This is a genomic window from Paraburkholderia sp. Ac-20342 (assembly GCF_017104985.1).
Lineage (GTDB): Bacteria > Pseudomonadota > Gammaproteobacteria > Burkholderiales > Burkholderiaceae > Paraburkholderia.
This window is the reverse complement of record NZ_JAAGPQ010000066.1, coordinates 1-48504: the sequence shown is the minus strand read 5'-3', so window position 1 is coordinate 48504 and position 48504 is coordinate 1. Positions and strand designations below refer to the sequence as shown.

Below are 48504 nucleotides of genomic sequence, written 5' to 3'. Positions count from 1 at the left end.
TTCCGGCGACTGGCCAGAGACTACGAGCGATTGCCCGAAACCCTAGCCAGCCTGCACTTCGTCATATTCGCCGTGCTTATGCTTGTCCACTTTGCAGCCCTTAACAAAAGTGCCTAACACGCTCTAGGCGCCGTGGCATCGACGCTCGGCAACGTGCTCGAGTGGTACGACTTCGTGGTGTTCGGCTTTCTGTCGATCATCATCGCCAAACAGTTCTTTCCGAGCGACAGCGAATACGCCGCCTTGATGCTCACGACCGCGACGTTCGGCGCGGGCTTCGTCGTGCGTCCGCTCGGCGGGATTCTGCTCGGCATGTATGCCGACCGCAAAGGACGCAAGGCCGGCCTGACGCTCGTGATCGCCCTGATGACTCTCTCCGCCGCAATGATCGCCCTCACGCCGGGCTTCCAGCAGATTGGCCTGATCGCGCCGGCGATCGTGCTGTGCGCGCGTCTGCTGCAAGGCGTGTCGGCCGGCGGCGAATTCGGCACTGCCACCGCGATGCTGATCGAGTACGCGCCGCCGACGCGCCGCAATCTCTATGGCAGTTGGCAGATGTTCGCGCAGGCGCTCGGTGCGCTGCTCGCGGTCGCGATGGGCAGCGCGCTCACGCATCTGTTCACGCATGAGGCGCTCGAATCGTGGGCGTGGCGCCTGCCGTTTCTACTCGGTCTGCTGATCGGTCCGGTCGGTTTCTATATCCGCCGCAATCTGCCCGAAACGGAAGCGTTCGAGAAGCTCGGCCAGCGCGCGAAGGTGCCGTTCTCGCGCGTGCTGACGCACTATCCGCGCGAGCTGTTCGTCGCGCTCGCATTGAGCGCCGCGCTCAACGTCATGTCGTACGTCATCATCACGTATCTGCCGATTTACGCGGTGCAGAATCTGCATATGCCGGTGACGCTGCCGTTCACCGTGCTGCTCGCGAGCGTGCTGCTGCGCGTCGTGATGATTCCGGTGTTCGGCCATCTCGCCGACCGCATCGGCGGCGCGCGCATGATCCGCGTCTCGCTCGTGCTGTTTCTCGTCGTGCTGTATCCCGCCTACTACTGGATCGTCAACGCGCCGTCGATGGCGTCGATTCTCACGGTCGAACTGAGCTTCGCCTTGCTGATCGGTGCCTCGAACGCGCCGATTCCAACCGCGCTCGCCGGCCTCTTTCCGACCGAAGTCCGCTCGACCGGACTCGCGATCTCGTACAACATCGGCGCGGCGCTGTTCGGCGGCCTGTCGCCGCTCGTGCTCACATGGCTGCTGCATGTGAGCGGCAACAACATGATGCCTGCGCATTTCTGCGCGATGTTCTTCGCGCTCGGCCTGATCGGCGCGTTCATGCTGAACCGTCACGCGCACGACGGCAACGATTTTGCCGCGCCCGCGCCGCTTCCCTCCTATCCGCACGGCGATTCGCATCGATAGATCGTCAGTATCGCGAATCGTTCGCCTCGAACCGAAGGCGCATGGAGCGCCTTCACGCCCTTTCTTTTTCCGGAGAGCTTGCATGCCTGTCATCGACGTTCACACGCACATCTTCACGCACAAATGGCTCGAACTGCTGCGGCAGCGCGGCGGTGCCTACAACATCCAGACCCGCCCCGACGGTCAGCAGGAAGTGTTTCGCGGCAACACGCCGGTCGTGATTCCGCAGAAGGGTCATTTCGATTTCGACATGCGTATCCGTCAGATGGACGAATCGGGCATCGACATCTCGGTCGTTTCGCTGACCTGCCCGAACGTCTATTGGGGCGATCAGGAAACGAGCTGCCTCGCCGCGCGCGAATCGAACGACACGCTTGCCGAAGCGCAAACGAAGTACCCCGGGCGCATCCGCTGGTTCACGTCGTTGCCGTGGGAATATCCGCAGGCCGCGCTCGAAGAACTGCGCCGTACCTGCGATAACGGCGCGAGCGGCGTGATGGTGCTCGCGAACGTGGCGGGACGCAGCCTCACCGATCCGATGTTCGCGCCGATCTGGGCCGAGATCGACCGGCGCGCGCTGCCGGTGCTCGTGCATCCGACAGATCCGCCGGGCGCCGAACTGATGGACATGACGAAGTTCGATCTGAGCTGGGCCGTCGGCTTCATGTTCGACACGACGCTCGCGATCACGCGCATGATCTTCGAGGGCTTCTTCGACCAGTACCCGAACCTGAAGATCATCGCATCGCATGCGGGCGGCGCATTGCCGTATCTGGCCGGCCGCTTCGAGAAGGGCAACGAGGTCGAGATTCCACAGCGCCGTCAGATGAAGCGCAAGCCGATCGACTATCTGCGCCATATCTACTACGACTGCATCACGTACAGTCCGGCCTCGCTCGAATTTCTCGTCTCGGTCGTCGGCGCGGATCGCGTGATGTTCGGCACCGACTGGCCGCATCAGGTGCACGATATTCGCGGCGCGTTTGCGAACACCGGGCGTCTGCCGAAGGAGCAATGCGAGGCGGTACGCGGCAACAATGCACTGCGGGTGTTCGGTTTCTAGAAACGCCAAGGGGTTAATCGGGAGACGCTCATGCTCCCGGCGAGCATGACGGTGATCGACACCCGCCCGGATATGAGCGCTGCGATCAACGCCGGAATACCTCGACGCGAGGTGTTTCGGCGGAAAAAGCGGAGCGCAGCGCCCATTCCTCATAGGGTTTTGCGCCGGCCAGATACGCCGGCAACTTCATTGCCAGATCATGCCAGACGGGATCGCCTTCAGGCACGGTCAGGGTACGGCCATCGTTCAGGCCGACCAGCAGCAAGACAGTATTCCCGACCAATTGATCCGACCGTGTGGCGACCACTTCGCCAATATCCTGCCAGGCAATGTACTGCTCGCCTTGCGGGTGCTTCACGGTAAGACCCTGGTCGCTCAGGGATAGCGAGACGGAGAGTCTGCGCGATGGCAAGCGCCCGAGCAGCCAGGCGTTGATCCGGCTCATTATCATGTCGTCACTCTATTTCCATTGGATCGAAGCGAGGCGCCAGATATCCGCTGCTGCCTCATTACTTACATTGTGGCCGATCCGGCCCGCCATCCGGCAACCATTTTCAATCGCGTTCTAAAGGGACCCGCGAACGCGTCGGCCTGACGCCGGCGCGGCGGCTTCCCTTCTCACCACTCCGGCCGCCCCGTCAACCCTCCCCGCTCGGGCCAGCCGTCGTCGCCGACGAGCGGCACGAACCTCACTTCGTCGAACGAAGTTTCCTCGTATTCCTGCTCGCTGCGGCGCACGATCTTCACGAGCCGCTGGCGCCCTGCCTCGCGCCCGATCGGCATCACGAGGCGGCCACCGCACGCAAGCTGCGCGAGCAACGCCTTCGGCACGTGCGGGCCGCTCGCGGCCGCGACGATCGCGTCATAAGGCGCATGTGCCGCGAAGCCGGCGGTGCCATCGCCGAGATGCACCGCCACGTTCGCGTAACCGAGCCGCTCCAGGCGTTCGCGAGCGGCCTCGACCAGTTCGGCGTCGCGTTCGATCGAATCGACGCTCGCCACGATCCGCGCGGCAATCGCGGCGGCATAGCCGGAGCCGGTGCCGATATCGAGCACGCGGTCGCCCGGATGCAGCGCCGCCGCTTCGAGCATCCTCGCGACGATAAACGGCTGCGAGATCGACTGCCCGCCGCCGATCGGCAACGGCGAATCGTCATAGGCGAATTCTCTCCAGCCCGGCAGCACGAACGCATCGCGCGGCACGCTGCGCATCGCCGCCAGCACGTGGGGGTCGCGCACGCCCCGGCGCACGATCTGCCGCTCGACCATGCGCTCGCGCGCCTCGGTGAAATCGCTCATCGCAGCCTCCTGCCGGTCGCCACGCCGACCGGCCCCATCAACCCAGCATAAGCCGTGCCGCCGGAATGCGCGCAACGCGTGCGCGGCCGTCCCGCGAACCGCCCTGCTCCATCCCGCGGCCTTGCGCTTATCCGCGATAACGATAGCGCTCGATATTATTTGCGCGGCCACGGGCGCCTCTCTACGATCTGATGACCTTCATTTCCCTTCATTCGATAACAGCAAGATCATGAGAACAACGAACCTGCTCAAGACCGCCTTTCTCTCTCCGTTGCTCGCGGTTCTTCTCGTCTGCGGCATCGTCGGTGCGCAACCGGCACGCGCGGCCGGACAGACCGTGCGCGTCGGCATCATGTCCGGCGAAGACGAGGACGTATGGCGCGCGGTCGCGGCCAATGCGGCCAGACAGGGCATCACCGTGACGGTCACGACGTTCTCCGACTATACGCAGCCGAACGAAGCGCTCGCGCAGCACGACCTCGACGCGAATTCATTCCAGCACAAGCCGTATCTCGATGCGCAGATCGCCGCGCGCCACTACGATATCGTGCCGGTCGGCTTCACCTATGTGCAGCCCATCGGCCTCTATTCGGTCAAGGTGAAATCGGTCGCGGCGCTGCCGCAGAACGCGACAATCGGCGTGCCGAACGATCCGAGCAACGAGGGCCGCGCGCTGCTGCTTCTGCAGGCGAACGGGCTCATCAGGCTACGGCCCGATGTCGGTCTGCTGCCGACCGCGCGCGACATCGCGGACAACCCGAAGCACATCCGTATCAAGGAACTCGACGCGGGCATCGTGGGCCGGGCGATTGGCGATCTCGACGCAGCCGTCGTCAATACCGACTGGGCGATCAAGGCCGGCATCCGGATTCCGCAGCAACGCATCGCGCAGGAAAAAGTGCCTGGCAATCCGTATCGAAACTTCATCGCGGTCAATGCCAAAGATTCGAGCGCACCTTGGGTGAAGGTTATCGTGGACAGCTATCAGCAGGCCAATGTCGCCTCGGAGATTCTGAGCGTCTATCGCGGCGCGACACTGCCGGCATGGGACGGCGCGCCGCAGCACTGACCACCCTCTTTCTTCCACCGCTCGCCATCATGTCCACTCAACGAACGACCCGCGATCGTCGCGCCTTCCTGAAACTGTCGCTCGGCGCCGCGGCGCTCGCCGCATCGTCCGCCAGCGCGCCACCCGCTTTCGCACAAGGAACCTCGGGAACCTCGCGCACCTTGCGCATCGGCAATCAGAAGGGTTATCTGACTCTGCTCAAGGGGCGCGGCACGCTCGAAAAACGGCTCGCGCCGCTCAACGTCTCGGTCAGTTGGACCGAGTTCGCGGCGGGTCCAGTGCAACTGGAAGCACTGAACGTCGGCTCGATCGATTTCGGCGACGTCGGCGAAGCACCGCCGATCTTCGCGCAGGCCGCCGGCGCGCCGCTGGTGTACGTCGCCGCGACGGTCAAGCGTCCGCAATCCGAAGCGGTGCTCGTGCCGCCGCAATCGACGATCCGCTCGGTCGCGGACCTCAAGGGCAAACGGATCGCGCTCAACAAGGGCAGCAACGTCCACTACTTTCTCGTGCAGTTGCTGCGTCAGCATGGCCTGCAATACGCCGACGTGAAGCCCGTGTTTCTCGCGCCCGCCGATGCGCGAGCCGCATTCGAGCGCGCCTCGATCGACGCATGGGTGATCTGGGACCCGTTCTTCGCGGCCGCGGAAAAATCGCTCGGCGCGCGCGTGATTGCCGATGCGAACGGCGTGGTCGGCAATCGCTCGTATTACTTTTCGTCGCAGAGCTACGCCGCAAACAATCCCGACGTGATCCGCATCGTGATCGAGGAACTGGACAAGATCGACCAATGGGGCCAGCAGAACCGCGACTCACTCGCGAGCGAACTGGCGCAACTCTGGGGTCTGCCGAAACCGGTCGTGGACGCGGCCGTGCAGCGCCAGCAGTTCGGCACGCAGCCGATTACCCGCGCGATTCTCGGCGAGCAGCAGCAGATTGCCGATACGTTCCTCGAACTCCGCCTGATTCCGAAACATGTCGACGTGCTGAAGGCCGCGCCTTCGAATCTCGCGTAGCGGCAGGCGCCTATGAGATGAACCCGCACTATCAGTTCGAGTCGTGAGCACGAACACCGCGTGCGGTGATTGCCATGTCGATGCAATCACCGCACGCGGTTGTCGTCACCGATCGTGACTACTATGACGCGCTCATGCCGCCCGCTTCAGCGGCGCCGTATCGTCTGGCAATTCGATCCGCTTGATATCGCCGAGAATGAAGATGTACGACGCCGCGCCCAGTATCGCCACCGCGCCGATAAACATCAGCCCCCAGTAGAACGACCCCGTCAGTGAGACGATCGCACCGATCACGATCGGTGTGACGATGCCGGCGATGTTCGCAGTGAAATTGAAAATACCACCGGTGAGTCCCATCAGGCGCTTCGGTGCGATATCGGGAATGATCGACCAGCCGAGCCCGCCCATGCCCTGACCGAAAAACGCGAGCGACAGCACCGCGATCACGGCGGTATCGCTCTGCACATAGAGCGCGACCACGATGCACGCCGACAGCAGCAGGCCGGTGATGATCGGCAGCTTGCGCGAGAGGTTCACGTTGCCGGTACGGCGCAGCAGCAGATCGGACACCCAGCCGCCGAACAGCACGCCGGCCGATGCGCCGAGGAACGGCAGGATCGCGAAGAAGCCGATCTTGAGCCACGCCATATGACGCTCGGTGACCAGATAGGTCGGAAACCACGTGAGAAAGAACACCACGGTCGAGTTGCCGGCGAACTGGCCGATCGCGGCACCCCAGATTTCACGGCGACGCAGCAGGCGGCCGACGTCGTGCCACGAAAACGGCCGCTGTGCGTCGGTAGCCATCGACAGGCCGCCGCCCGCGCCGATGTACTCGCGCTCCGCGTCGTTCATCGTGCGCGACTCGTGCGGCTCGTGATAGCGCAGCCACCACACGACCGAGAACGCGAGGCCGACCGCGCCGACGATCACGAACATCGCGCGCCAGCCGAATGACTCGATGATCCAGAACAGCAGCGGGCTGAACACGGCAAGGCCGATGTACTGCCCCACCTGATAGATGCTCGTCGCCCGCGCGCGTTCGCGCTGCGGAAACCAGTGGCCCACCACGCGGCTATTCGCGGAGAAGCAGGGCGATTCCGCTACGCCGAGTCCGAGGCGATAGATCATCAGCGAAATCAGTCCTCCTGAGAGTCCGTTCAGGATGATGAAGGCCGACCAGCCCGAGACCGCGAGGAAATAGGTCTTTTTCGCGCCGATGCGGTCGAGCAGCAGGCCGGCTGGAATCTGCGAGAGCGTGTAGGTCCACGAGAAAGCGGAGAACACGATGCCCATCACGCCGGCCGACAGGCCAAGTTCCTTCGTGAGGCTCGGCGCGGCGATGCCGAGCACCGTGCGATCGAGGTAGTTGATGACGGTGCCGATCGCGAGCAGCGCGAGAATCGCGAAGCGGGCTCGCGAGCGGCGTGCCGGCGCAAGCGCCAGGTCCGCGGGTGAAGAAAGCGTTGTGTCAGGCTTCATCTTTGTCTCCGATATGGAAAGCGCAAATGTTGTCGATGCGTCTTTGCGTCTGTCATGCTCGCGAGCCGATGCGCGACATCCCGCCTCGGCTCGCGGTTACCCGGCACGCCGCGTGGCGCGCCCTGCCTTCATACGTCACGATGAACCGGGAAAAGCCGCGATCAACGCAGCCGTTCAGACGTTTTCCCAGTTGCCCGAACGAATGCTGCGCGCAATCGCTTCGAGCGTCGCGATCGTATCGATCGACTCCTGCTCGCTGCTGCCGTTCCAGTGCTCGGCTCCAAGCGCAACTGCGCGCGCATAGCTTTCCGCCTCGGCGAGGAAGCCGTTGCCGCCCGCCACGCTGATCGTTTCGCGCGGCGTCGTCGCGGGCACGCCGCGGCGCAGATGGATTTCGGGCAACCCCGCATCGGGCGGGCTGTTGAGGAAGGTCGTCTCGAGAATGCCGTCGGTGCCGGAGATCAGCGCGTGGCGGTGGTAGGCCGTGTTGAAGCTGCACGCGATCTGCGCGAGCAGGCCGCTCGGAAATTCGAGGTTCGCGATCACGGTGAGGTCCACTTTCGTGTCCGACCAGCGCGCCACCGCGTTCACGCGCGTGGGCTTTTCGCCGGCCACCATGCGCACCATGCTCATCGCGTAGCTGCCCGCGTCGAGCAACGCGCCGCCGCCGCGCTCGGGGTCGAGGCGGATATTGGCCGGATCGCTGAACTTGACGCCGAAGCACGCGAACACGGTCTGCACGCGGCCGATCGCGCCTTCGTCGAGCAGGCGACGCAGCGCGAGCGTCTGCTCCTGCGCGCGGTACGGATAGGCCTCGGCGAGAAACCGGCCGTTACGGCGCGCGGCCTCGAACATCGCGACGGTCTCGTCCTTCGAGATCGCGATCGGCTTTTCGCACAGCACGTGCTTGCCGGCATCGAGCGCCTTGATGACCCACTCGGCGTGCATCGTGTTCGGCAGCGGCACGTAAATCGCCTCGATGTCAGGATCGGCGAGCAAGGCTTCGTACGAGCCGTGCGCGCGCGGCACGCCGACTTCGCTCGCAAACTGTCTGGCCTTCTCGAGATCGCGGCTCGCGACCGCCACCACGTCGATGAGCGGCGAAGACGCGACACCGGCGATAAACGAGCGCGCGATTTTTGCGGCGCCAAGCACGCCGAAACGCAGAGGTTTGATAGTGTCCATGGTGTTCAGAAAATCCCGGGAAACAGGTTAGGAAGCAAGAGATTCGACACGGGCGCGCGGCGACGAGGCAGGCTCCCCGCCATGCGCTTCGTCGAAACCGAACAGCCGGCGCGGCGTGTCCCACTGGATTTGCCGCCGCACGTCGGCATCGGGCACGATCGTCTCGAACAGCGTCAGCAGCGGACCATAATCGAGCCGCTCCGGCGCGCGCAGGAACGGCCAGTCGGACCCCCACACGCAATGCTCGGGACCGAACGCGCGCAACAGCGCCTGCGCATAGGGCCGGGTGTCCTCGTACGGATGCGCGGTACGCGAGTACTTCTGCCAGCCCGACAGCTTCACGCACGCGCGGCCGCTATCGGCGAGACGCAGCAAGGCGTCGAAGCCGGCCTGGGCCACGCCGTCCACGCTGTTCGGCCGGCCGCAATGATCGACGGCGAGCGCGGCCGGCTGGCTGGCGAGCCAAGGGCCAAGCTCGGCCATCTGGTCGCCCGCGACCTGAATCTGCGCGACCATGCCGAGGTCGGCGAGCATACCAAAGAGCGCGCCCGCTTCGCGCACGAGCTCGATGCCTTCCATCGCCGGATTGAACGCAACGCCCACCACGCCCGCGCGGCGCAACGCGGCAAGCTCGCCGCGGCTGATGTCGTTGTCGACCACCGCAATGCCGCGAAAGCGCGCCGGATAGGTTTCGAGCGCGTCGAGCAGGCAGCGGTTGTCGGTCCGATAGCCGCTCGTCGGACCGACCAGCAGCGCGTGGCGCACGCCATACGCATCCATCACGCGCACGAACTGCGCCGTGGTGCCGATTTCCTGCTGCGCGGGCCGATACGGGGTGTCGTCGCGATACGGAAAGCGGATCGGATCGAACACGTGGCAATGGCAGTCGATCTTGTCTTCGTCGAATAGGCTCATGGGCTGCTCCACTCAGACGGCCGGCGCCGATCCCGCCGCCGCGGCCGCGCGCTCGACGACGCGGCGCGCGCCGCGATAGGCCAGTTCGAGGCGCGCTTCGGCATCCAGCGCCGGCATCGGCATCTCGACGCTCAACGCCACCTGCGGCGGCACCGCGCGCAAGAGCGCTTCGAGCGGCAGCGCGCCGTCGCCGGGCGCAAGCCGCGCGGTACGCGCTTCGAGAATCGCTTCGTCGTCGTTGGCCGGCAGCGTGGCGGGCGCATCGCACAACTGCACGAAGCCGACCGACTGCGGCGGCAGCGCGGCGACATCGTCCGGCGTGCTGCCCGCGCGCGACAGATGCAGCGCGTCGATCACCAGCCCGAGATTCGGATGCGCGGCGCGTTCGAGCGCCGCGCGCGCCTGGGCGAGCGTGCCGACATGGCGCCAGCGCATGAATTCCAGATCGATCCGTAATCCGAACGGTTGCGCGAGTTCGGCGAGCGCGGCCAGATTCGCGGCGAGCCGCGCCGCGTCGGGATCGTCGCCGGACACGCTCACGCAGCGCGCGCCGAGCCCGGCGGCCGCTTCGAACAACGGCGCGAACGAGGCGGCATCGAGCGTCGGCACGAGCGGAATGAATTCGACGTCGCACACGGTGACGCCCTCGCCCGCCAGCGCGTCGCGCAGCTCGCGATGCGCGTCAGTGCCTGCCATCACCGGATACGCGATGCCGCCAGGCATGGCCGGATGCATGCGCAAGCCGACGCCAGCGAATCCGGCGCGCGCGGCGAGCCGCACCAACGGCGCGGGCGCGAACTCGAGCGCTGTCAAATGCGCGACGGCAAGCGAACGCGCAGGGTTTTGAGCGGGGTTCAATAGGTGGCCCTCCCGCCGGTCAAATCGAACGTGAAGCCGGTCGTAAAGCTGCATGCGGGGCTCACGATCCAGCTCACCATCCGGCCGACCTCTTCGATCTGCAGGAAACGGCCGAGCGGAATCTTCGCCTTGCTCGCCTCGATATGCTCGGGCGACATCTCGCGGAACAGCTCCGTTTCCACCATCGCGGGCGCGATGCAGTTAATCATCACATTGTCGCGCGCGAGTTCCTTCGCGACCGCCTTGGTGAAGCCGATCACGCCGGCCTTCGCCGCCGAATACGCGGAGATGAACTGCACGCCTTCCTTGCCCGCGATCGACGCGACGTTGAGAATGCGTCCGCCGCCGCGCGCGCGCATATGCGGAACCGCGACGCGGCAGCCGTAGAACACGCTGTTCAGATCGACGTCGAGCACGCGCTGCCAGGTCTCCACCGGATACTCCCAGCTCGGCACCACCGGCCCGTTGATGCCCGCGTTGTTGACGAGAATGTCGACGTGGCCCAGTGCCGCGACAGTCGCCTCGAACGCGCTCTCGACCGACGCGTAGGACGACACGTCGACGGATTGCAGATGGTCCGGCTCGAAGCCGAGCTGCGCGGCGTCGCAATGGCTGACGTCGAGGTCCCAGATCGCGACGCGAGCGCCGTCCGCTTTCAGCTGGCGTGCGATGCCAAGCCCGATGCCGCGCGCCGCGCCGGTGACGATCGCGACCTGGCCGTCGAATGAGTGGCTCATGGAGAACGTTTCCTTTTGAGGTTGCACAAGAGTTCGGGGAGAAGAATTCACACCGCGGAGGTTCACACCGGGGCCGCCGTGCTCTTCAGCACGATCCGCTTGATGTCGCCGACCACGAATACGTAGGACAGCGCACCGATCAGCGTGACCGCCGAAATGAAGGCGAGCGCGTAGACGAACGAGCCGGTTGCGTTGACGATCAGCCCGATCACGAGCGGCGTGACGATGCCGGCCGCGTTCGCGAACAGGTTGAAGATGCCGCCGCTCAGACCGAGCAGACCCTTCGGCGCGATGTCGGAGACGATCATCCAGGCGAGCGCCGACATGCCCTGCGCGAAGTACGCGACGCACAGGATCGCGATCACGGCCGCGGTCGAATCGACATAGTTGGCGAGCGCAATGCTCGAGGCGGCCAGCAGCCCGGTAATCACCGGCAGCTTGCGCGACCAGTTCAGCGAGATGCCGCGGCGCAGCATCGCGTCGGAAATCCAGCCGCCGCTCAGCGTGCCGACCGAGGCGGCGATGAACGGCAGCACCGCGACCATGCCGACCTTGAGCCACGGCATGTGACGCTCGGTGGCGAGATAGGTCGGAAACCACGTGAGAAAGAACACGTTGGTCGAATTACAGGCGAACTGGCCGATACAGATGCCGAGCATGCTGCGGCGGCGCAGCAGCGCGCCGATGTCGGACCAGCGAAACTGCATCGTCTCGCGGCTGCCGTCGACCACGCCGCCGCCGTCCGCGATGTAATCGAGTTCGGCGCGGTTCGCCGCCTTCGACTCATGCGGCTCGCGAAAGCGCAGCAGCCACACCGCGCCGAACGCCACGCCCACGGCGCCGACCATGCCGAACAGCGCGCGCCATCCGTAGCGCTGTTCGAGCCAGAACAGCAGCGGGCTCAGAAACGCAAGGCCGACATACTCGGCGAACGTGTAGACGCCCGTCGCGCGCGCCCGTTCGCTCTGCGGAAACCAGACCGCGACCACCCGGCTGTTGGTCGGAAAGCACGGCGCCTCGGCCGCGCCGATCAGAAGCCGCATGATGAGCAGCGACACGAAGCCGGCCGCGAGCCCCTGAAACCCCGTGAACAGCGACCACAGCGTCAGCGCGAAGAAATAGGTCCAGCGCGTGCCGACCCGGTCGAGCAGCACGCCGCCCGGAATCTGCGCGGCGGTATAGGTCCAGGAAAAAGCGGAGAAGATCACGCCCATCAGCGCGGGCGTCAGGCCCAGCTCGTGGCTCATGCTGGGGGCGGCAATGCCCGCGACGCTGCGATCGAGATAGTTGATCATCGTGCCGATCGCGAGCAGCGCGAGGATGCCGAAGCGCGCCCGCGTGCGTGCGGAGGCCGGCACGGCGGCACCGGCGCTCGCGGAAAACGTCGGCGGTGTCGGGGTCGGATTCATCGTGTCTCCATCGTTGATTTCTGCGGCGCCGCCGGCTTCGGGCGCTTCCGCGCAACCGGCGTGCGGTCTTCGAGGGAGATAGTAGGGAGTAACCGGCCTGCTGTCGTATGCCGAGTTTCAGCTATCCTATAACTTTTGGTTAATCGCCCCGCGCGCGGGATTCGCGGGAGGAGGAAGGATGCGCTTCAAGCTGCGGCAAATGGAGGTATTTCGCGCCGTGATGCTCACGGGCTCGATCAATGCGGCCGCGAGAATGCTGTACGTCTCGCAGCCGGCCGTAAGCAAGCTCGTGTCGCACACCGAAACCACGCTGGGCTTGCGTCTGTTCGAGCGCACGAAGGGCCGGCTGATTCCGACGGCCGAGGCGCAGGCGCTGTTTCGCGAGGTCGAGCAGGTCTATCAGTCGGCGCTGCGCGTCGACGAATTCGCGCGCGCGCTCGCGCTCGGCCCGGCGAGCCTGTTGCGCGTCGCGTGCAGCCCGTCGCTCGCGACCGCGATCGTCGCGCCGGCCATCGTCGAGCTGAAGCGCAAGCTGCCGGGCTTGCGGGTCGACTGGCACACGACGCTGATGGCCGAAATGCCGCTCGAAGTGCTGAGCAAGACCGTGGACGTCGCGGTCACCTCGATGCCGATCGAGCACGAGCATCTCGACGTCGTGCCGTTCATGCGCGGGCGCATGGTCTGCGTGCTGCCGCCCGGCCATCCGCTCGCGGAACGCAGCAGCATTGCGCTCGCCGACCTGACCGCCGAGCCGATGATTCTCTTCAGGCGCGACATTCCGTTCGGCACGACCATCGTGCGGGGCTGCCAGCATGCCGACGTCGAACTGACCTCGGTGGTCGACGTGACGCGCGCCGATCAGGCGCTGGCGCTCGTGCGCGGCGGCCTCGGGCTCGCGATCGTCGACGAATTCGCGGCCGCCGAGGGCGATTGCATCGTGCGGCCGCTGACCGAAAACCTCGAAATGACCTCGACCTTCGTCTATTCGAAATTCTCGCCGCCGACCCGCAACGCGATGCTGCTGATGCAGGCTATCTACCGGCGCGCCGAGCAACTGGGGCGGCAGATCGGCAGCATGCCGGACGACATGGCCTAGCGCGGCCTATCACAGGCACACGGGCGCACGGTTGCGCCCGCTCAAAACACGCCGCTGCGTGCATCGGCGCCCTTGCGGTAGTCGCGGTTCGTCTGCTCCGGATTGCGGTTCACGAGCGGCCGCGCATACAGCGGATGATGCAGGCTCCGCACCTCGTGTTCGAGTTCGAAGCAACGCGCTTTCGACGACGGATCGACGATCTCGGCGAACCGGTACTGGTGCGGCTCTTCTCCGTAAGCCGTGCCGTACTCGACGAGGCGCGCATGGGGCTCGGCAAAGCGCGCGGCGTAAACGGCGATGTGATGCCCGTCGTAAGGCGGAATCGGCCCGGACGTTTCCACATACAGCAGTTGCTGATGCGTTCCCACGTCGATCACCGCGCAGGGCGAGCCGCCCTGCTCCCGCGTGGCGACGTTCGCATGGAAGACGTCCGCATAGAAACGCGCGATGGCTTGCGCGCTGCCAACGGGCACGTCGAGCTTCACGTATGCCATGCCGAGATCGATTTGCGACCACGGCGCGTCGGCGGGCCGGCTATGCGGGTCGAGACACTCGTAGCGATTTCCCCAGGGACAGGTCACGTCGATGCAGCCCGCGCGCTCCGTCCAGCCGAACCCGGTGCCGGCGAGCAGCGGCTTGACCGCTTGCAGACGCGCCAGCAGCGCGTCGAGTTCGCCGACCACGAGGCCGACACTGCCGCGCAGGCGCTGTGCCTTGCCCTGCGGCAGGTGGATCTGCGAGCGGCCGATGTTGATCCACATGTTGTTCACGCCGGTCATCAGGAACGGATCGCGCGTAAGGCCGAGTCCGCTGACGTAAAACGCCGTCGCGAGCACCTGGTCGGGAATCGTCAGATTAATGTGTTCGAGCAGGATCAGATTACCGGTGTCGTCGTGCGCGTAGGAGTGTTCCATGAGATCGGCCTTGCGATTGTTGAACGAGTCTATGACGGGAAACATGCGGGAAATTATGCCTCAGCATTGCCCGGCACCGAATTGGACGCGTCCGGGCAATATCGAAGACCGGGTTTCGGGACATGAGAATCCGCCCACGTATTCTTTCGCTTGAAAGCCGATTCATACGAACTGCTATTTATTTTCATCTGCCCGTTATTCGACGATGAAAACATTATCCCGATGTCGTCGAACGGACGTTCCATCTCTCCGAATTGCCCTGCTCACGGCACGCCAGGCCTGTTCCCTGTCAGACATTAGAACAAACATATCGGGCGTTTTACGCCGGCATGGATAAGGTTTTTGCAAGCATTCGCAATTGTCGAAGCAAGTATTTATTCACCGTATTCCTTACGATCCTGATCTACGCGTTGCATGTAAATGAATGTCACAGGCTCGACACGAATCCATTTCTAGAATGAAGGCGCGGGACTGGTAAAGGCCACGCACAAGCGCGGAACCGAGGCAATAAAACCTTGATTGCAAAGGAATGACCAACATGGAACAAACGGTAGCCGCATCTTCCCTGGGGCGTGTCACCACGAAGTCGGTTCAGGACTATATCGACGAATGTCCGATCTGGCCCGACGGCACCCGCCTGACCTCCACGCCGATGACGGCGATGCAATGGCGCATCTGGTCGCTCGCCGCGGCCGGCAAGTTCTTCGAAGGCTTCGTGGTGTTCATGACGGGCGTCGCCTTGCCGCTGATCTCGCGCGAGTTCGGCATCGGCGCGGCGCAGAACGGCCTCGTCTCCGCCGCGAGCCTCGTCGGCATCCTGGTCGGCGCGCTGGCGCTCGGCGGCATGTCCGATTACTTCGGCCGCAAACGCATGTTCATCATCGAGATGATCCTGTTTTGCGTATTCCTCGTGCTGCTGACCGTTTGCGCCAATTTCATCTCGCTCGTGGTCTGTCTGTTCGGGCTCGGCGTCGCGCTCGGCTGCGACTACCCGACCGCGCACATGATCATCTCCGAGAGCATTCCGAGCGCGAGCCGCGGCAAACTCGTGCTCGGCGCGTTCGGCTTCCAGGCGCTCGGCGCGCTCGGCGGCACCGCGGTCGGCTATCTCGTGCTGTCGATCCTGCCGACGATCGAGGCATGGCGCTGGATGTACGCGACCGCTATCATCCCGGCGGTGATCGTCACGCTCGGCCGCTTCTTCATCACCGAGAGCCCGAGCTGGCTGCACGTGCGCGGCGACGTCGAAGAAGCCGAGCAGGCCGCGCGCCGGCTGCTCGATCGCCAGCCGCAATACCCCACGCACATCGAGCTGCCGCGCGAAGCGGAAAGCGCCGAAAGCCACGGCGATTCGAAGTCGTTCCTCACGCTGTTCTCGAAGCAGAACCTGCGCGCGACGATCTTCTCGTCGGCGCCGTGGTTCCTGCAGGATCTCGGCACCTACGGGATCGGCATCTTCACGCCGACGATCCTCGCGATCGCGCTCGGCAGCAAGCCCGACCACGTGCGCAGCATCAGCGATCTGATCATGAACGACATTCTCGCCGCGAAGGGCGCGGCGCTGACCACCACGCTGCTGATCGTCGGGATTCTGTTCGCCGTGATGCTCGCCGACAAGGTCGGCCGCGTGAAGCTGCAGGTCTTCGGCTTCATCGGCTGCGCGGCGGGCCTGTTCGTCGCCGCGCTGTCCGGCAGCTTCGACGGCAACACCAAGACGACGCTGATCTTCGCGGGCTTCATGCTGTTCAACTTCATGACCAACATCGGCCCGAACGCGCAGACCTATCTGCTCGCGGGCGAAGTCTTCCCGACCCGGATTCGCGGCGCGGGCGCGGGCTTCGCAGCGGCGGTCGGCAAGGTCGGCGCGATCATGACCGCGTTCCTGTTCCCGATCCTGCTCGCCACGATCGGCACCAGCACGCTGCTGTACTGCCTCGTCGTGACCTCGCTGTTCGGCGCGGTCGTCACGTGGATCTTCCGGATCGAGACGACCGGCGTGAACCTCGACCGCATCGGCCAGTAAATGGGCCAACCCGTCGGCCAGTAAAGCGGTCGACAAGCAGCCTCATACCATCACGAACACCCGCGCTGGCCCGACGCGGCCAGCGCGCTTCGATACACGACAGAGGACACGATGAGCGCAGCACAACGCAACCAAACCGTCGCGCGCATGACGGCCTGCCTCGCCATGGCGCTCGCCGCCGCGATGCCCGCCGCGCACGCGCAGCAGGTGACGCTGACCGAGACCGGCTCGACGCTGCTCGCACCGCTCTTTTCGACCTGGAGCGAGGCCTACGCGAAAACGCATCCGGGCGTGCGCATCAGCGTCGGCGCGACCGGCTCCGCGGCCGGGATCGAGCAGGCGATCGCCGGCAAGGTCAACATCGGCGCCTCGGACGCCTACATGTCCGACGCCGACGCGATGAAGCATCCGCAGATCATCAACGTGCCGCTCGCGATCGCCGCGCAGACGGTCAACTACAACCTGCCGGGCCTCAACGACACGCATCTGAAGCTCGACGGCCCCACGCTCGCCGGCATCTACACCGGCGCGATCCATCAGTGGGACGCACCGGCGATCGCCGCGCTGAATCCGGGCGTGCATCTGCCGCATCACGAGATCGTGCCGGTGCGCCGCGGCGACGGCTCGGGCGATACGTTCGTCTTCACGCAGTTCCTGACGTTCTCGACGCCCTCATGGGAAAACTCGCTCGGCTACGGCACCACGGTCGACTGGCCGACGGTATCGGGCGCGGTTGCCGCAACCGGCAACGCCGGCATGGTCAACGCCCTGAAGACGACGCCGTATTCGGTCGGCTATATCGGCGTGAGCTACGCGAAGGACATCGCCGCAGCCGGGCTCGGCACCGCCGCGCTGAAGAACGGCGCGGGCGAATTCGTGCTGCCGACGAAGGCGACGATCACCGCCGGCGCGGCCTCGCTCGGCGTGCGCACGCCGCCTGACGAGCGCCTGAGCCTCGTGTTCTCGCCGGCCGCCGGCACCTATCCGCTCGTGAACTACGAATACGCGGTCGTGTCGACGAAGCAGCCGAGCCCCGAGCTGGCCGCCGAGATTCGCAAGCTGCTCGAATGGTCGATCGTACCGTCGGATGAAAACGCGGCGTATCTCGAAGCCGTGCATTTCATTCCGCTGCCGCCGCATACGTGGGAGCTCAGCATCACGCAGATCGAGTCGATCAGGTAAGCGCCATACCGCCACCGCATCGCGCCTGCCTCACCACTCGAAGCCCCTTTGCACGACACGGCGCCTCATGCCTGCCCGCGCTCGCGCGGGCAGGCATCCCTTCATGCGGGACCTTTTCTGTTTTCTGTCCGATACGATGAACGACCTCGCCAACAGCAGCAACGAACAGCAATCCGGGCGCCATCACTACCGCTTCCATCTGCCGCACGTTCACCTGACCTCGGTGTTCGGCGACGACTGGTTCGCGCTCAAGGCCGAACAGTTCGCGCGATTCTTCGGCACGCCGACCTTCCTCATAGGGCAGACGGTAGTCGTGTTGGTCTGGATGATCGTGAACCTCGCCGGGTGGACCAAGTTCGACGCGTATCCGTTCATTCTGCTGAATCTGGCCTTCAGTCTTCAGGCAGCCTACGCGGCGCCGCTGATTCTGCTCGCGCAGACGCGCCAGGCCGATCGCGACAAGATGCATGCCGATGCCGATGCATTGCACCGCGAAGCGTTGGCGCAAGCGAGTTCGCAGCGCCAGGAAGCGATGGCGCAGCAGACCGCGCAACTGGTCGCGCTGCTGGAGCAGAACACGGCACTCACCACGCTGACCAAGCAGTTGAGCGAACGCATCGAGGCGCTCACGGTCGAGCTGCACGCGAAATTGTCGCCCGTCACGAAGTCCGATCACTAGGCTGCGCGAGATCGACCGAACCGTAGCAGATAGCCCCCACGTATTCGACACCCGACGAACCGCGGAACAGAACGCTTCATTTCCGCGAACAGATTGCATCGACCGACAGGAGCCCTATCGATGAGCGAGCATGACACGAACCCCACGAACGCCGACGCAACACTGCATCAGCGCCTTCAGGCCGACCTGATCGACAGCTGGGACGAAGAGCTGGAGATGGAACTCGACGACCAGCGCTTCGGCGTACCCGGCACGTCCGACGACGCAGCGCGCACGAGCCGGCGGCATTATTTCCGCGAACTGTTCCGCCTGCAGGGCGAACTGGTCAAGCTCCAGGACTGGGTCGTCAAGACGGGGCACCGCCTCGTCGTGGTCTTCGAGGGACGGGACGCGGCCGGCAAAGGCGGCGCGATCAAGCGCATCACGCAGCGCCTCAATCCGCGCGTGTGCCGCATCGCCGCCCTGCCCGCGCCGACGAGCCGCGAGCGTACCCAGTGGTATTTCCAGCGCTACGTCGCGCATCTGCCGGCCGCCGGCGAAATCGTGCTGTTCGATCGCAGCTGGTATAACCGCGCCGGCGTCGAACGCGTGATGGGTTTCTGCACGGACGAGGAATACGAGGAGTTTTTCCGCTCGGTGCCCGAGTTCGAACGGATGCTCCAGCGCAGCGGCATCCAGATCCTCAAGTACTGGTTCTCGGTCACGGACGACGAACAGGAAATGCGCTTCCAGGCCCGCATTACCGATCCGCTCAAGCAATGGAAGCTCAGCCCGATGGACCTCGAAAGCCGCCGTCGCTGGGAAGCATATACGCACGCGAAGGAAGTCATGCTCGAACGCTCGCATATCCCCGAGTCGCCGTGGTGGGTAGTCGACGCCAACGACAAGAAGAGCGCGCGCCTGAACTGCATGCACCATCTGCTGAACCAGGTGCCGTATCTCGAGACCGAGCACGCGGCCATCGATCTGCCCGCGCGCGTCCATCACGAGGACTACATTCGCCACCCGGTTCCCCCCGAGATGTACGTGCCGAACATGTACTGAACGGTAGTCGCCATACCGCGCCCGTTGATGGCGCGGTATGCGCCGGTTCTGCACGATCTGTCAGGCTCTCTTGCAGCGCGGCCTTTCACGAGGCTGCCGCTCGCCTCCTGCCCCTCATCCATCATCCGCCATTCATAAGGATTCCCATGGACCTCGCCTCGATCCACAAAAACGCCTTTGCGATGCCCGTTCATAACCCCGCTTATCCGCGGCCGCCGTATCGCTTCATCAATCGCGAATACTTCATCATTTCCTATGAGACGGACCCCGACGCGCTGCGCGCCGTGGTTCCGGAGCCGCTGCATCCCGAGAACAATCTCGTGCATTACGAATTCATCCGCATGCCGGATTCGTCGGGCTTCGGCGACTACACCGAAAGCGGCCAGGTCATCTCGGTGCGCGACCAGCACGGGCATATCGGCAACTACACCCATTCGATGTACCTCGACGACGAAGGCCCGATTGCCGGTGGCCGCGAAATCTGGGGCTTTCCGAAGAAGCTGGCGAGGCCGACGCTCGGCGTCGACGGCAACGACACGCTGCTCGGCACGCTCGACTACGGCACCCAGCGCGTCGCTACCGGCACGATGGGCTTCAAGCACGTGCCGCTCGACGTCGAGGTCGAACGCAAAAAGCTCGCGGACACGCCGAACTATCTGCTGAAAGTGATTCCGCACGTCGACGGTTCGCCGCGCGTGTGCGAGCTCGTGCGCTTCTTCCTGCGCGACGTGAGCGTGCTCGGCGCGTGGTCGGGTCCGGCTGCGCTCGAACTGCATCCGCATGCGTTGGCGCCCGTGGCCGATCTGCCGGTGAAGCGCGTGGTCGGCGCGCGGCATGTCATCGCCAATCTCACGCTCGATATCGGCGAGGTCGCGCTCGATTATCTGGTTCCCGTGGAGAGCGTGAAGCTCGCGGCCAATCTGTAACGCTTCGTGAATCAACAAGATCAAGAAGATCAACAAGAAGGAAAACGATATGTCATTGAACAATAAAGTCGCGCTCGTGACCGGCGCGGCAAGCGGTATCGGCGAACAATGCGCCTACAGGCTCGCGAGTCTCGGCGCGGCGGTCGTGATCGCCGACCTCAATCTCGACAACGCCCAGAAGGTGGTCGCCAGCATCGTCGCCACGGGCGGCAAGGCGCTGGCCGTGGCGATGGACGTCACCAGCGAAGCAGCGGTCAATGACGGGGTGGAGCGTGCGGTGCAGGAACTGGGCAGTCTCGACGTGCTGGTGTCCAACGCCGGCATCCAGATCGTCGCGCCCATCGAAGACTATGCGTTCGCCGACTGGAAGAAGATGCTGGCGATCCATCTCGATGGCGCCTTTCTCACCACGAAGGCCGCGATCCGGCACATGTACGCGAGCGGCAACGGCGGTTCGATCGTGTATATGGGCTCGGTGCACTCGCATGAAGCGTCGAAGCTGAAGTCGGCCTATGTGACAGCCAAGCACGGCTTGCTCGGGCTCGCCCGCGTCGTGGCGAAAGAAGGCGGCCCGCGCGGCGTACGGGCGAATGTCGTGTGCCCCGGCTTCGTGCGCACGCCGCTCGTCGACAAGCAGATTCCCGAGCAGGCGAGAGAGCTCGGCATCCCCGAAGCCGACGTCGTGAAGAACGTCATGCTCAGGGAAACCGTCGACGGTGAATTCACCACGGTCGAGGACGTCGCCAATACGGTAGCGTTCCTCGCGAGCTTCGAGTCGTCGGCGCTCACCGGTCAGTCGGTGATCGTCAGCCACGGCTGGTCGATGCGATAAGGGGTACGTATGACCGGTACAAGAAAAATCGGCGTGCAGCCGGAGGTGTTCCCGCTGCCGCGCTACGACGAAATCGCCCTGGTGCTGCAAGGCGGCGGCGCGCTCGGCTCCTACCAGGCCGGCGTCTACGAAGGCCTGATGCAGGCGGGCGTCCATCCCGACTGGATCGCCGGCGTGTCGATCGGCGCGCTCAACACGGCGATCATCGCCGGCAACGCGCCGGAACACCGCGTCGAAGCGTTGCGCGGCTTCTGGAATTCGATCTGCCATCCGGCGGACTGGCTCGGCGGCCTCGGCAGTTGGGCGCTACCCCGCATCGGGTTACAGGACCTGTCGCGCAAATGGGCCAGCATCTGGGCCGCGGGCCGGGCGCTGACCGAGGGCCAGCCCGGCTTTTTCGCGCCGCGCTTCCCCTTGCCCGTCGCGGGATTCGAAAAGAAAAGCCCGAGCGGGGTCAGCTACTACCACACCGCCGAATTGAAGAAAACGCTGTTGCAGTTCGCCGATTTCGACCGGATCAACGACGGCGAGATTCGCGTCTCGGTGGGTGCGGTGAACGTGCGGACCGGCAACCTCGTCTACTTCGACAACACGAAAATGCGCCTGACCCCGGAGCATTTCATGGCGTCGGGCGCGTTGCCGCCGGGATTTCCGGCCGTCGAGATCGACGGCGAGTACTACTGGGACGGCGGCCTCGTCTCCAACACGCCGTTGACCGAAGTGCTGCGCGATGCCGAGCACAAGGACACGCTGGTCTTTCAGGTGGACCTGTGGAGCGCGAGCGGCAATACGCCCGGCGACTTCCTCGACGTGTCGGAGCGCGCCAAGGACATCCAGTATTCGAGCCGCACGCGCGCGATCACCAGCATGCTCGCGGAGCGCCAGAAGCATGCGCGCTTCATCAAGGAACTCCTTGCGCATGTCCCGGCCGAGATACGCAAGACGGACCCGCTGTTCCGCCTCGCCGAACAGGCCGCCGACGGCAGCGCGATCAACGTGGTGCACCTCATCTACAAGAACAAGCCGTACGAGGGTCACTACAAGGATTACGAGTTCAGCATGGACACGATGCAGGAGCACTGGGAGAGCGGTCTCGACGACATTCGCGCTTCGTTTGCCCATCGGGAGTGGTTCGATGTGCCGAGCCGCGAACAGGGCTTCGTGACGCACGATGTGCATCGGCCATCCGGTTCGGTTCCGGAATCCGAACGAAGCGTGCCTGAACTGGTGCTGCATACGGAAAGAAAGGACGCGGCCTGAGCGGAGTTGGCGCGAGGCGTCGGCGGCAAGACCGGTGCTGCGGCAGCCGGTCGCGGACGCTTCGATATCCGCTTTGACATTCGCTTCGACGTCAGCGTCACTTCGGGCCGCGATCGCCCAAGCCAGGGCGATCGCGGGCCACGCTTCGAAGCCAGCCCAACAGTCAGGATAACTGGAGATGAGCCGGTGGGCCGTTCCATGAAAACGGTCCACGTCAATCGGCTATGCGAGAATCACGCACTATTCCCATCGGCCAGGCGAGCGACAGCCATGAACCCACCCCTGATGAACCTGACGGCCCCCCAACTTTCCGGCGACGCGACACTCTGGTTTTCGGCCTACGCCTTCGGTTGGGGATACTGCGCCTTCGCGCTCCCTGCCGAAACGGTCCGCGAAAAACTCGGCGCGGCGAACGAGACGCCGAAGCAATTGATGCTCGCGTTCGAACTCGGCAAGCGCCGGCTTTTGCAGGCCGTCGAGCAGAAAGTACTGCCGATCACCGGTGAACGGATCACGCTGTCGAGCGCCGATCTCTGACGGCGGAGCGGACCGGCGCAGCGGCGGCGCGCTTCAAGGGCTTCGGGCGATCCCGGCGCTTCAGGCAGGGGCCGAAGGGAGATCAAGTCTCACACACCCCGCCGGCCCCTAGACCCGCTTATCGCCTCGTCCCTCGCCGCATCCCCTGCCTCACCGAGCCGCTTCCGAAACCGCCGCGATTTCCGGCGCAATCCGCGCCGTATTCAGTGTATGCCGCGCGATCATGCCTTCCTCGTCGGTCGGCACGCGCAGCGCGAGCACCCGCGACAGATGGGACGAGATCACCCGTTCGTTGGCATGGTTGCGCGCCTCGTCGATCTCGACGCCGATCCACGCCATGCCGGCCAGCACCCGCTCGCGAATCGGCGCCGCGTTCTCGCCGATACCGCCCGTAAACACGATCGCATCGAGCCCTTCGAGCGCCGCCGCGAGCCCGCCGACTTCGCGCCGGATGCGCGACACGAAATAGGCGATCGCCTCGTTCGCCTCGGGACTCCCGGACGCCAGCAATACGCGCATATCGTTCGACACGCCGCCCGACAGCCCGAGCAGCCCCGAGCGCTCGTAAAGCATCGTCGAGATTTCCTGCGCATCCATGCCCTGCTGCATCAGATACAGCAGCACGCCGGGATCGACCTGGCCGCAGCGCGTGCCCATCGGCAGGCCGTCGAGCGCGGAGAAGCCCATCGTCGAGGCGATCGAGCGGCCGTCGCGCATCGCGCACATCGACGCGCCGTTGCCCAGATGCGCGACCAGCACGCGGCCCCGTGCATGATGCGGGTAATGCACGCGCAGATAATCCGCGATGTACTCGTACGAGAGCCCGTGAAAGCCATAACGGCGCACGCCCTGATAGAACAGCTCGCGCGGCAGCGCGAAGCAGTCGTTCAGAAACGGATGCGCGCGATGAAACGCCGTATCGAAGCACGCGACCTGCGGCACCTCGCCGAACGCCTCGCGCGCGGCATCGATGCCGGCGAGGTTGTGCGGCTGATGCAGCGGCGCGAGCGGCACGAGCAAGCGCAACTGCGCGATCACCTCGTTCGTGATGAGCACGGGCCGATCGAACAGCATGCCGCCATGCACGACGCGATGCCCGATCGCGCTGATGACCGCGCCGGCCATCTCGCGGGCGATCCATTCGATGATGGCCTGCAAGGCATCGACATGGTTCGGCGCGTCGATCGAGGCGTCCCACTGATGCTGCCCGTCGTCCTTCGCCTTGAAACGCGACGCGCCGCCGATCGCCTCGACGAGCCCGGTCGCGCGCCGTCGCAGTCCGTCCACGTCGTAGAGCGCGAACTTGATCGACGAGGAACCGGCGTTGAGCGTGAGCAGCGCGGCGCCGGCGGTGTCCTGCCGCAGTGCGGCGCTCATGACAGATTCTCCCTAGCGTTGTCCGCCGTCACGTCCGCGGCCATTGCGTCCGCGGCCGTCACCGCGCTCGTGCCTTCGCGCCGCCAGTGGTCGTAAAGAATCGCCACCGCGCACGACGCGAGGCGCGCCTGGTCGTTGTCGGCGCGGCTCGTCAGCATGACCGGCACGCGCGCGCCGACCACGAGCCCGGCCGGCTGGGCGCGCGAGACGAACGTCAGCTGCTTGGCCAGCATGTTGCCCGCTTCCAGATTCGGCACGATCAGCACCTGCGCCGCGCCCGCGACCGGCGACACGATCTTCTTCGTGCGCGCCGCGGCGGCGTCGATGGCGTTGTCCATCGCGAGCGGGCCGTCGACGAGCCCGCCCGTGATCTGGCCGCGATCCGACATCTTCGCGAGTATCGCCGCATCGAGCGACGAAGGGATGCTCACGTTGACCGTCTCCACGGCCGAGAGCACCGCCACACGCGGCAACGGCACGCCGCACGCGCGCGCGAGATCGATCGAGCTCTGCACGATGTCCGCCTTGGTCGGCAGATCGGGCGCGATGTTGATGGCCGCGTCGCTGACGAAGAGCGGATGATCGAGCGTCGGCACGTCGAGCACGAACACATGCGAGATGCGCCGTCCCGAGCGCAGGCCGCCGTCCTTCTTCACGACGTGCGCGAGCAGTTCGTCGGAATGCACGTTGCCTTTCATGATCGCGCGCACCTCGCCCGCGTGGACGAGCTGCACGGCCTTCGCGGCGGCCGCCTCGTGATCGGCCGCGTCGATGACGGGCACCTCGCCGAGCGCTTCGCCGCACTCCGCCGCCGCTTCTTCCAGACGCGCCCGCGCGCCGATCAGCACCGGCGTGATGAGGCCGCGGCGCATCGACAGCAGCGTGCCGCGCAGCGAGTTCGGATCGTCGGGCCACACGACGGCGGTCGGCAGCGGCGGCAGACTCGCCGCGATCTCGATGAGCCGCGTGAAGTGATCGTGCTGGTCCATCAGCAGCGCGGGGCGGTCCGCTTCGTTGGTCACGACGCGATGCAGCGGCGCGAGCACTTCCGCGCGGCCTTGCGCGACCATCTCGCCGTCGACCACCTCGACGCGGAATTCGAGCATCGCGCGCGGACGCTCATGCTTCTCGAGCACGCGCACCGTCACCCGCAACGTATCGCCGACGCGCGCGCGCTCGCCGAATTCGAACTGTTGCGCGAGCAGCAGCGTGCCTGCGCCCGGCAGCAGATTGCCGAGCACGGCCGAGACCAGCGAGCCGATCCACATCGACGGCGCGACCGTGTCGCTCTTGCCGTCGCCATCGACGTCGATGCCGGGCATATGCATCGGATTCAGATTGCCCGACGCATGCGAGAACAGCACGATGTCGCGCTCCGCGACGACGCGCTCGACGACGGCTTCGTCGCCGGCATGCAGTTCGTCCCAGGTCCTGTTGCTGTGGCTTTCTTCCATGGCGCTCGTCCTCGTCGTTTCAGGTGATCCAGGTTAGTCCGTCGCGTGGCCGTTCAGGCGCGCCCGCGCCTGCTCGATCCAGCCCTCGCGCATCACGCGGCCGCGCGCATTGAGCTTGAGGTCCAGCCATGCCGCCTCTTCCGGCTCCAGCGCCGCGAGTTGCGCGTAACACTCGATACCCAGTTGATGCAGCTTCTCCGCCATGCGCGGGCCGACACCCGCGAGGCTTTCGAGATCGTCGGGCTGTTCGCCGTGGGCGCGCGGCTCGATCTTCGGCGCGCGCGGCACCGGCGTACCGCCAACGGCGAGCGCGGGATGGCCAGCCGCCTGCGCGTCCGTGGCCAGGTCTGCCGCAACCACGGTCTGCGCGACCGGGCCCGTCAGCGCCGCCGGTCCAGGACCGGCTGCAAGCGCTGCGGCCCCCTGCATGCCAAGCATCTGCTGGAAGCGTTGCAGCAGCACCAGCGCGGCCGGATGCATCGTCTCGACGGAACCCGAGACGTCGACCACGGCGGCGAGCGCCGTGCGGCGCTTGTCTTCCGTGTCGAGCAACAGCGGCAGCGTGGCAAGCGCCTGCTGCGGCTCCAGATCGACGATGATCTGCTGCTGGCGCAGCAGCTTCGCGAGCGCCGCTTCGTCGAAATGGCCGAACCGGTCGGTATGCGTGAGCATGTCGAGCACGCGTTCCATGCGCGAGCGGCGCAGATAGCCGCGCGCCTTCGACATCAGCCCGAGCATGCGCACCGCGCCCTCGGCCGCGCCGCCTTCGGTCATCGCCTCGAGTGCGGCGCGCACTTCCGGCAGCGCGCGCAGGTCCTTGCCGCGGCGATGCTCCGCGCCCTGCAATTCGTGGTGGCCGATGCCCTTCATCAGCGGCGAGCCGTAGATCGCATGGAAGACCGTTTCGCGCCAGCCGTCGCGCATGCCGCGATACAGATTGAGCTGGTTTTCGACGACGAGCGCGCCGATGCGCTCGAACGCCGCGAACGGATTGTCCAGATCGACGGGCTGACGCTGCGCACGTGCCGTCGCAGCCCACGCCTCGACCGGCTTCATGAGCGGATTCTGGTCCGAGAAGAGGCTGCAGCGCAGACGGATCGGCTGGAAATCGCGCGCGGCCTGCGCGGACTCGGGCGTGACCGCCGCGCGCACGAACGGACGCACGGCCAGCTCGTATAGCTCGGTGCCCATTTTCGACAGACGCGCGACGGACGCGAACAGCGCTTCGTCGTCGCGGCCGTCGTCGATGCCGAGCAGATCGTCGATCGTGCGGGCCTCGAAGCGGATATGCACGCGGTCGGCGGCATCGTCGAGCTTCATTTCGTAGAGGCCGGGCGGCAGGCCGTCGATGGCGCGCAGCGTCTCGGTAATCGCGTCGTGCTCGCGCGTGGCGATCTTCGCCGATACGAAAATGCCGAGATGGCCGATCGACTGATGGATCATGTACACGATGCGCTGGCCGCGCATCTTGATCTCGTCGACGTTCGCGTAGAGGTCCGCGATCCAGTTGAGCGCCTGTTGCGGCGGCGTGATGTTGTCGCCATGCGAGGCGAACACGACGATCGGCGAGGTGATGCGGCGCAGGTCGATGACCTCGCCGCCGAGCCGCGCTTCGCCGCGCGCGAGCCGGTTGCCGACGAACAGGTTCTCGACGATCCAGCGGATTTCGGCCTCGTTCATCAGATGGAAGCCGCCCCACCAGCGCTCGAAGCCGAGATAGCGCGACGCTTCCGAGTCGATGTGCGAATACAGGTGGTAGTACTTTTTGAACAGATGGTTGGCCGGGTCGAGACCCTCGAAGTTGAGCACGAGCCACGCGCCGTCGAACACGCCGTTGCCGAGGTCGGACATGACGAGCGCCGGCAGTGCGCCGCCGGACAGGCCGCCCGTGTAGCGCATCGGGTTCTCGCCGGTGCGGCCCGCCCAATACGACATCGGCGCGCCGTTGACGACGACCGGACCGGCCAGCTCCGGCGCCGATGCCGCGAGCAGCATTGCGGCCCAGCCGCCCTGGCAGTTGCCGATCACCGCGGGCCGGTGCGCGTTCGGATGACGGCGCGCGATCTCGCGCAGGAATTCGACTTCGGCGTCGCGCACGTCGGCCATGGTCTGGCCGGGTTCCGGCACCGGGCGGAACACGACGAAGTAGACCGGATGGCCGCCCTTGAAGGCCTCGCCGACCTGGCTGTCCGGCTTGAAGCCGCCGATGCCGGCGCCGTGGCCCGCGCGCGGATCGATAATCATAAACGGCTGCTTGTCGTCGTCGATCGTCACGTCCGCCGGCGGAACGATGCGCACGAGCGAATAGTTGACCGGCAACGCCAGTTCGCGGCCGTCGATCAGGAGTTCGTACTGGAAGTCGAGCACCGGCGGCATGCCCGCCTTCAGATGCTCGACGTAGTTGTTGCCGCGCTGGCGCAACGTGTCGAGCATCAGCACCTGGCGCTGCACGGCATCGGTCAGGTAGCCGATCCAGTCGGCCATCCAGCTGGCCGGTGCATTCGAGGCCCGCGCGTGCAACTGCTTTAGCTCGTGCTCGATGCCGTGCTGCAGTTCGTCGGCGAAAGCGGCGGCCGCGTGGCGCACGCGGCTGGCCTGGTTCCACGCCACTTCCGACACGGTATTGCCGAATTTACGCTGGTCGGCGAAGGCGCGCAGCAGGGCTTCGCCGCCCTGCCAATAGCGCCCGTACAGCGTTTCGAGAACGTCTAAGCCTTGATCGACACGGCCATCCATCATCGTTTTCTCCATGACTCGTTAGCGTGCGGGTCGGCTCTTTGCGGAGCCAGGCGATCGTGAGCGCAGGGCTCGCCAATCCGCATCACAGTAGTGACGTGTGGTGACAGAGAAGTGAATGCGCGGGATCGTCAGGGCGACTCGCGCGATGAGGCATGGAATGGCGGGGAAATTGGCGGATCGTTCTTTGGGGGGTGCGAGGTGAGGTTCGGTGGGCGGCCGGTTGGTAGCCGGTTCGTGGCCGGTTGATGCGGCGTGGTCACGGCTCGGACACCGGAATGTCATGGAAGGGGTGGTAGCGGCGGCATGGCCTCATCGGCAACGGCGTCGAACCGCGATGCCGTCGATTGCGCGACCATGCCGTCACGGTGCTGCTTGCGCCTCGCGCTTACGCTACCGCCGCCGGACTCAGCGCGGCCAACGCCACCGCGTCCGCGCCGGCGGGCAAACGAATCGTGCTCGACGGGTCGTTCGCCGCGCGCCACACCGCTTCCGCCACATCCAGCGCCTGAGTGACAGACCCGGACGACTGCGCCCATCCCGCGAAGACGCTCTGCGCCAGATCGGCGTAGGCATCGGGAATGCCGCCCATCCGGGCTCGCGCGTTTTCCCCGAAACGGGTTTCCGGCGCTCGCCCCGGCAACACGAGGTTGACGCGCACGTTGAACGGCTCAAGTTCCAGCGCCAGCGATTCGGTGAACGCGTTGATCGCCGCCTTGCTGGCGGTGTACACCGAGAGCAGATGCAGCGGCTTGAACGTCACACTCGAGGTGACATTCACGATGCCCCCTGCCTGGCGTTGCCTGAATTGCGGAAGCACGGCGTGGGTCATCGCCATCGTGCCGAACGTATTGGTCTCGAAGACCTCGCGCACCGTATCCATCGAGGTGCCTTCAAAGGCATTCAGCAGACCGATGCCGGCGTTGTTGACCAGCACGTCGATCGGCCCGGCGGCATCCACGGCGCGGCGAATGCTGTCCTGGTCGGTGACGTCGAGCGCCAGCACGCGCAGATTCTCGGAGCGCGGCAGCACGCCCTCGCGCGGCGTGCGCATCGTGGCGATGACCTTCCAGTCGCGATCGAGAAAGTATCGGGCGATTTCGAGGCCGAAGCCGGACGAACAGCCTGTGATGAGGATGGTTCCCATGCGTGATCCCGGTTTGTCTGTGGAACCGACACAATAGACGCGCGGACGCGGACTGCCTACAATCAAAGGTCCACATTTCGCCTTCATTCGTCCACCATGATCGACCCGCTTGCCGAGGTGGTCACGTTGCTTCAGCCGAGGGCCGCGTTCTCGAAAGTGGTCAGTGGCGCCGGGGCCTGGCGCGTTCGCCGCACGGAAGCGGGCCGCCCCTTCTACTGCGCGCTGCTCGGCGGCTCGTGTCGCCTTGCCGTCGACGGCCATGAGCCGATCACGCTCGTGGCAGGTGATTTCGCGCTGGTTCCCTCGGCGCATGGCTTCACGATGTCGAGTCTCGACCCGGCGACAGCGGAGGACCTCGACACCGAGCCCATCGCCTTAGCCGACGGCGAATTCCGTCTCGGAAACGAAAGCGGCTCGCCCAATGCGCGCTGGCTGGTCGGTTACTGCGTTTTCGGTTCGCCGGATACGGCCTTGCTTGTCTCGCTGCTTCCGCAACTCGTGCATGTGCGCGGCGAGAAGCGGCTGACGGCACTCGTGGAACTCGTCAACGACGAATCGCGTGCGAGACGCCCCGCACGCGACATGATCCTGGAACGCCTGCTGGAAGTGCTGCTGATCGAAACGCTGCGCTCCACGGCGAGAACCGGCGCATCCCCTGGCCTCTTGCGCGGATTAGCCGACGAGCGCCTCGCCGCCGCGATACGGCGGATGCACGAGAGTCCCGCCCAGCCCTGGACGGTCGCGCAGTTGGCCAAAGAGGCCGCGCTCTCGCGCTCGGCGTTCTTCAAACGCTTCAGTCAGACCGTGGGGCTCGCGCCGATGGAATATCTGCTCGCGTGGCGCATGGCGTTGGCCGAGAGCCTGCTGCGGCAGAAAGCCAGCATTGCGGATGTAGCGCAGCGGGTTGGCTATAGCTCGGCGAGTACGTTCAGCATCGCGTTCACGCGTCATGTCGGGCTACCGCCTCGGAGGTATATGCTGGGTTGGTGCGGTAGTGGGGGTGGGTTATGTGATGCGATGTGTCGAACGTCGGCTCGGACTCGGGTCGACGTGGTTTCAGACCGGACGGTGGTTTAAGTCGGGATGGTAAATGGGACGGTGTTAATCCGGGTTCTTGGTTTTTGTCGCCGCTTCTACCGCCAACCTGTCTTGCAGGTTGGCGGTAGTTCAGGAACAACGTCCTGATCCTGATTTATTCCCACTCGATTGTCAACAGGCGGGCGGGCCCCTTGTATGGGCGGCCGTTCCGCCGGTTCACATTGCCACGATACCGTCGCCGATACCGAAGAATACTGCCGGCACGTACCGCCTCTCTACGGACTGCAATGGAGAATCAGTGCCAACTTTGCTCAAAAAATCGCGAAGATGGCGCACCTCGACACGATCGGTGGTGACGACACCGCATCCGATACCGTCAGGCATTTTCCAACGCGGTCCTGACAAAGCCAGCCGGTGCCAAGACCACAATCAGAGAGACTGATCCCCCGGGTCGACGAAAGCAATTCGCTACGCACTGATTCTCTGGTCTGCGCTCGTATACTGCAGCGTGGGCGCGCAGAGATCGATATTCGCCGTTCTTATCGGCTTCTTCAACCTTCGCTCGGTGAAAGCTTCGAGAGCGCGATTTGTCCTTAGCCTGCTAAACGACCAACTGACCTAACCTACTTCAAACGCCATGCCTTCATCCCGCAGCGCGTCAGAGAGATAGTTGTCCAGCAACCATGCTGAAACGCCTCTGTACACCGTAGACCTCGCCACGAATTGCGCCGCTGGTAGGTTAAACGACAGGACCAGTTCCCCTGGTTGCTTTGAGCGACATCAGCAAGGTATGGATGGACATCACCGCTCCGCGATCGCGCCGCCGACGGCGGCCGGCTCAGCAAGTTCATCGCGCTCGAAACGTCCGTAGCGCAATGCCAGCGTCGGCAGCACGATCAGATTCAGCGCGGTAGAGGTAATCAGCCCGCCGAGGATCACGATCGCCATCGGCCCCTCGATCTCGTTGCCGGCCGCGCCGCTCGTCACGGCGAGCGGCAGCAGCGCCAGCGCGGTGACGAGCGCGGTCATCAGGATCGGGACAAGACGCTCGGACGCGCCGCGAACGGCGGTACCGGGGTTCCATGGCTGTCCTTCCACCTGTACGAGGTGAGCGTAGTGGCTGATCAGCATGATCGAGTTGCGCAGGGAAATGCCGAACAGTGTAACGAACCCCACCATGCTGCCGAGCGACAGGTTCGCGCCCGTCGACACCACACCCAGCACGCCCCCGACAAGCGCAAAAGGCAGGTTGGCCATGACCAGCAGCACGCCCCTGCGGCTCTTGAGAGCCAGGAACAGCAGCAGCGCAATGCCGACGAGCGACATCGCGCCGTAGACCAGCAAGTCATGCTGCGACTGGGCGCGCGCTTCGCTTTCGCCCGCGAATACCGCGTACGTGCCAGGCGGCATGCTGACTTCATGGCGGATGCGCGCCTGTGCGTCCCAGACGAAATCGCTCACGCGCCGACTGCCGAGATTGACCGACACCGTCTGCATGCGCCGCCCACCGTCGTGGGTGATCTGATAGCGGCCCGAGACCTGGCGAATCGTCGCGAGATCGCGCAGCGGCACGGCGAGTCCGTCCGGATTGCGCATCATCAGCGCCCCGACACTGTCCAGTGTCGCTCGATCCTGAGATGCCAGCACCGCAACCACGTCGTATGTGCGGCTACCGCGATAGATCTGTGAGACCGTCGTGCCCTGATACGCGGACTGGATCGCGTCGAGCACCTCCACCGGCCTGAAACCGTAGCGGTTCAACTGATCGAGCTTGAGCTTCACATCCAGTTCCGGAATCCCGGGCGGCGATTCCACCCGCACGCTTGCCGCGCCCCGAACCGACCCGAGCACGCGTGCGATCTCCTGGGCCTTGCGATCGATCACATCCAGATCGTCGCCGAACACGTTGACCACGACCGGGGCGGTCACACCTGAAATCGTCTCGTCGATGCGTTCGACCAGAAACGTGTTGACGGACGTGGTGAGCCCGGGGAAGCGCGCCAGTGCCTGATTGATGCGATAGAGCGCCCAGCTCTGGTCCGATGCGCTCATCGGCTTCAGATCGACCTCGAACTCGGAGAGCTGCACACCCACAGGATCGACAACCTCGTTGGCGCGACCCGCGCGTTGAGCGACCAGGCGAACGCCCGGGACCTCCATCAGCGCATGCGAAACCTGCGTGCCGATACGCATCGACTCGGCGAGCGACGTGCCGGGAGCCAGGCCCATATGGACGATGAAGTGGCCCTCGCGCAGTTCCGGAATGAAGTTGCCGCTCATGAACGGCACCGAAGCAAGCGCCGCGACGCACATCAGTGCGACGACGACCATGACCGTTTTCACGCGCTGCTCCACTTTCACCAGCATTGCCACGTACCCGGCCTTCATGCGCGCGATCAGCCGTGGTTCGCGTTCCGGCAATGGGCCGCGCACCAGCAGCGCGAGCGCCATCGCGGGCGTGAGCGTCAGCGCCACGCAGAGTGACGCGAGCACGGCGAGGATATAGGCGATGCCGAGCGGCGCGAACAGCTTGCCGGCGACGCCTGAAAGCGTCAGCACGGGCAGAAAGATCAGCATCACGATGAAGGTGGCGAACACCACGGCGCTGCGGACTTCGAGCGACGCACGCAACACCACGCGAAACGCGGGCAGCGGCTTCGGCAAGCCGCGGTTCTCCCGCAAGCGGCGGTAGATGTTTTCCACATCGATGATCGCGTCATCGACGACCTCGCCCAGCGCAATCGCAAGACCGCCGAGCGTCATGGTGTTCAGGCTCACGCCGAACGAGGTCAGCACGATGATGGCAACGAGCAGCGAAAGCGGAATAGCCACCGCGGAGATCACCGCGGTGCGTACGTTGAGGAGAAACAGGAAAAGGACGACAATCACCAGCGCCGCGCCGACGAACAGCGCCGCGCGCAGATGACTGATCGATGCATCGATGAAGTTCGCCGGCCGGAACACATCGGCGTTCACGTCCACCCCCTCTTTCTGGAGCACCGGCTGCAGCGCCGACAGGGTTTTCTCGATGTGCTTCGTCACCGCCATCGTGTTGGTGCCGTACTGACTCTCCAGCACCAGCATCACGCCGGGCTGCCCCATGATCGAGGCCGCGCCCATCGCGGGCGCCGCACCCCAGTTCACCGTTGCGACATCGCCGAGTCGAACGGCGGCGCCATTGCTCCAGTGCAGGACGATCGCGGCGAGCTTGTCGGGTGTCGTGATCTGGCCGTCGGCGTTGACGGCGATGCGCTGGTTATCGTTCTCGATGAAGCCCGCGCCGCGCACGCCGGTCGATACGCGCGCCGCGGCCAATACGTCCTGCATCGTGAGGCCGTAGCGCATCAGCTTGGCGGAATCAACCTGAATCTGAAGCTGACGCGTCTGTCCGCCGAAGACGATGGCGTCCGCCACGCCTGGCACGCTGAGCAACTGCGGCCTGATGGTCCACTGCGCGATGTCGTACAGCCCCATCAGGGAATGCTTCTTCGAGGTGAGTCCAATCGTGCGTACCACGCTGGTCGTGGTGGTGAGCGGCAGCAGCTTCGGCGGCATGACGCCCGCAGGCAGGCTCGCCGCGAGCGCGCTCACCCGCTCGGAGACCAGCTGGCGGATCTGCATCACGTTCGCATGGTCGTCGAATACGAGCGTAATGGCGGACAGGCCCTGCATCGATCTGGAGCGCATCGACTGCAGTCCGACCATGCCGCCGAGGCCGTTCTCGATCGGCTGCGTCACGAGCGTCTCCACTTGCTCGCTGGTGAGGCCGGGCGCCTCGGTCTGCACAATGCTCATGGGCGGAGCAAACTCCGGAAACACATCGAGCTTCGCGCGGGTGAGCGAATAGAGACCGTAGCCGGCCATGATAACGGCCAGCGCATAGATCACGCCGCGAAAGCGCAGCGAGAACCGGATAATTGCGTTAAGCATGAGCAGTCGGTGGGTTCGTATCGTGCCAGGCGAGATGACGGATCAGTCGTCGCACTCGGGCGGGTCCTTGCAGGCCGTCCTGATGCCGCGAGGCTTCTGTTCCTCGGAAAGCAGCAGTTGGGCGCCTTGAGTGACGACGCGGTCCCCGGCATGAAACCCGGCGTTCACGAGAAAGCCCTGATCGCTCTCGTCGCCTGCCGGCACATAGCGCCGCGCGAAGTGATCCTGTGCCGTCTGCACGTAGGCCCATGGCTGCCCGCCGTACCAGATGACGGCTGCATTGGGCACGACGAGCCGCTGCGAGGCGGCCGCTGAAGTCGGGACGTGCGCGCTCGTGCGGGTGCCGACGGGCAGTGCGCGGTCCACCGCGTAAAACCACGGAATGCCCTGCACCGACGGGTCGGCGAGCGGCGATGCGGAAAGCTTCGTTGCAGCGAGCGCCTGTCCGTCCGGCGTGTCGACCGTGATACGTTCCGGCGCCGCGCCCTTGAATCCCGCGGGCAGCGTCACACGCAGCACGGCCGTGCTGCCCGACAGCAGCCGCTGGAACAGCGCCGACGAAGCGTCTGTCGACGCGCGCGTGAGCGCATCACCGAATTGCTCGCGCATCGTTGCTTCCAGCCCGCTGACTGCCGCCCTGGCTGACTTGAGCTTCGCCTGATCCGCCTGCATCGCTGTGCGCGCATCCTGCAGGCTTTTCTGGGAGACGTTGCGGTCGTCCTCGAACAGCACGTTGCTGCGTTCATACTGCGTATGGGAATTGCCGGCTTGGGCGGTGAGCGTGTCGAGATCAGCGCGCGCGGCGGCCAGCCGGTTGCGCAGATCGAAGAGCGGCTGCAGATCGACCACCGTTGTCCATGCGGTGCTGTCAGGCTGCACCGTGGCGAGCGCGAGCGGCGCAACCTCGATGTGGCTCGCGCGTTGAACCTCGGGGCTGACGGTCACCACGGTTTCGCCGTTGACGGTCTGAACATCCAGCTGGGGCGCCGCCTGCGCGGTCGCGGGCGTTGCCGCTGGCTGGGCGCCAAGCGCCGCATGGATGTAGCAGCCCGCGCCGGCGGCCAGCGCGATGGTGACGACGCCAAAGAAGAGCAACCGGTATTTCATCACCGTGATTCCTGTTCGGTCAGAGATTCGCTCGCCGGCTCGGGTTCGAGGGGCCGTTGCATGGCATCCTCGAGCGCGTCGGCCGCCTGTCGCGCGGCGACGACGGCATCCAGATGCGTCATCTCGTTCGCTTCGTAGTCGGCTTTCGCCTGCGTGAGCGTCAGACGGTCGGTGTCACCGGCGGCAAAGCCCGCCGCCTGACTGTCGAGCTGATGTCGCGCGGTCGTGAGGTGCCGGGCGGAGAGCTGCACCGCGTCAAGGCTCGCCCGATAGCGCGCGAGGGCATGATCCAGATCGCCGAGGATCGCGTCCTGCAGGGCGGCCGTACGGGCCGCCGCTTCCTTGCGCTTGGCCTCGGCCTGCGCGATGTTCCCCTGGTTCTGGTCGAAAATCGGCAAGGTGATGCCGGCAATCCCGAAGCCGATCTTGTGCGTGCCGGTGTCGTACGTGTAGCCGGGGCCGAGGTGAATGTCGGGATACTGCCTGGCCACTTCGAGTTGCAGCGCCGATTCGGCGGCCGCATAGTCAGCGAGCGACGCCAGGAGATCGGCGCGATGAAAAATGGCGTCGCGCCGTGCTTCAGCGGCCGGCGGAGCGGCCGGCGCGGTACCCAACTCGTCGAGGTCGAACTGGACGCCGTCGAGCGCGGACACCGGCACCCCGATCGCCGACGCCAACTGCGCGAGCGCATCCTGCCGGGCGCTTTGGGCCGCGGCCAAATCAGCCTGAGCCTGCGTCGCCACGAGGACGACCGCGTCGACGTCCGGTCCCGAGTTCTCGCCGACCGAGCGTCGCTTTCCGACCATCCGGACGATCTGCTCCAGCGCCTGTGCCTTGCGCGACAGGAATTCAGCGCGTACGCGCGCGGCATACAGCGCGAGCAGCGCATCGCGGACCTGGCCACGGACTTTCCACGCTTCGTTGCCGATCGTCAGACGCGCGGATTCCGACAGATGCGAGGCCTGATCGACTCGGTAACCGCGTTTTCCCGCGGTCTCGATCGGAATGTCGAGGGCGGGACCCCAGATGAACGGCGCCCCCGGTCCGGGATTGGGTGTCGCGAACTGGAACGGCAACTGCAGTACCGGGTTCGGAATGGCATCGGCGACCTGCACGCCGGCTTTCGCGGTGCCCCATTGGGCGCGCGCGACGTCGAGCGCCGGACTGTAGTGCCAGGCCGCCAGCGTGAGCATCTGCCGGTTCCAGCGGGCGACGGGCCACGGCTGGATCTCGTGACCGAGCGCCTTCGCAAGAAATGCGCGCAGGTCATCGCTCGCGAGCGAGCGTTGCTCGAACTGGCGGGCCAGTTGGGCGGGCGCGATCGGCTGTGCGTGATAGGTCGCACAGCCGGCCAGCAGTGTTAGGACAATGAGTATTGCTCGGCGCATTCCTGCATCCATGGGTCTTGCCGCCGTGTGCTTTGGGCAGCTTCAGACCCGGATGCTACGCAACCGGTTGTGAAATTTTCGTCAACAGGGTGGCGGATCAGCCTTCGAGGCCCGCCAGGGGCAGGCTCAGCGACACGCGAGTGCCCTGGCGCTCCGCGCTTTCGAGCTGGATCGCCCAGCCGTAGCGGTCGCAGATCTTCTTGACGATCGACAGGCCAATCCCGAAACCCTGCGGTTCAGTCTGCCCCTGCGCGGCACGGTAGAACCGGTCGAAGACGTGCGGCAACGCTTCTTCGGAAATGCCCGCGCCGGTGTCTTCGATGTGCAGCCAGCCGTCAGCGTACGAAAAGCGTATGCAACCCCGATCGGTGTAGCGCCCGGCATTGTCGATCAGGTTCGACAGTACGATCGCCAGAGCGGAAGAGTTCGCGTTGACCTGAATGCGGCTGTCGACGTCGTTTATCGTATGCACGCCGCTGCTCACAAAGCGATCCGCAAACGGCGTCAGCGTGGTCCCGATCATGTGCGCGAGTTCGACCGGCTCGATGCGCTGGGTGGAATCGTCGCGGGCGAGCATCAGCAGCGCATCGACGAGCTCGTGCATGCCGTCCGCCGCGCGGTTGATCTGCGCAAGCCGGGCGCGCGACTTGCCGCCGATGGCGGGGTCCTGTTCGAGCAGCTCACAGCTGGTCTTGACTGCGGTGAGCGGCGTGCGCAGCTCGTGGCTGACGTTGCCGGTGAAATCCTTCTCGCGCGCGATCATGTCGGCCATACGCCGATGGTAGTCGTTGAAGGCTTCGACCAGTCCGGCGATCTCGGCTTCGTCATATCCGCCGGGATCGATCGAGCCGGTGCCTTCATGGCGGAGCCCCTTGACCTGACGCGCCAGGCTGGCGACCTGGCGCACCAGCATTCCTGAAACGCCGAACGAAAGCCAGACCGTCAGCAGCGCGAACACGCCCGTGCCGGCCATGAGCGCGTCGATCACCTCCTTGAAATGCGTTTCGTAGATGCTGAAGTCGTAGATGCGGTAGAGCCGCGTGCCCTGGAAAGAGACGATTGCAACATGGATCTCCTGGCCCCCGACGATGATCTCGTGCGTTCCGGCAGGCAGGCTCGCGACACTCGATGGCAGACTGAGCCGGAACTTGTCCGCCGGCGAGACATAGCCTTGCAAGTGCTCGTCGAACGGCGGCAGCAGCGACGGATTCGCCTGATAGCTTCGCAGCACGCTGACCACGTCATCACGGATCAACGCGGCGATGAGCTTCTCTTCCTGCGCTTCCGCAAGCACCCTGACGCCCAGCGCCTGCGCGGCGAGCAGGATGATCGTGAGCGCCGAGAACATCAGCGCGACCTTGAAGCGGAGGCTACGTCGCATCGGTGTCACGCGCGACGAGCCGGTAGCCGAGCCCGTGGACGGTTTCGATCAGCTCCGCTTCGCCTTGCCGCGTCAATGCCTTGCGCAGGGTATAGATGTGGGCGCGCAGCGTGTCGCTGTCGGGCAGCTCGTCGCCCCAGACCTCCATTTCGAGCTCGGTTCGGCCGAATACGCGCCCCGGCGCTTGCATCAGGATACGCAGCAGCTGCAGATCTTTCGGCTGCAACTTGACGATCCGTCCGCCGCGCTCGACCGTGAGCGTCGTCAGATCGAGCCGCACATCGCCGAAGCGAAGTTCCTGCGTGGCGACCTCGCCCCAGTAGCGCTTGATCAGCGCGCCGAGCCGGGCGCCCACCTCGCGCAGCGAAAACGGTTTGACCAGATAGTCATCGGCGCCATGCACGAAGCCGGCGAGCTTGTCGTCGAGCGCATCCCTTGCGGTGAGCATCAGCACCGGCGTATCCCGGTGCGCTTCTTCGCGCAGCTTGCGGCACAGCGTCAGTCCATCCATGCGCGGCAGCGACAGATCGAGCAGGATCGCGTCCCACGAGTCGGCCATGGCCATCTCCAGCCCCGTCTGGCCATTGGAGGCGAGATCGACCTCGAATCCGTTCTCTTCGAGGTAGTCGTACAGATTCGCCGCAATCGCCGGATCGTCCTCGACAATGAGCACCTTCATCGAATTACTGTCCGTCAGAATTTTTGCCAGGAAGCCAAAGCGCGGGCGGGCCTTGTCCGCGAAACCGCGGCATCGTCGCGCTCTTCCGGTGCCCGGTGAAACTTGTGAACGGGAAGGCGCGTTTCGAATGCGGAGCTTCATAGTCTACCCAAGTTCAGTTCGAGCGAATCTGGCGTGGCCTTTTGGAGCCACGATGTGACCGAACCGAATCCAGGAAGCGCGGTTACACCCGTTGGTCTGCTGCGGACATTCCCCGCGGTCTGGGACGTCTGTCGACACGAGGCCTTCTGGCGTTTGTAAAGCTGAAACAACAGGCATAAGCGCTCTCGCCGATCTACAGTTCGCGTTCGCACTGTGCAAATTTGAATGGCCGCAACCTGATTGAAGGCGACGCATGAATGTCTGATCAGCAGCGGAAACGAATGTCGCTTCATGGCCGCTTGTACGCGTTCACCCTCTGCACCGGAAGCCGCCATTCGAAAGCATCGGACCTTTGCCAGTGGCAGTTTTGGGGTGCCCTATCCCAGCAGGTGCAACCGGCCAACTAAGGACGTTCGCCCACGCGTTCACCCGGACGTTCGAACGTCGGCTTCTCCTGGACAACCGACCTTCGTATCCAGGTCGCGTCGGCCACGTCGTCAGCCATGGCACTCTCTTGGCCCCTCAACGCATCGACGCCCAACGGAGTTGCCATATAGGGCCACAAGCTTTCGACAGCCGACAAATCTCCGCGAACCGCGACTGTGGGCGTCGCAGGACGGCAACGCACGGACCGACAATGTGCTGATGCGTCTTCCGATGCCTACAAAGAATCGACTGTAATAGCCAGCGCAGTTCGCAGGCCTTTACCGGACCGCGCAGTCAACACTCGATGACACGCCCCCTGCGACCCGGCCAGACGGTGATGCGCGTCATTGGTCTTGCTAGGCTTATGCTGCACACGCCATGTCGCCATCAAGCCGACAGGTATGTTGACGCGCTCCTCCGGACATCGCGTCCGGAGCGGCTACTCCCCGAAGAGTGCGGCGACTATAAAAGCACACCGCTTGATCGCACTACCCAATTTTAGTATACCCCCCTACCCTATAAATGCTACACTCCACCCGAAAACGGGAGAACGGACATGAGCCATACGATCCGCGAAAAGCAGAAGCTGCTTAACCGCATCCGCCGAATCAAGGGGCAGGTAGAAGCGATCGAAAGAGCGCTCGAGGAAGAGCGCGGCTGCATGGAGGTACTGCAGCAGGTCACGAGCTGTCGCGGCGCCATGAACGGCCTGCTCGCCGTCGTGCTTGAGGACCACATTCGCACCCACCTGGTCGATGCAGAACCGGCTGACGAGCATGGCAGCGGGACAGAGCAATTAATCGAAGTGGTCCACAGCTACTTCAAGTGAGAGAAGCATGAGCGAGTTCGAGGATACCGCCTTCGGAGCGGGACAGAACCACATCTTTCTGGGTGCAGCCCATGAAGACAACGAGCGCAGAACCTGGATGGTGATTGCGCTGTGCAGCGCGATGATGGTGGCCGAGATAGTCGGTGGCGGTCTTTTCGGGTCGCTCGCGCTCGTCGCGGACGGCCTGCACATGTCGACACACGCCGGCGCGATGCTGATTGCCGCGCTCGCGTACACGTACGCCCGCAGGCATGCGGGCGATCCCCGCTTCGTATTCGGCACCGGCAAGCTGGGAGATCTCGCGGGATTCACCAGCGCCATCGTGCTCGCCATGATCGCCCTGCTCATTGCGTACGAAGCCCTATCGCGCTTTCTCTCGCCGGTGCCCATCCACTTCGGTCAGGCCATCCCTATCGCCGTGCTTGGCCTGCTGGTCAATCTCGCGAGTGTCTGGCTGCTGAGCGGCAACCATCATGGCCACAGCCATGGACATGGGCACGGCCATGAACACGGTCATGAGGAAGAGGTGCACCGCATCGTCGGTAGCGCTGGCGTTTTTGCCTTGTCGGTTTTCGAGGACGGTGTTCCACCCGTTTTCCGCATTACGCCCGACATGACTTCCTCGAAACTGAACGCCGATACTGTTTCGGTTACGACGATCCGCCCTGACGGCGCGCATCAGACCTTCGCATTTGCCGATTGCGGCGGCTATCTGGAGTCGAAGGATGACATTCCCGAGCCGCACGCGTTCAGGGCCGTTGTCCGTCTGCCCGATGGTGAACATCAGATCGAATTCGAGGAACACGGGCACGATCACGACGACGCGCAGACGGCCGCGAACCGTGACCACAACATTCGATCGGCCCACATTCACGTCATTGCCGACGCTGCGGTCTCCGTACTGGCGATCATCGGCCTATTGCTGGCGCGTGCGTTTGGCTGGGTCTGGATGGACCCGCTCGCGGGCGTGATTGGCGCACTGGTGATTGCGAACTGGTCGCGGGGCTTGATGCGCGATACGGGCGGCATCCTGCTCGACATGAATCTGGACAGGCGCATGGCTGAGAACGTCCGTCATGTCATCGAAGACAACGGCGATACTGTGCTCGACCTCCATGTATGGCGCGTCGGTCCGGGGCACATGAGTGCAATCGTATCGGTGGCCACCCGGGAAGCGCAACGTAACCCAGGCTTCTACCGCGCGGCGCTCAAGCGCTTCAAGGGACTGTCGCATCTCACCATAGAAGTGAATCCTGCACGCGCCGCCGCCTGAACGATGGCATTCAGATCGCCTTGCATCGAAGTCTGTGCGTTCGATGGCAAAACCGGGCTTTGCGTCGGCTGCTATCGAACCCGTGACGAAATCCGCGGCTGGAAGAAGATGACGGACCATCGGCGCCATCAGATCCTCAATGAGAAGACCCGTCGACAGGCGAAGGTGGCGCGTGAGACGCCGAAACTTTCAGCACCGGACTGAAGGTTTCGAGCGCCCCATTTCATTGATCGTTCAGTGCCGCCGCCCATCACGACGACCATCCTGCCGAATGTTCGGGGCCTCACTGCGGAGCCATGATCCTCAGCACCGGATTGCCGTCCACACTTTTGAGCGGAAACCAGGACCGATGCGTCTGCGGATCGACAGCCACAACATGCGCGTTCGCGCCCGACCCTGCCATCGCCGATCTTCGACACGCCGGACGTGCCCACGTTGAATATCGACACCACGCCCGCCTCGCCGGCCACGTACGCCATGTGCAATGCGGAATCGAACGCGAGTACATCCGGATCGCCGCCCACGTCGAACGCGCCGATAACCTTCATCCCTCGCATGTCGAACACCACCAGGCGATCGTTGTCCTCACAGGCAATCAATGCGAGTCGCGATTCCGGGATGATCAACAGCCCATGATTGCCTTTCGCCCCCGGCAGGTCGGTACGGGAAACGATCGTATTAGTGGCCGGGTCGATTTCCACCAGCTGGCGTCGCGTTTGCACGTTGACGAAGACGTGTCGCGAAACCGGATCAAATTGCGAACTGCCAACCTCTCCGCCCATCGGAATCGTCGCGACACGCCGGTTGCCCGGAACATCGATCACCGTCTCGGTCTCTCCTGTTTCATCTGAAACGTAGAGCCTGCGCGCATCGGGCGCGTACGCCATGCCGTCCGGATAGACGCCGCCGGGCACTCGGGCGGTGATCTTCAGCGTGCGCTCGTCGATCGCGACAACCTCGTTCGCGCCGGTCGCCGACGCATACACGCGGGACAGTTCAGGCACGACAAGAACACCGTGCACGGTGGAGATTCCGGGTATGCGCGCGACGATGCGCGACACGAGCGAGTCAAATACGACAACTTCGCTGTCCCCCAGATGCGCGATGAACAGCAGATGCCTGCCAGGGTCGTAGCTTTCATAGTCGAATCGTGACGCATGTCCTGGCAGCGGCACATCCTCGATGTACTTCAGTGGCAGAGTGCCGGTTACTACGTCATCCGCTTCATGCGCCTCACAACCGGCACCGCTCGCTGCCACATCCTCTCTTCACCAGCGGATAGCATGGCAGGAATCTGTTCCATTATGGTTTCTTTGCTCACGGCTGCGGCCACCTCACTGAAATCAAATCCCGCTGACCTTCCACCTCCTGGATGAGCGCAACGCCCGCATTCCCGTGAGTGCCGACGGCTTACGTGAAACATGAGCGGGAGTGCCACATCGCGTTTGTACGTATGTTCAACGAAAGCATTCAATTCTAGTATTTGGATACAGAGTACGGTGCTCCGTACTCAAAAATAATTCAGAATTTCCCAAACACTTTGTATTTATCGCAAGAAAGACACGTGATGGAGACGCGATGAACATGCCAGACTTCCTGACAAGACACTCGGCAAGCGCAACGCTCGACGAACCATTTCTTATCGGCGAGACCGGATTTTCTTTCGGCCGAAGTCAACGGCCCACGCCTTCCCTGGCACAGTGGACGGATGGCGAAATCCCGGAAACCGCTCGCGAAGTCCTGCAGGCCCAGAGCGGATTCAGCGGTTTCACCGGTCTCATCCGGGTAGCAACCGAGTTGGACACTTTCGGCGTCCCTCACGCGGAGTGGGTGCTTGGGAAGACATCGCTGGGACTACTTTCAATGGTGGTCCGCGACGCAAGCCACTGCGCAGAGCACCGATTACGTGACGACGTGGCCTTCGCCATCGCCGAGGCGAAGCGTTATTGTGCCGTTGCCGCTATTGTCTTCGTGCAACAAGGACGCAATGATGCGACTCGCTGCCACGACGCATTGAGAGCCGCATTCGACGTGGAGGTTGTGGAGGCCGATGTCCTCTACAAGAGCGGCCTCACATCCGACATACCTGTCTGGTTTGCCAGCCTTTCATTCCGTCAGGTATAACCGGACGGTAGCGGATACCAGCACCATCCCGGCCCTGGCGGTTCCGCGCCGGAATTCGAGCGCGGACCGCAATCCAGCCCCATTTCATCCCGGCCGGAGCCGTTCGTCATCTGGCAAGATGATCATGCACCGCCCGAGTTCGGGTTATTTGACTTCGCGCATGCCCGCGCGTCTTCGCACACTTCTCCCACGCTGGTAAGCTTGCGGTATTCTGTATCCACAGTACCCGTTGCCATGCCAGCAAAACTTCTGAAACTTCAGGCTCGTACAGATTACGTCGACGAGGTCTACCGTGTTCTTCTCGACGCCATCAGCGAGGGCTCCATCGCCCCTGGGACACGCATTGTCCAGGAGGAAATCGCGGAGCAACTGGCAGTCTCCCGATCGCCGGTCCTGCAGGCATTCCGGCTGCTGAAGAAGGATGGACTGGTGGAGGACGCTCCTGGCCGGGGACTTCAGGTGACACCGCTGGACGCGGAGCGGATCGGCCACCTCTACGAACTACGCGGCGCGCTCGATAGCCTTGCCGCCCGCCTCGCAGCCAGGAAGCAGATCAAGCTGGACAAGACGCTCATCGCGACCGGCAGGAAGCTATCAAAGGGCTCGGATATAAAGGCAATGATCGAGTCCGATATGGCGTTCCACCTCGCCATTTACGCCGCCTCGGGCAATCCGCTCATTGTCGAGAATGCACGCCTGCATTGGATGCACCTGCGGCGCGTCATGGGCGCGGTTCATCAGGTTGCCGGCCAGCGCAAGACGGTCTGGGACGAACATGCCGCAATTGCAGATGCCATTGCAAAAGGCGATGAAGAGCTTGCGGCAAAACTCAGCGTCCAGCACACGGAATTTGCCCGAGAGAATCTGGTCCAGCACATGAGCGAGGCGGTCACCTAAGCTGAGTGCTCCCCGACGCGATAGGCCGATCAAGCACAGCGAACGCACCTGCCTCTAGCGCTGCCGGCCGGCAGCGATGCTCCGGCCGGCTTGTCTGCTGCGATAGTTACTTAGAGTTGGAGTTAACGAGAGTCGGTGGAACGAGAAGTACCATCGCGCCGCCGACCAACAGGCTGACGGAGAGCACCAGCACGCCCGCACCCGCGGAGCCCGTTGTGTTTTTGATTACCCCAATCAGAGACGGGCTGACCACGCCTGAGATACTGCCGACCGAATTTGCCAACGCGAGGCCGGCCGCTGCGGCGGCACCCCCCAGGAAGGCCGGTGGCAACACCCAGAATTGGGAAATCGTCGTCATCACGCCCATCGTTCCAATCGTCAGGCCAATCATTGCGAGAACAGTCGAGTGGGCGAATGAGACGCTCATCGCGAGTCCAAACGCACCTACCAGGCCCGGCACAATCAGGTGCCAGCGTCGCTCGCCGGTGCGGTCAGAGCTTTGGCTGACCACTATCATGGCAATGGCACCCGCCGCATACGGAATAGCCGAGAGCAAACCGACGTTGAGCGGATCGGAGACCCCGCTCGACTTGATCAGCGTCGGGAGCCAGAAGCTCACACCGTAGAGCCCCATCGTGTAGAAGAAATAGATGCCGCTGACGAGAAGAATCTTCGGATTCAGCAGGCCATCCAGTGCGGAGTGCAGCGCGTCTTTCGGTGCTTCGTCCCGCAATTTTCTCTCGATTGCCGCCTTCTGGCTTTCGCTAAGCCAGTTTGCGTCCTGAACCTTGTCGTCGAGATAAAAGAATGCGATGACACCGAGGATGACGGTCGGTATGCCTTCAAGCAGAAAGAGCCATTGCCATCCCGCTATCCCGTGTACGCCGCCGAGCTGGGTCATGAGCCAACCCGAAAGAGGCCCGCCAATGACACCTGACATCGGAATGCCCGTCATGAACAGCGCCGTCACCTTGGAGCGCCTCGAGGAGGGGAACCAGTACGTCAGGTAAAGAACGATCGCCGGAAAGAATCCCGCTTCGGCGACGCCAAGAAGAAACCGCATGATATAAAACTCGACCGGCGTCCTGACGAACATCATGCAGGCCGAAATAATGCCCCATGTCACCATGATTCGCGCGATCCAGCGCCGTGGGCCGACGCGCAGAAGCAGCAGATTGCTCGGAACCTCGAACAAAAGGTAGCCGATGAAGAACACACTTGCTCCGAATCCGTAGATGGCCTCGTTGAGGCCCAGGTCGTTGAGCATCTGCAGTTTGGCAAATGCAACATTGATTCGGTCCAGATATGCCGCCAAGTAGCATAGAAAGAGGAATGGCACGAGCCGCATGGTTGCTTTCGCAAATGCGGATGACTCGCCACCTTCCATATACGCGGCTGGGCTGTGGGAACTCATGGTTGTCTCCTTGGGGGCCTTGCTTCCTCGGCGGGCGCACTATGTGCTTTGTCTCCGCCGCAATGGAGACCTCCGAAAAGGAACAACTCGATGTTCCTTCGGAGGTCGAGAGTTCGCTAAACGCCAGTTAGTCGAACATGTCGTGCTGCGTCGCGAGAAGGTCGTTCCAGATAGTCTGGAAATGGAGCCAGCCGATGTAGTCGCTACCGACGTGCTCGCGACTGTAGCGAGCGCGCTCAGGCGCCACCTCTTTGGGCGTGACGCCGGTGGCTTCGATCATCAACTGTTGCCGGCAGCAGCGCTCCAGGGCGATGAACCAGAAAGCCGCCGAGTCGATGCTGTGGCGGCTCGCGGTGAGCAGGCCGTGATTCTGGTGAATCGCGGCCTTGACGCCGGCGAAAGCGTTCGCGACCTTGTTGCCGCCCTTTACTTCGACCGCAACCTTGCCCGCCTCGTCACCAATAACCACGTGGTCCTCGTAGAAGGCGGCCGCATCCTGCGAGATGGGAGCGAGGGGCTTGCCGAGCGATGCGAACGCGGTGCCGTACACCGTGTGCGCGTGGCACATGGCGACGATATCCGGATGCTGCTCGTGCACCGCCGCGTGCAGGACGAAGCCGGCACGATTGATGGCGTACTCGCCCTCTACGACCGTGCCTTCGTGGTCGGCGCAGATGAGATTCGAGACCTTGACCTGCGCGAAGTGAACGGCCATCGGATTCGTCCAGTAGAGGCTCGGATTGCCCGGATCGCGTACGGTGAGGTGCCCGGCAAACCCGTAATCGAAGCCTTGAATAGCGAATGCGCGGCAGGCGGCCACGAGTCGTTCCTTGAGATGCTGACGGTGTTCTTCCACCGTCTTGAACGTGGGAAGATCCGGAAAAATCAGCCCCTCCTGGTCAGGTTGATAAATCGAAACCTTTCCGGGTTTCACGATCGAATCGGTCGGCTGTTCGGCGACGGTGGACATGGTCATTCTCCTTCTACAAGATGGGGTGACGAAAACTTGAAGCGAATTGATTTCATTTTTTCAACTACTGTTTCTGTCCCTGGAAACAGGAACCGGTACCGATATCGTCAGCTTTGATGGAACAGTTGACAAACAATGGCTGTTCATACAACCATGAATCACGTTCATGCATGGAGACGGATGTGAGGCGACTTCCAAATTTCGTACTGCTTAGAGCATTCGAAGCAACTGCCCGGCTAAAGAGCTTCACACGTGCGGCAGAAGAACTTCATCTCACTCAATCCGCAATCAGCCACCAGGTTCGCGAACTGGAGGACTACTTCGGCCGCCGACTATTGGCGAGACGCAACCGCACGGTGGAAGCGACGCCGGAGGGACTGCGCCTCCAGCAAAGCCTCGGTCGCGTATTCGACGTCATCGAAGCTGCCTGCAACGAGGTGAGCCTCGCACCCACTGCCCAGGTGCTCGCACTACATAGCGCGCCCAGCTTTGCTGCCAAATGGCTCGGCCCGCGTTTGCTGGAGTTCATGCGTGACAATCCTGACATCACAATCCGGCTCTCGTCGGGCGCGACGCCCATCGATCTCGGCAGGGACCGGGAGATCGATGTGGCGATCTCCTACGGTCACGCCGTCCAAAGGACCGGCATCATGACGCTCCCGATGGGCGAGGAACGTATCGCGCCCATGTGCTCGCCGTCATTGCTTCGCACCGACGTCGAGCCGCGTGCATTGATACAGGAACTCACGCTTATCGACTCCCAACTCAGCGGTATTACATGGTCCGACTGGTTCCGGCACAACGACATGGATCTCCCGAATCGGGCCCGCCCCTCATTCGACCGTGCAGCGCTCGTCCTTTCGGCGGCGGTTGACGGAATGGGCGTTGCACTCGAAACCACACGACTCGCCGAGCGCGAACTCTCCCGTGGAGACCTGGTCATCGTGGGCGAAAGCGCGTTCGTCAAACTTAGCCGTGAGACACATTTCCTCTCCTATCGCGAAAACGAGCATGAAGTCGATAAGGTCAAACGCTTCAGACTCTGGCTTTTCTATGCAGCCGGCCTGGAGCACTCATCGGTTGCGGACTAACCTGGGCACTGGGCTCGCAACGCCCAATGCTCTCTAGAGCGTGTTAGGCACTTCTTGCCAGACCTGATATCCTGGCTGGATGGCAAAACGCAAACCCTATCCGACGGATGTGTCGGACGAGGAATGGAGCTTCGCGGCTCCATATCTGACTTTGATGAAC

40 protein-coding genes and 3 pseudogenes are annotated in these 48504 nt (G+C 64.0%); 22 read left to right on the top strand and 21 right to left on the bottom strand.

The features are described from left to right. From G3N58_RS34260 to G3N58_RS23795, 3 genes and pseudogenes are all read left to right on the top strand, one after another. Window positions 1–117 (top strand): annotated as a pseudogene (locus G3N58_RS34260) (IS5/IS1182 family transposase); the annotation flags it as partial. A 15-nt stretch (window positions 118–132) separates the two neighbouring features. Continuing rightward, window positions 133–1416: an MFS transporter gene (locus G3N58_RS23800; RefSeq protein WP_346778290.1), complete on the top strand. Its 1284-nt coding sequence runs from the start codon at window positions 133–135 to the stop codon at window positions 1414–1416. 82 nt (window positions 1417–1498) lie between these two features. Continuing rightward, complete coding sequence (locus G3N58_RS23795; protein WP_206000365.1) at window positions 1499–2479, top strand: amidohydrolase family protein; 981 nt, start codon at window positions 1499–1501, stop codon at window positions 2477–2479. Between the two features lie 85 nt (window positions 2480–2564). Here G3N58_RS23795 and G3N58_RS23790 read toward each other — a convergent pair whose 3' ends face one another. Beyond that, entirely contained in the window at window positions 2565–2924 is a 360-nt protein-coding gene (locus G3N58_RS23790) for a hypothetical protein (RefSeq protein ID WP_206000364.1), read from the bottom strand. 173 nt (window positions 2925–3097) lie between these two features. Further along, entirely contained in the window at window positions 3098–3778 is a 681-nt protein-coding gene (locus tag G3N58_RS23785) for a protein-L-isoaspartate(D-aspartate) O-methyltransferase (protein WP_206000363.1), read from the bottom strand. Window positions 3779–4007: 229 nt separating this feature from the next. On the opposite strand from G3N58_RS23785, the gene G3N58_RS23780 reads away from it, so the two are divergent. Continuing rightward, the gene (locus G3N58_RS23780; protein WP_206000362.1) at window positions 4008–4847 is read left to right on the top strand and encodes a MetQ/NlpA family lipoprotein; all 840 of its coding nucleotides are present in this window, start codon (window positions 4008–4010) and stop codon (window positions 4845–4847) included. A gap of 29 nt (window positions 4848–4876) precedes the next feature. Next, window positions 4877–5863, top strand: coding sequence for a sulfonate ABC transporter substrate-binding protein (locus G3N58_RS23775; protein ID WP_206000361.1), 987 nt, complete (start codon window positions 4877–4879; stop codon window positions 5861–5863). A 132-nt stretch (window positions 5864–5995) separates the two neighbouring features. On the opposite strand, the gene G3N58_RS23770 is transcribed toward G3N58_RS23775, so the two are convergent. From G3N58_RS23770 to G3N58_RS23745, 6 genes are all read right to left on the bottom strand, one after another. Then, window positions 5996–7345 carry an MFS transporter gene (locus G3N58_RS23770; RefSeq protein ID WP_206000360.1) on the bottom strand — a complete coding sequence of 450 codons (1350 nt, stop codon included), beginning with the start codon at window positions 7343–7345 and terminating at the stop codon, window positions 5996–5998. A gap of 174 nt (window positions 7346–7519) precedes the next feature. After that, window positions 7520–8530: a Gfo/Idh/MocA family oxidoreductase gene (locus G3N58_RS23765; RefSeq protein ID WP_167046158.1), complete on the bottom strand. Its 1011-nt coding sequence runs from the start codon at window positions 8528–8530 to the stop codon at window positions 7520–7522. Window positions 8531–8557: 27 nt separating this feature from the next. Beyond that, window positions 8558–9445, bottom strand: coding sequence for an amidohydrolase family protein (locus G3N58_RS23760; protein ID WP_206000359.1), 888 nt, complete (start codon window positions 9443–9445; stop codon window positions 8558–8560). Window positions 9446–9457: 12 nt separating this feature from the next. Continuing rightward, window positions 9458–10303, bottom strand: coding sequence for a TIM barrel protein (locus G3N58_RS23755; protein WP_240159139.1), 846 nt, complete (start codon window positions 10301–10303; stop codon window positions 9458–9460). Beyond that, window positions 10300–11040, bottom strand: coding sequence for an SDR family NAD(P)-dependent oxidoreductase (locus G3N58_RS23750; RefSeq protein ID WP_167046167.1), 741 nt, complete (start codon window positions 11038–11040; stop codon window positions 10300–10302). The genes G3N58_RS23755 and G3N58_RS23750 overlap by 4 nt, the downstream gene beginning before the upstream one ends. Before the next feature lie 62 nt (window positions 11041–11102). Then, window positions 11103–12449 carry an MFS transporter gene (locus tag G3N58_RS23745; protein ID WP_167046170.1) on the bottom strand — a complete coding sequence of 449 codons (1347 nt, stop codon included), beginning with the start codon at window positions 12447–12449 and terminating at the stop codon, window positions 11103–11105. Between the two features lie 178 nt (window positions 12450–12627). Here G3N58_RS23745 and G3N58_RS23740 point away from each other — a divergent pair, with 178 nt between their 5' ends. Then, entirely contained in the window at window positions 12628–13545 is a 918-nt protein-coding gene (locus G3N58_RS23740) for a LysR substrate-binding domain-containing protein (RefSeq protein WP_206000358.1), read from the top strand. A gap of 41 nt (window positions 13546–13586) precedes the next feature. Here G3N58_RS23740 and G3N58_RS23735 read toward each other — a convergent pair whose 3' ends face one another. Beyond that, entirely contained in the window at window positions 13587–14459 is an 873-nt protein-coding gene (locus G3N58_RS23735) for a glyoxalase/bleomycin resistance/dioxygenase family protein (protein WP_206000357.1), read from the bottom strand. Window positions 14460–14997: 538 nt separating this feature from the next. Between G3N58_RS23735 and G3N58_RS23730 the strand changes: the two genes are divergently transcribed. The 8 genes from G3N58_RS23730 (at window position 14998) to G3N58_RS34255 (ending at window position 22942) form a co-directional block, all read left to right on the top strand. Beyond that, window positions 14998–16482: an MFS transporter gene (locus G3N58_RS23730; protein WP_167046175.1), complete on the top strand. Its 1485-nt coding sequence runs from the start codon at window positions 14998–15000 to the stop codon at window positions 16480–16482. 111 nt (window positions 16483–16593) lie between these two features. Beyond that, entirely contained in the window at window positions 16594–17664 is a 1071-nt protein-coding gene (gene pstS / locus G3N58_RS23725; RefSeq protein ID WP_167046178.1) for a phosphate ABC transporter substrate-binding protein PstS, read from the top strand. Between the two features lie 103 nt (window positions 17665–17767). Then, the gene (locus G3N58_RS23720) at window positions 17768–18343 is read left to right on the top strand and encodes a DUF1003 domain-containing protein (protein WP_240159141.1); all 576 of its coding nucleotides are present in this window, start codon (window positions 17768–17770) and stop codon (window positions 18341–18343) included. Between the two features lie 120 nt (window positions 18344–18463). Next, the gene (gene ppk2 / locus G3N58_RS23715; RefSeq protein ID WP_167046182.1) at window positions 18464–19387 is read left to right on the top strand and encodes a polyphosphate kinase 2; all 924 of its coding nucleotides are present in this window, start codon (window positions 18464–18466) and stop codon (window positions 19385–19387) included. Window positions 19388–19533: 146 nt separating this feature from the next. Further along, entirely contained in the window at window positions 19534–20313 is a 780-nt protein-coding gene (locus G3N58_RS23710) for an acetoacetate decarboxylase (protein WP_167282697.1), read from the top strand. 49 nt (window positions 20314–20362) lie between these two features. Next, window positions 20363–21145, top strand: a complete 783-nt coding sequence (locus G3N58_RS23705; protein WP_206000356.1) for a 3-hydroxybutyrate dehydrogenase — start codon at window positions 20363–20365, stop codon at window positions 21143–21145. A 9-nt stretch (window positions 21146–21154) separates the two neighbouring features. Further along, complete coding sequence (locus tag G3N58_RS23700) at window positions 21155–22405, top strand: patatin-like phospholipase family protein (protein ID WP_167046190.1); 1251 nt, start codon at window positions 21155–21157, stop codon at window positions 22403–22405. Window positions 22406–22411: 6 nt separating this feature from the next. Beyond that, the gene (locus tag G3N58_RS34255; protein ID WP_240159142.1) at window positions 22412–22942 is read left to right on the top strand and encodes a hypothetical protein; all 531 of its coding nucleotides are present in this window, start codon (window positions 22412–22414) and stop codon (window positions 22940–22942) included. Between the two features lie 150 nt (window positions 22943–23092). On the opposite strand, the gene G3N58_RS23690 is transcribed toward G3N58_RS34255, so the two are convergent. The 4 genes from G3N58_RS23690 to G3N58_RS23675 all read right to left on the bottom strand — a co-directional run bounded on the left by G3N58_RS23690 (window position 23093) and on the right by G3N58_RS23675 (window position 29656). Continuing rightward, entirely contained in the window at window positions 23093–24319 is a 1227-nt protein-coding gene (locus G3N58_RS23690) for an acetate/propionate family kinase (protein ID WP_167046193.1), read from the bottom strand. Beyond that, window positions 24316–25773 (bottom strand): bifunctional enoyl-CoA hydratase/phosphate acetyltransferase, encoded by a 1458-nt coding sequence (locus G3N58_RS23685; protein WP_167282691.1) that lies wholly within the window; start codon window positions 25771–25773, stop codon window positions 24316–24318. The genes G3N58_RS23690 and G3N58_RS23685 overlap by 4 nt, the downstream gene beginning before the upstream one ends. A gap of 33 nt (window positions 25774–25806) precedes the next feature. Next, entirely contained in the window at window positions 25807–28512 is a 2706-nt protein-coding gene (locus tag G3N58_RS23680) for a DUF3141 domain-containing protein (RefSeq protein WP_206000355.1), read from the bottom strand. A 385-nt stretch (window positions 28513–28897) separates the two neighbouring features. Continuing rightward, window positions 28898–29656, bottom strand: a complete 759-nt coding sequence (locus tag G3N58_RS23675) for an SDR family oxidoreductase (RefSeq protein WP_206000354.1) — start codon at window positions 29654–29656, stop codon at window positions 28898–28900. 96 nt (window positions 29657–29752) lie between these two features. On the opposite strand from G3N58_RS23675, the gene G3N58_RS23670 reads away from it, so the two are divergent. Further along, window positions 29753–30733: an AraC family transcriptional regulator gene (locus G3N58_RS23670; RefSeq protein WP_206000353.1), complete on the top strand. Its 981-nt coding sequence runs from the start codon at window positions 29753–29755 to the stop codon at window positions 30731–30733. Window positions 30734–31495: 762 nt separating this feature from the next. Here the strand turns inward: G3N58_RS23670 and G3N58_RS23665 are convergent. The 5 genes from G3N58_RS23665 to G3N58_RS23645 all read right to left on the bottom strand — a co-directional run bounded on the left by G3N58_RS23665 (window position 31496) and on the right by G3N58_RS23645 (window position 39179). Further along, a complete protein-coding gene (locus tag G3N58_RS23665) occupies window positions 31496–34624 on the bottom strand; it encodes an efflux RND transporter permease subunit (protein ID WP_206000352.1) in 3129 nt (1042 codons plus the stop codon). A gap of 42 nt (window positions 34625–34666) precedes the next feature. Beyond that, window positions 34667–35731: a metal transporter gene (locus G3N58_RS23660; RefSeq protein ID WP_206000351.1), complete on the bottom strand. Its 1065-nt coding sequence runs from the start codon at window positions 35729–35731 to the stop codon at window positions 34667–34669. Then, the gene (locus tag G3N58_RS23655; RefSeq protein WP_206000350.1) at window positions 35731–37119 is read right to left on the bottom strand and encodes a TolC family protein; all 1389 of its coding nucleotides are present in this window, start codon (window positions 37117–37119) and stop codon (window positions 35731–35733) included. Before G3N58_RS23655 ends, G3N58_RS23660 begins: the two co-directional genes overlap by 1 nt. A 97-nt stretch (window positions 37120–37216) precedes the next feature. Continuing rightward, a complete protein-coding gene (locus G3N58_RS23650; RefSeq protein WP_206000349.1) occupies window positions 37217–38500 on the bottom strand; it encodes a HAMP domain-containing sensor histidine kinase in 1284 nt (427 codons plus the stop codon). After that, window positions 38490–39179 (bottom strand): response regulator transcription factor, encoded by a 690-nt coding sequence (locus tag G3N58_RS23645; protein WP_206000348.1) that lies wholly within the window; start codon window positions 39177–39179, stop codon window positions 38490–38492. The genes G3N58_RS23650 and G3N58_RS23645 overlap by 11 nt, the downstream gene beginning before the upstream one ends. Before the next feature lie 1123 nt (window positions 39180–40302). Between G3N58_RS23645 and G3N58_RS23640 the strand changes: the two genes are divergently transcribed. The 3 genes from G3N58_RS23640 to G3N58_RS23630 are packed head-to-tail and all read left to right on the top strand — an operon-like array spanning window position 40303 to window position 42052. Then, window positions 40303–40575: a metal/formaldehyde-sensitive transcriptional repressor gene (locus tag G3N58_RS23640; RefSeq protein WP_205990112.1), complete on the top strand. Its 273-nt coding sequence runs from the start codon at window positions 40303–40305 to the stop codon at window positions 40573–40575. A 7-nt stretch (window positions 40576–40582) separates the two neighbouring features. Continuing rightward, window positions 40583–41848 (top strand): CDF family Co(II)/Ni(II) efflux transporter DmeF, encoded by a 1266-nt coding sequence (gene dmeF / locus G3N58_RS23635; RefSeq protein WP_206000347.1) that lies wholly within the window; start codon window positions 40583–40585, stop codon window positions 41846–41848. Between the two features lie 3 nt (window positions 41849–41851). Beyond that, a complete protein-coding gene (locus G3N58_RS23630; protein WP_205990110.1) occupies window positions 41852–42052 on the top strand; it encodes a DUF1289 domain-containing protein in 201 nt (66 codons plus the stop codon). A 79-nt stretch (window positions 42053–42131) separates the two neighbouring features. On the opposite strand, the pseudogene G3N58_RS23625 reads toward G3N58_RS23630, so the two are convergent. Further along, window positions 42132–43107, bottom strand: a pseudogene (locus tag G3N58_RS23625) (YncE family protein). A gap of 319 nt (window positions 43108–43426) precedes the next feature. Between G3N58_RS23625 and G3N58_RS23620 the strand changes: the two are divergent. Beyond that, window positions 43427–43972 (top strand): hypothetical protein, encoded by a 546-nt coding sequence (locus G3N58_RS23620; protein ID WP_205990109.1) that lies wholly within the window; start codon window positions 43427–43429, stop codon window positions 43970–43972. A 234-nt stretch (window positions 43973–44206) separates the two neighbouring features. Further along, entirely contained in the window at window positions 44207–44869 is a 663-nt protein-coding gene (locus tag G3N58_RS23615; RefSeq protein WP_205990108.1) for a GntR family transcriptional regulator, read from the top strand. 106 nt (window positions 44870–44975) lie between these two features. Here the strand turns inward: G3N58_RS23615 and G3N58_RS23610 are convergent, their stop codons facing one another. Together G3N58_RS23610 and G3N58_RS23605 are read right to left on the bottom strand one after the other, a co-directional pair. Then, window positions 44976–46283, bottom strand: coding sequence for an MFS transporter (locus tag G3N58_RS23610; protein ID WP_205990107.1), 1308 nt, complete (start codon window positions 46281–46283; stop codon window positions 44976–44978). A gap of 127 nt (window positions 46284–46410) precedes the next feature. After that, the gene (locus G3N58_RS23605; RefSeq protein ID WP_206000346.1) at window positions 46411–47253 is read right to left on the bottom strand and encodes a class II aldolase/adducin family protein; all 843 of its coding nucleotides are present in this window, start codon (window positions 47251–47253) and stop codon (window positions 46411–46413) included. A gap of 170 nt (window positions 47254–47423) precedes the next feature. Here G3N58_RS23605 and G3N58_RS23600 point away from each other — a divergent pair, with 170 nt between their 5' ends. Together G3N58_RS23600 and G3N58_RS34250 are read left to right on the top strand one after the other, a co-directional pair. Then, window positions 47424–48344, top strand: a complete 921-nt coding sequence (locus tag G3N58_RS23600) for a LysR substrate-binding domain-containing protein (protein ID WP_205990105.1) — start codon at window positions 47424–47426, stop codon at window positions 48342–48344. A 79-nt stretch (window positions 48345–48423) separates the two neighbouring features. Continuing rightward, window positions 48424–48504: pseudogene (locus G3N58_RS34250) on the top strand (IS5/IS1182 family transposase); the annotation flags it as partial.

Excerpts from the sequence above, each read along its gene's own strand:
- G3N58_RS23740 (WP_206000358.1), top strand. The coding sequence starts at position 12,628 with ATGCGCTTCAAGCTGCGGCAAATGGAGGTATTTCGCGCCGTGATGCTC.
- G3N58_RS23750 (WP_167046167.1), bottom strand. The coding sequence starts at position 11,040 with ATGAGCCACTCATTCGACGGCCAGGTCGCGATCGTCACCGGCGCGGCG.
- G3N58_RS23710 (WP_167282697.1), top strand. The coding sequence starts at position 19,534 with ATGGACCTCGCCTCGATCCACAAAAACGCCTTTGCGATGCCCGTTCAT.
- G3N58_RS23670 (WP_206000353.1), top strand. The coding sequence starts at position 29,753 with ATGATCGACCCGCTTGCCGAGGTGGTCACGTTGCTTCAGCCGAGGGCC.
- G3N58_RS23685 (WP_167282691.1), bottom strand. The coding sequence starts at position 25,773 with ATGGAAGAAAGCCACAGCAACAGGACCTGGGACGAACTGCATGCCGGC.
- G3N58_RS23630 (WP_205990110.1), top strand. The coding sequence starts at position 41,852 with ATGGCATTCAGATCGCCTTGCATCGAAGTCTGTGCGTTCGATGGCAAA.
- G3N58_RS23610 (WP_205990107.1), bottom strand. The coding sequence starts at position 46,283 with ATGAGTTCCCACAGCCCAGCCGCGTATATGGAAGGTGGCGAGTCATCC.
- G3N58_RS23770 (WP_206000360.1), bottom strand. The coding sequence starts at position 7,345 with ATGAAGCCTGACACAACGCTTTCTTCACCCGCGGACCTGGCGCTTGCG.
- G3N58_RS23765 (WP_167046158.1), bottom strand. The coding sequence starts at position 8,530 with ATGGACACTATCAAACCTCTGCGTTTCGGCGTGCTTGGCGCCGCAAAA.
- G3N58_RS23650 (WP_206000349.1), bottom strand. The coding sequence starts at position 38,500 with ATGCGACGTAGCCTCCGCTTCAAGGTCGCGCTGATGTTCTCGGCGCTC.
- G3N58_RS23615 (WP_205990108.1), top strand. The coding sequence starts at position 44,207 with ATGCCAGCAAAACTTCTGAAACTTCAGGCTCGTACAGATTACGTCGAC.
- G3N58_RS23780 (WP_206000362.1), top strand. The coding sequence starts at position 4,008 with ATGAGAACAACGAACCTGCTCAAGACCGCCTTTCTCTCTCCGTTGCTC.
- G3N58_RS23705 (WP_206000356.1), top strand. The coding sequence starts at position 20,363 with ATGTCATTGAACAATAAAGTCGCGCTCGTGACCGGCGCGGCAAGCGGT.
- G3N58_RS23730 (WP_167046175.1), top strand. The coding sequence starts at position 14,998 with ATGGAACAAACGGTAGCCGCATCTTCCCTGGGGCGTGTCACCACGAAG.
- G3N58_RS23745 (WP_167046170.1), bottom strand. The coding sequence starts at position 12,449 with ATGAATCCGACCCCGACACCGCCGACGTTTTCCGCGAGCGCCGGTGCC.
- G3N58_RS23680 (WP_206000355.1), bottom strand. The coding sequence starts at position 28,512 with ATGATGGATGGCCGTGTCGATCAAGGCTTAGACGTTCTCGAAACGCTG.
- G3N58_RS23795 (WP_206000365.1), top strand. The coding sequence starts at position 1,499 with ATGCCTGTCATCGACGTTCACACGCACATCTTCACGCACAAATGGCTC.
- ppk2 (WP_167046182.1), top strand. The coding sequence starts at position 18,464 with ATGAGCGAGCATGACACGAACCCCACGAACGCCGACGCAACACTGCAT.
- G3N58_RS23690 (WP_167046193.1), bottom strand. The coding sequence starts at position 24,319 with ATGAGCGCCGCACTGCGGCAGGACACCGCCGGCGCCGCGCTGCTCACG.
- G3N58_RS23640 (WP_205990112.1), top strand. The coding sequence starts at position 40,303 with ATGAGCCATACGATCCGCGAAAAGCAGAAGCTGCTTAACCGCATCCGC.
- G3N58_RS23655 (WP_206000350.1), bottom strand. The coding sequence starts at position 37,119 with ATGCGCCGAGCAATACTCATTGTCCTAACACTGCTGGCCGGCTGTGCG.
- G3N58_RS23660 (WP_206000351.1), bottom strand. The coding sequence starts at position 35,731 with ATGAAATACCGGTTGCTCTTCTTTGGCGTCGTCACCATCGCGCTGGCC.
- pstS (WP_167046178.1), top strand. The coding sequence starts at position 16,594 with ATGAGCGCAGCACAACGCAACCAAACCGTCGCGCGCATGACGGCCTGC.
- dmeF (WP_206000347.1), top strand. The coding sequence starts at position 40,583 with ATGAGCGAGTTCGAGGATACCGCCTTCGGAGCGGGACAGAACCACATC.
- G3N58_RS23605 (WP_206000346.1), bottom strand. The coding sequence starts at position 47,253 with ATGTCCACCGTCGCCGAACAGCCGACCGATTCGATCGTGAAACCCGGA.
- G3N58_RS23775 (WP_206000361.1), top strand. The coding sequence starts at position 4,877 with ATGTCCACTCAACGAACGACCCGCGATCGTCGCGCCTTCCTGAAACTG.
- G3N58_RS23720 (WP_240159141.1), top strand. The coding sequence starts at position 17,768 with ATGCGGGACCTTTTCTGTTTTCTGTCCGATACGATGAACGACCTCGCC.
- G3N58_RS23700 (WP_167046190.1), top strand. The coding sequence starts at position 21,155 with ATGACCGGTACAAGAAAAATCGGCGTGCAGCCGGAGGTGTTCCCGCTG.
- G3N58_RS23675 (WP_206000354.1), bottom strand. The coding sequence starts at position 29,656 with ATGGGAACCATCCTCATCACAGGCTGTTCGTCCGGCTTCGGCCTCGAA.
- G3N58_RS23760 (WP_206000359.1), bottom strand. The coding sequence starts at position 9,445 with ATGAGCCTATTCGACGAAGACAAGATCGACTGCCATTGCCACGTGTTC.
- G3N58_RS23785 (WP_206000363.1), bottom strand. The coding sequence starts at position 3,778 with ATGAGCGATTTCACCGAGGCGCGCGAGCGCATGGTCGAGCGGCAGATC.
- G3N58_RS23665 (WP_206000352.1), bottom strand. The coding sequence starts at position 34,624 with ATGCTTAACGCAATTATCCGGTTCTCGCTGCGCTTTCGCGGCGTGATC.
- G3N58_RS23735 (WP_206000357.1), bottom strand. The coding sequence starts at position 14,459 with ATGGAACACTCCTACGCGCACGACGACACCGGTAATCTGATCCTGCTC.
- G3N58_RS23645 (WP_206000348.1), bottom strand. The coding sequence starts at position 39,179 with ATGAAGGTGCTCATTGTCGAGGACGATCCGGCGATTGCGGCGAATCTG.
- G3N58_RS23790 (WP_206000364.1), bottom strand. The coding sequence starts at position 2,924 with ATGAGCCGGATCAACGCCTGGCTGCTCGGGCGCTTGCCATCGCGCAGA.
- G3N58_RS23600 (WP_205990105.1), top strand. The coding sequence starts at position 47,424 with ATGGAGACGGATGTGAGGCGACTTCCAAATTTCGTACTGCTTAGAGCA.
- G3N58_RS23620 (WP_205990109.1), top strand. The coding sequence starts at position 43,427 with ATGAACATGCCAGACTTCCTGACAAGACACTCGGCAAGCGCAACGCTC.